This window comes from Oryzomicrobium sp. (genome assembly GCF_036820405.1).
Lineage (GTDB): Bacteria > Pseudomonadota > Gammaproteobacteria > Burkholderiales > Rhodocyclaceae > Oryzomicrobium.
This window is the reverse complement of the sequence record NZ_DAISLS010000009.1, coordinates 158,624-211,384: the sequence shown is the minus strand read 5'-3', so window position 1 is coordinate 211,384 and position 52,761 is coordinate 158,624. Positions and strand designations below refer to the sequence as shown.

50 protein-coding genes and 1 tRNA gene are annotated in these 52,761 nt (G+C 64.9%); 11 read left to right on the top strand and 40 right to left on the bottom strand.

Annotated features, from left to right (window positions below; translation table 11 throughout):
- Positions 1–58: 58 nt before the first annotated feature.
- From V7Z98_RS10630 to V7Z98_RS10610, 5 genes are all read right to left on the bottom strand, one after another.
- Positions 59–135, bottom strand: a tRNA-Met gene (locus V7Z98_RS10630).
- 165 nt (positions 136–300) lie between these two features.
- On the bottom strand, positions 301–924 hold the full coding sequence (locus tag V7Z98_RS10625; protein ID WP_334157951.1) for a ParA family protein: 624 nt from the start codon (positions 922–924) through the stop codon (positions 301–303).
- 43 nt (positions 925–967) lie between these two features.
- Positions 968–1,765 carry an ABC transporter permease gene (locus V7Z98_RS10620; RefSeq protein WP_334157950.1) on the bottom strand — a complete coding sequence of 266 codons (798 nt, stop codon included), beginning with the start codon at positions 1,763–1,765 and terminating at the stop codon, positions 968–970.
- A complete protein-coding gene (locus V7Z98_RS10615) occupies positions 1,758–2,588 on the bottom strand; it encodes an ABC transporter ATP-binding protein (RefSeq protein ID WP_334157948.1) in 831 nt (276 codons plus the stop codon). The genes V7Z98_RS10620 and V7Z98_RS10615 overlap by 8 nt, the downstream gene beginning before the upstream one ends.
- 60 nt (positions 2,589–2,648) lie before the next feature.
- Positions 2,649–3,725, bottom strand: coding sequence for an ABC transporter substrate-binding protein (locus V7Z98_RS10610; protein WP_334157947.1), 1,077 nt, complete (start codon positions 3,723–3,725; stop codon positions 2,649–2,651).
- Between the two features lie 136 nt (positions 3,726–3,861).
- Here V7Z98_RS10610 and V7Z98_RS10605 point away from each other — a divergent pair, with 136 nt between their 5' ends.
- Positions 3,862–4,665 (top strand): IclR family transcriptional regulator, encoded by an 804-nt coding sequence (locus V7Z98_RS10605; RefSeq protein WP_334157946.1) that lies wholly within the window; start codon positions 3,862–3,864, stop codon positions 4,663–4,665.
- A gap of 102 nt (positions 4,666–4,767) precedes the next feature.
- Here the strand turns inward: V7Z98_RS10605 and V7Z98_RS10600 are convergent, their stop codons facing one another.
- The 4 genes from V7Z98_RS10600 to nikR form a co-directional block, all read right to left on the bottom strand.
- The gene (locus V7Z98_RS10600) at positions 4,768–6,786 is read right to left on the bottom strand and encodes a TonB-dependent receptor (RefSeq protein WP_334157945.1); all 2,019 of its coding nucleotides are present in this window, start codon (positions 6,784–6,786) and stop codon (positions 4,768–4,770) included.
- Positions 6,787–7,008: 222 nt separating this feature from the next.
- Complete coding sequence (locus tag V7Z98_RS10595; RefSeq protein WP_334157944.1) at positions 7,009–7,869, bottom strand: HoxN/HupN/NixA family nickel/cobalt transporter; 861 nt, start codon at positions 7,867–7,869, stop codon at positions 7,009–7,011.
- 158 nt (positions 7,870–8,027) lie between these two features.
- Positions 8,028–9,419 (bottom strand): sensor histidine kinase, encoded by a 1,392-nt coding sequence (locus V7Z98_RS10590; protein WP_334157943.1) that lies wholly within the window; start codon positions 9,417–9,419, stop codon positions 8,028–8,030.
- Positions 9,420–9,430: 11 nt separating this feature from the next.
- Positions 9,431–9,919 (bottom strand): nickel-responsive transcriptional regulator NikR, encoded by a 489-nt coding sequence (nikR, locus tag V7Z98_RS10585; RefSeq protein ID WP_334157942.1) that lies wholly within the window; start codon positions 9,917–9,919, stop codon positions 9,431–9,433.
- Positions 9,920–10,274: 355 nt separating this feature from the next.
- On the opposite strand from nikR, the gene V7Z98_RS10580 reads away from it, so the two are divergent.
- Both V7Z98_RS10580 and V7Z98_RS10575 read left to right on the top strand, forming a co-directional pair.
- Positions 10,275–12,137: a diguanylate cyclase domain-containing protein gene (locus V7Z98_RS10580; RefSeq protein ID WP_334157941.1), complete on the top strand. Its 1,863-nt coding sequence runs from the start codon at positions 10,275–10,277 to the stop codon at positions 12,135–12,137.
- Positions 12,138–12,143: 6 nt separating this feature from the next.
- Entirely contained in the window at positions 12,144–12,515 is a 372-nt protein-coding gene (locus tag V7Z98_RS10575; protein ID WP_334157940.1) for a YidH family protein, read from the top strand.
- Between the two features lie 87 nt (positions 12,516–12,602).
- On the opposite strand, the gene V7Z98_RS10570 is transcribed toward V7Z98_RS10575, so the two are convergent.
- From V7Z98_RS10570 to V7Z98_RS10560, 3 genes are read right to left on the bottom strand one after another with little or no spacing between them, the layout of a single operon-like run.
- Positions 12,603–13,574, bottom strand: coding sequence for a GGDEF domain-containing protein (locus V7Z98_RS10570; protein ID WP_334157938.1), 972 nt, complete (start codon positions 13,572–13,574; stop codon positions 12,603–12,605).
- Positions 13,575–13,620: 46 nt separating this feature from the next.
- Entirely contained in the window at positions 13,621–14,931 is a 1,311-nt protein-coding gene (locus tag V7Z98_RS10565) for a S10 family serine carboxypeptidase-like protein (RefSeq protein ID WP_334157936.1), read from the bottom strand.
- A gap of 42 nt (positions 14,932–14,973) precedes the next feature.
- Positions 14,974–15,816, bottom strand: coding sequence for a hypothetical protein (locus tag V7Z98_RS10560; RefSeq protein WP_334157935.1), 843 nt, complete (start codon positions 15,814–15,816; stop codon positions 14,974–14,976).
- Positions 15,817–16,004: 188 nt separating this feature from the next.
- On the opposite strand from V7Z98_RS10560, the gene V7Z98_RS10555 reads away from it, so the two are divergent.
- On the top strand, positions 16,005–16,262 hold the full coding sequence (locus V7Z98_RS10555; RefSeq protein WP_334157934.1) for a hypothetical protein: 258 nt from the start codon (positions 16,005–16,007) through the stop codon (positions 16,260–16,262).
- 89 nt (positions 16,263–16,351) lie between these two features.
- Here the strand turns inward: V7Z98_RS10555 and V7Z98_RS10550 are convergent, their stop codons facing one another.
- The 21 genes from V7Z98_RS10550 to V7Z98_RS10450 form a co-directional block, all read right to left on the bottom strand.
- Positions 16,352–18,406, bottom strand: coding sequence for an autotransporter domain-containing protein (locus V7Z98_RS10550; RefSeq protein WP_334157932.1), 2,055 nt, complete (start codon positions 18,404–18,406; stop codon positions 16,352–16,354).
- A 527-nt stretch (positions 18,407–18,933) separates the two neighbouring features.
- Complete coding sequence (locus V7Z98_RS10545) at positions 18,934–19,488, bottom strand: lysozyme (protein ID WP_334157931.1); 555 nt, start codon at positions 19,486–19,488, stop codon at positions 18,934–18,936.
- Positions 19,485–19,949, bottom strand: coding sequence for a hypothetical protein (locus V7Z98_RS10540; protein ID WP_334157929.1), 465 nt, complete (start codon positions 19,947–19,949; stop codon positions 19,485–19,487). Before V7Z98_RS10540 ends, V7Z98_RS10545 begins: the two co-directional genes overlap by 4 nt.
- Entirely contained in the window at positions 19,946–20,269 is a 324-nt protein-coding gene (locus V7Z98_RS10535; RefSeq protein WP_334157928.1) for a phage holin family protein, read from the bottom strand. Before V7Z98_RS10535 ends, V7Z98_RS10540 begins: the two co-directional genes overlap by 4 nt.
- Entirely contained in the window at positions 20,269–20,685 is a 417-nt protein-coding gene (locus V7Z98_RS10530; RefSeq protein WP_334157927.1) for a hypothetical protein, read from the bottom strand. Before V7Z98_RS10530 ends, V7Z98_RS10535 begins: the two co-directional genes overlap by 1 nt.
- A 16-nt stretch (positions 20,686–20,701) precedes the next feature.
- Positions 20,702–22,810: a hypothetical protein gene (locus V7Z98_RS10525; RefSeq protein WP_334157926.1), complete on the bottom strand. Its 2,109-nt coding sequence runs from the start codon at positions 22,808–22,810 to the stop codon at positions 20,702–20,704.
- Between the two features lie 73 nt (positions 22,811–22,883).
- Entirely contained in the window at positions 22,884–29,192 is a 6,309-nt protein-coding gene (locus tag V7Z98_RS10520; RefSeq protein ID WP_334157925.1) for a hypothetical protein, read from the bottom strand.
- Positions 29,189–31,378 (bottom strand): transglycosylase SLT domain-containing protein, encoded by a 2,190-nt coding sequence (locus V7Z98_RS10515; protein WP_334157924.1) that lies wholly within the window; start codon positions 31,376–31,378, stop codon positions 29,189–29,191. Before V7Z98_RS10515 ends, V7Z98_RS10520 begins: the two co-directional genes overlap by 4 nt.
- Before the next feature lie 12 nt (positions 31,379–31,390).
- Positions 31,391–32,050 carry a hypothetical protein gene (locus V7Z98_RS10510; RefSeq protein WP_334157923.1) on the bottom strand — a complete coding sequence of 220 codons (660 nt, stop codon included), beginning with the start codon at positions 32,048–32,050 and terminating at the stop codon, positions 31,391–31,393.
- Positions 32,051–32,110: 60 nt separating this feature from the next.
- Positions 32,111–34,639, bottom strand: a complete 2,529-nt coding sequence (locus V7Z98_RS10505; protein ID WP_334157922.1) for a hypothetical protein — start codon at positions 34,637–34,639, stop codon at positions 32,111–32,113.
- A 1-nt stretch (position 34,640) separates the two neighbouring features.
- Entirely contained in the window at positions 34,641–35,264 is a 624-nt protein-coding gene (locus V7Z98_RS10500; RefSeq protein ID WP_334157921.1) for a hypothetical protein, read from the bottom strand.
- A 65-nt stretch (positions 35,265–35,329) separates the two neighbouring features.
- Complete coding sequence (locus V7Z98_RS10495) at positions 35,330–35,542, bottom strand: hypothetical protein (RefSeq protein WP_334157920.1); 213 nt, start codon at positions 35,540–35,542, stop codon at positions 35,330–35,332.
- Between the two features lie 12 nt (positions 35,543–35,554).
- Positions 35,555–35,989, bottom strand: a complete 435-nt coding sequence (locus V7Z98_RS10490) for a Bbp16 family capsid cement protein (RefSeq protein WP_334157919.1) — start codon at positions 35,987–35,989, stop codon at positions 35,555–35,557.
- Between the two features lie 21 nt (positions 35,990–36,010).
- Positions 36,011–37,075, bottom strand: a complete 1,065-nt coding sequence (locus V7Z98_RS10485; protein ID WP_334157918.1) for a major capsid protein — start codon at positions 37,073–37,075, stop codon at positions 36,011–36,013.
- Between the two features lie 11 nt (positions 37,076–37,086).
- Complete coding sequence (locus tag V7Z98_RS10480; protein WP_334157917.1) at positions 37,087–37,725, bottom strand: hypothetical protein; 639 nt, start codon at positions 37,723–37,725, stop codon at positions 37,087–37,089.
- Positions 37,722–38,030: a Bbp19 family protein gene (locus tag V7Z98_RS10475; protein WP_334157915.1), complete on the bottom strand. Its 309-nt coding sequence runs from the start codon at positions 38,028–38,030 to the stop codon at positions 37,722–37,724. Before V7Z98_RS10475 ends, V7Z98_RS10480 begins: the two co-directional genes overlap by 4 nt.
- Positions 38,031–38,123: 93 nt before the next feature.
- Positions 38,124–38,450 (bottom strand): capsid staple protein, encoded by a 327-nt coding sequence (gene gp10 / locus V7Z98_RS10470; protein WP_334157914.1) that lies wholly within the window; start codon positions 38,448–38,450, stop codon positions 38,124–38,126.
- A gap of 12 nt (positions 38,451–38,462) precedes the next feature.
- A complete protein-coding gene (locus V7Z98_RS10465; protein ID WP_334157913.1) occupies positions 38,463–40,133 on the bottom strand; it encodes a portal protein in 1,671 nt (556 codons plus the stop codon).
- A 3-nt stretch (positions 40,134–40,136) separates the two neighbouring features.
- Positions 40,137–40,466 carry a hypothetical protein gene (locus tag V7Z98_RS10460; RefSeq protein ID WP_334157912.1) on the bottom strand — a complete coding sequence of 110 codons (330 nt, stop codon included), beginning with the start codon at positions 40,464–40,466 and terminating at the stop codon, positions 40,137–40,139.
- A 2-nt stretch (positions 40,467–40,468) separates the two neighbouring features.
- On the bottom strand, positions 40,469–40,924 hold the full coding sequence (locus tag V7Z98_RS10455) for a hypothetical protein (protein ID WP_334157911.1): 456 nt from the start codon (positions 40,922–40,924) through the stop codon (positions 40,469–40,471).
- The gene (locus V7Z98_RS10450; protein ID WP_334157910.1) at positions 40,921–41,379 is read right to left on the bottom strand and encodes a GNAT family N-acetyltransferase; all 459 of its coding nucleotides are present in this window, start codon (positions 41,377–41,379) and stop codon (positions 40,921–40,923) included. Before V7Z98_RS10450 ends, V7Z98_RS10455 begins: the two co-directional genes overlap by 4 nt.
- 86 nt (positions 41,380–41,465) lie before the next feature.
- On the opposite strand from V7Z98_RS10450, the gene V7Z98_RS10445 reads away from it, so the two are divergent.
- Positions 41,466–41,681, top strand: coding sequence for a hypothetical protein (locus tag V7Z98_RS10445; protein ID WP_334157909.1), 216 nt, complete (start codon positions 41,466–41,468; stop codon positions 41,679–41,681).
- On the opposite strand, the gene V7Z98_RS10440 is transcribed toward V7Z98_RS10445, so the two are convergent.
- The 7 genes from V7Z98_RS10440 to V7Z98_RS17875 all read right to left on the bottom strand — a co-directional run bounded on the left by V7Z98_RS10440 (position 41,678) and on the right by V7Z98_RS17875 (position 49,884).
- A complete protein-coding gene (locus V7Z98_RS10440) occupies positions 41,678–43,171 on the bottom strand; it encodes a hypothetical protein (RefSeq protein WP_334157908.1) in 1,494 nt (497 codons plus the stop codon). The genes V7Z98_RS10445 and V7Z98_RS10440 overlap by 4 nt on opposite strands.
- Before the next feature lie 35 nt (positions 43,172–43,206).
- Positions 43,207–43,707 (bottom strand): hypothetical protein, encoded by a 501-nt coding sequence (locus tag V7Z98_RS10435; protein WP_334157907.1) that lies wholly within the window; start codon positions 43,705–43,707, stop codon positions 43,207–43,209.
- Positions 43,708–43,788: 81 nt separating this feature from the next.
- Complete coding sequence (locus tag V7Z98_RS10430) at positions 43,789–44,025, bottom strand: hypothetical protein (RefSeq protein ID WP_334157906.1); 237 nt, start codon at positions 44,023–44,025, stop codon at positions 43,789–43,791.
- A gap of 675 nt (positions 44,026–44,700) precedes the next feature.
- A complete protein-coding gene (locus V7Z98_RS10425) occupies positions 44,701–47,268 on the bottom strand; it encodes a phage/plasmid primase, P4 family (RefSeq protein ID WP_334157905.1) in 2,568 nt (855 codons plus the stop codon).
- Positions 47,265–48,257 carry a DNA methyltransferase gene (locus V7Z98_RS10420; RefSeq protein ID WP_334157904.1) on the bottom strand — a complete coding sequence of 331 codons (993 nt, stop codon included), beginning with the start codon at positions 48,255–48,257 and terminating at the stop codon, positions 47,265–47,267. The genes V7Z98_RS10425 and V7Z98_RS10420 overlap by 4 nt, the downstream gene beginning before the upstream one ends.
- A complete protein-coding gene (locus tag V7Z98_RS10415) occupies positions 48,251–49,657 on the bottom strand; it encodes a hypothetical protein (protein ID WP_334157903.1) in 1,407 nt (468 codons plus the stop codon). Before V7Z98_RS10415 ends, V7Z98_RS10420 begins: the two co-directional genes overlap by 7 nt.
- Positions 49,654–49,884, bottom strand: coding sequence for a Cro/CI family transcriptional regulator (locus V7Z98_RS17875; protein WP_442951832.1), 231 nt, complete (start codon positions 49,882–49,884; stop codon positions 49,654–49,656). The genes V7Z98_RS10415 and V7Z98_RS17875 overlap by 4 nt, the downstream gene beginning before the upstream one ends.
- A 147-nt stretch (positions 49,885–50,031) precedes the next feature.
- Here V7Z98_RS17875 and V7Z98_RS10410 point away from each other — a divergent pair, with 147 nt between their 5' ends.
- From V7Z98_RS10410 to V7Z98_RS10385, 6 genes are all read left to right on the top strand, one after another.
- Entirely contained in the window at positions 50,032–50,847 is an 816-nt protein-coding gene (locus V7Z98_RS10410; RefSeq protein ID WP_334157902.1) for a helix-turn-helix domain-containing protein, read from the top strand.
- A gap of 156 nt (positions 50,848–51,003) precedes the next feature.
- Positions 51,004–51,138 (top strand): hypothetical protein, encoded by a 135-nt coding sequence (locus V7Z98_RS10405; protein ID WP_334157901.1) that lies wholly within the window; start codon positions 51,004–51,006, stop codon positions 51,136–51,138.
- Positions 51,139–51,149: 11 nt separating this feature from the next.
- Entirely contained in the window at positions 51,150–51,527 is a 378-nt protein-coding gene (locus V7Z98_RS10400; protein ID WP_334157900.1) for a hypothetical protein, read from the top strand.
- A gap of 4 nt (positions 51,528–51,531) precedes the next feature.
- Positions 51,532–51,987: a hypothetical protein gene (locus V7Z98_RS10395; protein WP_334157899.1), complete on the top strand. Its 456-nt coding sequence runs from the start codon at positions 51,532–51,534 to the stop codon at positions 51,985–51,987.
- Positions 51,988–51,991: 4 nt separating this feature from the next.
- Positions 51,992–52,144 carry a hypothetical protein gene (locus tag V7Z98_RS10390; protein WP_334157898.1) on the top strand — a complete coding sequence of 51 codons (153 nt, stop codon included), beginning with the start codon at positions 51,992–51,994 and terminating at the stop codon, positions 52,142–52,144.
- On the top strand, positions 52,144–52,761 hold a 618-nt coding region (locus V7Z98_RS10385), incomplete at its 3' end, for a DUF7666 domain-containing protein (RefSeq protein WP_334157897.1). The genes V7Z98_RS10390 and V7Z98_RS10385, both read left to right, overlap by 1 nt.

The window sequence follows — 52,761 nt, the reverse complement described above, 5'->3', positions numbered from 1 at the left end:
AGCGACCACTTAGCCAAGCACCTACACCTATCGGCTGTTCAATTTTTAAAGAGCTAATTGGTTGCGGGGGTAGGATTTGAACCTACGACCTTCGGGTTATGAGCCCGACGAGCTGCCAGACTGCTCCACCCCGCGTCCGCTGCAACGTTGTTTTGAATCGTTCGTTGCGTCGATCAGAGAAGCGAGATATTAAACACTTCTCAGGACTTCGTCAACCCCCTGTCGTTTATTTTGTTTCGCTGCCGTTTGCTGCTTTGGCGCGGAAGCGACAGGGCGTCGCGAAGAGGGGCGGAATATACGCTAGCTTTTGAGCCAGTGCAACACCCCTTCCCACTGTTCGATGTCTTTTTTGTGCCGGGAGCGGGGCGGATCGAACAGGGAAGCGCCGGCGGCGGCCGCGTTTACATAGTTCTGCGTGTTCCGCAGGTAGGCGAGCAGCGGCAGATCGAAGTGCTTGAGGTACTCCTCGAGCATGGCAGCGGCCTTGGTGCGGGGATCGACCCGCATGGCGACGATACCGACCACACCCCTGCGGCCGCGCAGATCGCTACGCAGGGAGTTGAGGAAGTCCTCGGTGGCCGCCATGTCGAAGACCGACGGCACCACGGGGACGATCACCTTGTCCACGGCGCGCAGGTAATCCGACAGCTTGTAGCCTTGTAGGCCGGCGGGGGCGTCGAGGATGACCCAGTCCTGCCCCGCCGGGGGCGAGAACACCAGCTGGTTGCCGGCGAAGACGCCGTTGATCGCCGGGGATGCCCCATCGCGGAAGGCCAGCCAGCGCAGCGACGACTGCTGCCGGTCCAGGTCGCAGAGGGTCACCTTCTTGCCCTGGTTGGCAAAGTGTCCAGCCAGGTTCGTCGCCAGCGTCGTCTTGCCCGCCCCGCCCTTCGGGTTGGCCACCATTACAGCGCGCATCCTCATCCCCTTTTCAATTCAAACAGTAAAGGGCGCCAGAAGCGCCCGGTCAGATCTTTTCAGTGCTGCCCTGCCCCGGCTGCCAGGCCAGCAGACGCCGTTCAACCTGGCCGACCAGGCCGTCCAGCAACAGGGCGCATGCCGTCAGCACAAGAATACCGGCAAACACGGTATTGATGTCGAAGGTTCCTTCGGCTTGCAGGATCAGGTAGCCCACGCCCTTGGCCGACCCCAGGTACTCCCCCACCACCGCGCCGACGAAGGCCATGCCCACGGAGGTGTGCAGGCAGGAGAAGACCCAGCTCATGGCCGACGGCAGGTAGACGTGGCGCAGCAGCTGGCGCCGGCCCGCCCCCAGCATGCGGGCATTGGCCAGGACGACCGGGCTCACTTCGCGGATGCCTTGATAGACGTTGAAGAAGACGATGAAGAACACCAGGGTGATGCCCAGCGCCACCTTGGAGCCGATGCCCAGGCCGAACCACACGGCGAAGATCGGCGCCAGGATCACCCGGGGCATGGCGTTGGCTGCCTTGATATAGGGATCGGCAAGCACCGCCGCCGTCGGCGACAGTGCCAGCCACAGCCCGACCGCCAAGCCCAAGCCGGTGCCGAAGGCAAAGGCCAGGACGGTTTCGATCAAGGTCACGCCGAGATGGGGGTAGATGTCGCCGCTGGCGAACCATTCGCCGATGCGCACCAGCACCCGCAGCGGCTCGCCAAAGAAGAAAGGGGGCAGGATGGCGCTCGCGGTGAGCCCCCACCACAACCCGAACAGAGCCAGCAGCACCAAGAGTTGGTAGACGCGCAGGCGCAGCCCGCTCGGCACCGTATGGGAATCATTCATGGCGGCCTCCGCTGGCCCGGGCCATGCCCTGGCTCTGGGCATAGCCCTTGAGCACCTCCTCCTTCATGGCTCCCCAGATGCGGCCATGCAGTTCGACGAAGTGTGGAGTTAGGCGGATTTCCGCCACGTCCCGGGGGCGGGGCAGGTCGATGGCGAACTCGCCGATGGGATGGGAGGCCGGTCCGGCCGAGAGCACCACCACCCGGTCGGACAGGGCGATGGCCTCTTCCAGGTCGTGAGTGATGAACAACACCGACTTCCGGTCTGCCGACCATAGGTCGAGCAGTTCGTTTTCCATGAGTTGCCGGGTCTGGATGTCCAGGGCCGAGAACGGTTCGTCCATGAGGATGATCTTGGGATCGAGGATCAGTATCTGGGCCAGGGCCACCCGCTTCTTCATCCCGCCGGAGAGCTGGTGCGGATAGCGGTCGGCATGCTGCGCCAAGCCCACCCGCTGCAGCCAGTAGCGCGCCTGCTCCCGGGCTTCGACTGGCGAGGTGCCGCGGAAGATCAAGCCGGCCATCACGTTGTCGATGGCGCTTTTCCACGGCATCAGGCTGTCGGCCTGAAACATGTAGCCGGCGTGGCGGTTGAGTCCGTCCAAAGGCTGGCCGAAAACCCGCACCTGCCCCGCCGAGGGCTGCAACAGGCCGGCCGCCATGTTGAGCAGGGTGGATTTGCCGCAGCCGGTGGGGCCGACCACGCACACGAACTCCCCCTGGGCGACGTCGAGATCAACGCCGGCGACGGCGGTATACCGCCCGCCACCGGGCGCGGCAAAAGCGGCACTGACCGCCGCAAAAGAAAGAGCGCAATCGGACATATATATAGAGAGGAGGGCGGCGCAAATGAAACGGCCCCGCACTGGCGGGGCCGAAACCGGTTACTTATATTTCCGCTGTGCCTGGAGGGCGAAGCTGTTGTCGTAGGTTTTGGACAGGTCGATCCGGGCCCCGGCCACTGTGGGGTCGAAACTGCGCAGCACCTTGTAGACGTTCTGCACCCCATCCGGGCTGATCGTCCCGTCCGGCGAAAAAGCCGCTGTATTCTTCATCAGCGAAACCTTGTACAGCCCCCGGTCACTGCCGTAGAACTCGGGCGGCACGGTAGCCACCACCTGCTCCGGCGTCGCTTTCTGCAACCAGCGATCGGCCCGCACCAGGGCATTGACCACCGCCTGGGTAGTGCGCGGGTTGTGAATGATGAAGTCGTTGGTGGCGTAGATGCAGCCAGCGGCATATGCCCCGCCATAGACGTACTGCATGCCGGCCTCGGTGCGGGTGTCCACCACCGGCACCACGTCGCCGATCACCTCCAGGGTGCTGATCACCGGGTCCAGGTTGGCCACGGCGTCGACGTCCCCCCGCCGGATGGCGGCGATCGCCCCGGCGCCCGCCCCCACGCCGATGATCGATACCGCATCGGGCTTGAGGCCCTCCTTGGCCAGCAGGGTGTTGACGAACATGTTGGTGCTGGAGCCCGGCGCCGTCACGCCGATCTTGAGCCCCTTCAGGTCCTTCGGCGACTTGTAGCGGGCCGCCCTGTCCTTGCGCATGGCCAGCACGATGCCCGCCATGCGCCCTTCCAGAGCCACCGCTTTGATCCACTGCCCCTTGGCCTGGAGCGAAATGGTGTGCTCGAAGGAGCCGGACACCAGGTCGGCGCTGCCGCCCATCAGGGCCTGGAGCGCCTTGGCCCCGCCGGGAAAATCGACGATTTCCACGTTGAGCCCTTCATCCTTGAAATAGCCCAGCCGCTCGGCGATGGTGAGCGGCAAATAGTAGAACAGCCCCTTGCCGCCGACGGCGATGGTCAGCCTGGGCTTTTCAGGCCCCTCGGCCGCCAGGGCCGGGAGCGGACAGCCGACGGCGGTGGCCGCGGCCGCAAGCCCCACGCCGGCAAGCCGTTGGAGGATAATGCGGCGTTCCCGGTCGGCCGGGGGCAGGCAGGACGAAGTCATCGCGGCGTCTCCTCATGTCGTGTTTTTTGATGCGGCGGAAGGTTAATGACAGGCCGCTCGCATAGCATCGCCGATTATAGCTTCGCCCCGGCGCCCATCGGCGCTACAATTAAGCATTCCATAATCCCGTCTCATAATGTCTAACGACCTCGACAAACCCCGCCAGGGCATTCAATCCATCGAAGTCGGCGCCCGCCTGCTGCGCGCCCTGGCCAACTCGGGGCGCCCCACCATGCTGCGCGACCTGGCCAAGGATGCGGGCATGCCCGCCGCCAAGGCCCACCGCTATCTGGTGAGTTTCGTGCGCATGGGCCTGGTGGAACAGGACCCGGCCAGCAGCCGCTACGCCCTCGGCCCCTTCGCCCTGGAACTGGGCCTGGCCTGCCTGGGCCGCCTCGATCCGGTGCGCATCGCCGGCCCCATCCTGGACGAACTGTGCGAAGCCATCCAGGAAACCGTGGCCCTGGCCGTCTGGGGCAACCGGGGACCCACCATCGTGCGGCTGGCCGAACCTCCCGGCCCGATCAACGTCACCCTGCGTGCCGGCACCGTGCTCCCCCTCACCACCTCGGCCACCGGCCGCGCCTTCTCGGCTTTCCTGCGCAGCCCGGCGCTCAAGCGCATCGCCGACGACGAGATGAAGTCCCTGGCCGCCGCCACCCCGGGCTTGACCCTGGCGGAACTCAAGCGCGACTTCGAGGCCAGCCAGAGCGAAGCCAAGGAAAACGGCGTCGGCCGCGCCAGCGGCAGCCTCTCCCCCGGGGTCAACGGCTTCAGCGCCCCGGTGTTCGACTACACCGGCGAAATGGTGGCCGCCGTCACCACCCTGGGCGCCGTCGGCCACCTGGACAGCCGGGTGGACAGCGCCCCCATCACCGCCCTCAAGGGCGCGGCGGAGCAACTTTCTAGCCTCCTCGGCCACGCGGCCACGCCGCTCTAAGCCAACCGCCTCGCAACACAACGAACAAGGCCTGGGATTTCCCGGGCCTTGTTCGTTTCCGCCCTCCCACCAGGGCGGCAGGGGTAACTCACTCAGCCCCCCTCAGAAACGGGTCGTCAGGGTCAGCCGCACCGTGCGCCCTTCCACCGGGTGGAAATGCACATCCTCGACGCTGGCCGCTTCGTTACGCAGACGCGAGGCGTAGTAGTACTCGATGTCGTTGACCTTGCGGTCGAACAGGTTGAACACGTCCAGGGCCAGGCGAGTGCGGCGGTCCACCTTATAGCCCAGGCGCAGCGAGGTCAGGGCCGAGGCCGAGGAACGCACCGAGTTGTCCTCCACCAGCGGGCGCGGGCCGAAGTAACGGAAGCGCAGGGCGCCGAACCAGGGCCCCAGGTTGTCCACCGCCAGGCCGGCGGACACCGCCGTCTCGATCGCCCCGGGAATGCGGTTACCGATGGGCTGGTCGTCGCGGAAGCGGGCCCGGGACCAGGACAGGTCCAGGTCGGCGGTGAGCCAGCTGGCCGGGGTGAAGAAGTTGGCCCACTCCACCCCCTGGCGCCGGCTCGGCCGCGACGGCTCGGTGGTGCCCGCGTCGCCGACGAAAAGCAGCTCGGAAGCCAAGTCCAGCTGCCAGAGCGACACGGTGGTGTTCCAGCCGGCCAGCGGCTCGCTGCGCACGCCCACCTCGCCGCCCCGGGAACGGACCAGGGGCGTCACCCGGCTGGCCGGCTCGGCCGGGTTTTCCGGATTGACCCGCAGGGTGGTCCCCCGGGCGTCGTTGCTGTGGAAACCCAGGCCGTAATTGACGTACAGCTCGGTCCGCCTCCAGGGGCCGAACACCAGACCGAACTTGGGGCTGACCAGGGAATCGCTGGCCCGTCCGCCGTTCTCGGCCAGGGAACTGTCCACGTGAAAGCGGTAATAGTCGATCCGGGCGCCGACGATGGAACGCAGCCAAGGCGTCCAGCGGGCCTGGTTCTCGCCGCAGAGGGCCACGCTGCTCTGCTCGACCCGGTCCTGGCGCACCGTGGACAGGGTTTCCCGGTCTGCGGTGTAGTACAGGCCGACCCGGCCGATGCGGTCATGGCGGCCGGTAAGGCCCAGGGTGTTTTCCAATTCCACGCCGCCCAGGCGGGCATAGGTAGTGCGGGCCAGGTCGAAGCCACCGGCACGGCGCCGGTCGTCCTGGCGGAACTGGTCGCCATTGACCGGATCCCGGTCGTAGTAGGTGAAGTTGGACCACAGGTCCAGGCTGTAGTCGAGCAGCCAGGCATTGGCCCGGCTGCGCCCGGCGGCATCGCTCTGCGCCCACTGGGCCGACAGGCTGGTACGCCGGGTGCTGCCGCCGGTGGAATCGTCCAGGCTGCCGTAGCGGCCGATCAGCCCCTCGGCCACCGCCCGCTCGGGAATCTGGTCGGTGGATGTCCAGCGCCCCGAATAGCTCATGCCGGTGACCGACCAGCCGTTGGCCTCGCTGCCCTGGCTGTAGCGCAGCACCCCGTTCCATTTGCGGTAGTTTTCCGGCACCTGCCAGGGGCCGTTGTTGTGGTAGGCCTCCAGGGCATAGAGCAGGCGGCCGCCGGCCAGTTCGGGCGACCCCGCCACCAGGCTGCGGGCGTAGCCCCCCTGCCCCCAGCCGAGGGAGGCCAGGGTGCCGTCGATGCGCCGCACCAGGCCGATGCGGGCCGAACCGGCGGAGGAAAAATCCCCCTCCTCGGCAAAGTAGGGCCCCTTGCGGTAGCGGATGGTGTCCACCAGTTCGGGGATCAGGAAGTTGAGATCGGTATAGCCGTGGCCGTGGGCATGGGTCGGCAGGTTCACCGGCATGCCGTCCACGTAGGTGGCAAAGTCGGTGCCATGGTCCAGGTTGAACCCCCGCAGGAAATACTGGTTGGCTTTGCCGTCCCCGGCGTGCTGGGTGACGATCAGGCCCGGCACCTGCTCCAGGGCCTCCGCCGGCCGCAGCAGGGGCAGGGTGGAAAGGCGCTCGCCGCTCACCACCCCCTCGCTGGCCGCCCCGGCCACTCCGGACAGATCCTCCTTGCTGCTGCGCACCTGGATCGCCGACAGGGTGGTTTCGCCGCTATTTTCCACCCCGCCGGCGGCGCCGGCAGCCATCAGCCCCAAGGCGGTGAGGGAAGCGCGCAGGCGCCGGATGGCCCCATGGCGAGCCCCCTTGGTAACACGCTCACGCGACTGGTTTAGCTTGCATGCTGCGTATGAAAATTTTTTATTTCTTCTCATTGTCGTGCCAAAAAATCCGCTGCGCCGGCAGCGGACCTTTCCTCCTTTGTGGATAACGAAACGGCGGGGTCTTACGCCCCTGGACTAATGGCATACTTAGGCGCCCTGGGCATCCTCTCCGGCCAGCAGCGGCGGGCGGGCCAGACGCAGGCCGGCGATGAAGCTCAGACCGATCATCAACACCAAGGCCGCGCCGAAGAACAGTTCTTTGCCGTCGCTCCAGGCGGCAACCTCGTCGGAACAGAAGCGGGCCGCGCCGAAGGCCGCCACGGCCAGGCTGACGCAGGCCACTGCCAGGCCCATGACGCGGGACGCCAGCCGGGCGGCCCGGTCGGCGCGGCGGATCAGGCGGGAAATCCACAGGCCGTTGATGCCATCGGTGATCAGCATGCCAGCGGTGAACAGCAGGGCCAGGGCCAAGGCATGGCCCCAGCCCCCCAGCCGGCTGCCAGCCACCGAGAACAGGGCCGCCTGGGAAAGGGTATCGAAGGACAGGGCGAACAGGGCGCCGACTCCCATCACCAGCCAGGGGCCGAACCGTCCGTTACCCTCACCGGAGCCCGCCAGGCGGAGCAGCAGGCCAGAGACGAAGCGCCCCTTGAGCCCCACCGGACTGACCATCTCGTCCGGCGCGGCGCGCCATACGGCATGCAGGTTGAGAAGCCCCAGGCCGCTGAGAAAGACGATCGAGATCACCGCGCCGGTAGTCTCGAACCACTCGGGCACCTGCCAGCCACGGGCCAGCCGGCTGGCGGCCAGGGCGATCGCCACCACCACGGCCCCGTGTCCCAGGGAGAACAGGACGCCGCAAAAGCTCTGGAAGCCGCGCCGCTGGCGCGCCGAAAGGCGGGTCATGCCGTCGATGGTGGCCAAATGATCGGCGTCGAAGCCGTGCTTGAGACCAAGCAGAAGGGCCAGGGCCGCCAGGGCCAGGAAGTCCGTGGGCAGGGAATCCATGGTGTCGTATGAAGAAATTTAATTTCTTTCATACAAATACCGTGCCAGTGCGCTCGCGGGGGCGCCGCTCCCCGCCGCTCAAGGGCTGGCGGCGATTGCGGGCAGACATGGCGTGCAGACGGACGGCAAGGGGATTGCCGCCGCCCCGCCCAAACCGGTCAGCCCCTTTGCAGCGGGCCGGCGGCCGGCAGCGTCAGCATGAAGCAGGCGCCGCCGTCCGGCGTATCTGGAATGCTGGCGGTCAGGTTACCGCCGTGGCGCTCGACGATGCCATAGCTGATCGACAAGCCCAGCCCCGTGCCCTGCCCCACCGGCTTGGTAGTGAAGAACGGCTCGAACAGGTGGGGCAGGGATTCGGGAGCGATGCCCGCCCCGTTGTCGCAAAAATGCACGGCGATGGTAGCCGGCTGGCCGCCCGCCCCTGCCGTCATGCCGCCCAGGATCTCCAGCCGGGCGTCGGTGCGTCCGGCGCAGGCGTCCACCGCGTTCTGCACCAGGTTCATTGCCACCTGCTGCAACTGGCCCGAGGAACCGGCGCAGGGCAGCGCCACCGGCAGGTCGAGCACCACGCGGAAACCCGGGGGAGCGCTCTTTTCCACCCAATGCACCGCCCGCTGGATGACCTCGGTGAGGTTCACCGGCTCCGGCGTGGCCTTGTCCACGGCGGAAAAGCGCTTCAGGGCATCGACGATGTCCCGGGTGCGCTCGGCCCCTTCGATCAGGCCGTCGATCAGGGCCGGCATGTCCTCCAGCACCCGGTCGATGCGCAGCCGCTGGCGCAGGGCGGCCGGTTCGGCGCTGCCCTGCGCCAACGGCGCACCTTCCACCCCGTGGATTGCCCCCAGGTACTCGGTGAGCCGGGCGGCGTAGCGCTTGAGGGAAAGCACGTTGCCGAGCACGAAGCTGATCGGGTTGTTCAACTCATGGGCCACGCCGGCCACCAGTCGGCCCAGGGACGCCATTTTCTCGGCGTGAAGCAGCTGGCCCTGGGTGCGTTTCAGGTCGTCGTGGGCCTGGCGCAACTGCTGATAGGCTCGGCGTAGCTCGCCCACCGGCCGGCCGGTGAGCACCAGCCCCATCAATTTGCCCGCCGGGGTCAGGCGGGGAGTGCAGTTGAGGGAAACAGGCACCGCCGTGCCGTCGCCGGCACGCAGGTGCAGTTCGCAGTCGTGGATTCCGTCGCGGCCGTGGATCGACACCAGATGGCGTGCCCGGACCCGCTCGCCTTCGTCGGCGAACAGGTCGAACACAGGTGTGCCCACCAGGGCCTCGGCGGCCCGGCCGGTGAAGTGCTGCAGGGCCGGATTGGTCTCGATGATGGCCCCGTCCCGGTCACAGACGATGAGGATGTCGGAGATCGAGGCGAGCACGCTCTCGATGAACTGGTGCGACTCCTCCAGGGCGGCGTTCTTCTCTTCCAGCGCCACCTCGTACTGGAGCAGGTCGTTGTAGACCTCGTCCATCTTCTGGATCACCTCGATCCAGGCCTGTTCCCCCAGGGCGTCGTCGCCGGCGGGCGGTGCAGGCGGTACAGGCAGCGGCCGGGCCATGGCGGCGCTCCTCAGCGGGCCGGACGGTAATGGACGTGGGCGGCGCCGTCGGCGTGGCGGTGCGCCTTGCCGCCGTGGCGATGGTCGCGCCCTCCGTCCACTTCCGTGGCGATGACGTTGAGCGCTCCGTGGCGCACGCCCCGCTCGGCGATCAGGGCGTCGGCGAAGGCCCGCACCTCGGCGGTGGGGCCCTTGAGGATCACCGACTCCAGGCAATTGGCGTGGTCCAGGTGGCTGTGCATGGCGGCCACGATCAGGTCGTGGTGGTCGTGCTGCACCGCCGTCAGGCGTTCCGCCAGCTCCCGCTCGTGGTGGTCGAAGACGTAGGACAGGTTGGCGACGCAGTGGCCCGTGGGCGCCTGGCGCTGCCGGTCGCTCTCGATGGCGGCGCGGATCAGGTCGCGCACCGCCTCGGAGCGGTGGCTGTAACCGCGGGCGGCGATCAGGGCGTCGAACTGTTCGGCCAACTGGGCGTCAAGAGATATGGTGAAGCGTTCCATGGTCGGTCTGCGGCGGAATGGCAAGGGTGCCCAAAGGTTGGCGGGCGCGACCCGGAGCTTACCACCGGGCCCGCCTGCGCAACCGTGGTGCCTGGCCCCGTTGTTACAATGCCTCGCGCATCCCCGGGTCCGGCCGTACCCTCCACGTTCTCCACGTTTCTCACCACGGGACTGGTGGACGAGGCAGCCTACACCCGAATTTTCGGTTTCGTGCCGCACGCCTGCCGATGCCGCTGCCACCACGCCGAAATTGAGTCCCCGCGCGGCTTGGCGTAACGTGGGGGACATCCACCGGCATTCCCATCCGTCGCGACGGGCATAGCAGTATGCCCCTGCCCTTTTCCGGGATTCGACCATGCTCATTCCGCCGATCCGCGCCGATGAAACCGAGCGGCTCGCCGCCCTGTACCGCCTGCAGGTGCTCGACACCCCCCCCTGCGACGAACTGGACCGCATCACCCGCCAAGTCCGGCGCCTGTTCGGCGTGGACACGGTGCTCGTATCCCTGGTGGACAAGGGACGCGACTGGTTCAAGTCGAAGCAAGGGGAAGGGCTGACGCCCCTAGAGTCGCCCCGCGATTATTCGTTCTGCGCCCACGCCATCGCCCAGGACAGCATGCTGGTGGTGCCCGACGCCCGCCAGGACGAGCGCTTCTGCGACAACCCCATGGTCACCGGCCCCTCCCGGGTGGTCTTTTACGCCGGCCAGCCGATCCATACCCTGGACGGTCTGCCCATCGGCACCCTGTGCCTGGTCGATTCCCGCCCCCGGCAACTGTCGGAGGACGACCGCGTCTCCCTGGTCGATTTCGCCAACCTGGTGGAGCGCTACTTCCAGCGCATCGAGATCATCTTCCTCGAACGGCAGACGACCCGGGATCTGCTCCATTCCGAAGCCTTGTTCGAAAGCATCTTCTCCGCCGCCCGGGTCGGCATCGCCATGGTTTCCCTGGACGGTCGCTGGCAGCGGGTGAACCCGCGCCTGTGCGACATCGTCGGCTATCCGGAAGAAGAACTGCTGGCCACCACTTTCCAACAGGTCACCCATCCGGCGGACCTGCAGATCGATCTGGACCTGGTGAAAAAATTGCTGGACGGCGACATTTCCAGCTATGCCCTGGAAAAGCGCTACCTGACCCGGGACGGCAACATCGTCTGGATCCTGCTCAACGTGACCCTGATGCGCGACGAGCGGGGAGAGCCGCTTCATTTCATTTCCATCGTCGAGGACATCAACGAGCGCAAGACCATGGAAAAGGCCCTGCTCGAAGCCAAATCCACCCTCGAATACAAGGTCAAGGAGCGCACCGCCGAGCTGGAACTGGCCAACCTGATGCTGGAAAAGAGCCAGCACCGCCTGAAAATGGTGTCCGACAACATCCCGGCCCTGCTGTCCTACGTGGATGCCGACCTCTGCTACCAGTTCGCCAACCGTACCTACGAGGAGTGGTTCGGCCTGGCGCCGGACGAGGTCGTCGGCCTCTCCATGCTCGAACTGATCGGCGATGAAGCCTTCAGCCGCGCCCAGCCCTACGCCATGCGGGCCCTCACCGGGGAGCAGGTGGTGTTCGAAAACCACTTCCAGGTAAAGAAAAAGGAAATGCAGGTGCAGACCACCCTGGTGCCCGACCTGGACCCCAGCGGCCACGCCGTCGGCTTCTATCTGCTGTCCATGGACGTCACCAAGCAGAAGCAGCTCGAAGCCCGCCTGCTCGAGGAGGCCACCCGGGATTCCCTGACCAACCTCTACAACCGGCGGGCCTTCATGCTCAAGCTCAACGAGGCGATCGCCCGCAGCCGGCGCCAGCGCACCAACATCGCCCTGCTGTTCATCGACCTCGACCGCTTCAAGACCCTCAACGACACCCACGGCCACAAGTTCGGCGACGCGGTGCTGCGCGCCATCGCCGACATTCTCACCAGCCACACCCGGGCCACCGACACCGTGGCCCGCCTGGCCGGCGACGAATTCACCATCATCATGGAAGGACTGGATGGCGATCCGAATTCGCCCGAGCGCCTCGCCCGGAAGATCCAGGAGGCGGTGGCCGCCGTGGAAACCGTGGCCCACAAGCCTGTGAACCTGGCGCTCAGCATCGGCGTCGCCCTGCGTGGCCACGACTCGACACTGAATGCCGACGAACTGATCTCCTACGCCGACACGGCCATGTACGCCGACAAGCGCCGGCCATCGGCCAGCGATTCCCCCGTCCACTGACGCCCCATGTCCTACCTCGACGATCCCCGGGTCTATTTCGCCGCCGAACGCACCCTGCTTGCCTGGCAGCGCACCGCCATCGCCCTGATCGGCCTGGGCTTCGTCATCGAGCGCTTCGGCCTGTTCATCCGCATGATCGGCCCGAACCCGGCCCACGGCGGCGGCAGTGGCCACCCGACACTGGTGTTCGGCGTGGTATTCATGCTCATCGGCGCCCTGGTGGCCTTCGTCTCGGCCCTGCAATTCCGCCGCTTCACCCGGGACCTGTCCGCCCCGGAAATCCCCCGGGGCTACGCCACCTGGCTCGGCCCGGTGGTGAACTACCTGCTGGCAGCCATCGCCCTGGGGCTGGCCGTCTGGTTCGTGGCGGGCGGCTAAGCCCCCCTACGGTCGCCTCACCCCGCCGCCAAAAACAAAAGCCACCTCACGGCGGCTTTTGTTTTCTTGACGCCAGACCTACCGCCCTCAGGCGACACAGACCTGGTTACGGCCGTTTTTCTTGGCTTGATAGAGCATCCGGTCGGCCTGCTCGATCAGGGCGGTATAGCGCATGTCGTCCTGGGGCACCAACGCCGCCGCCCCCATGCTGATGGTGACCTGCCCGTGGGCAGAGCCTTCATGGGGCAGTGCGAGCCTGGCCACTGCGGCCCGGCATTTTTCCGCCAGATGCTGCGCGGCATCCAGCGCGGTTTCGGGCAGCACCAGAACGAACTCGTCTCCTCCGTAACGGGCCAGCAGGTCGGTGGAACGCCAGGGCAGAAGCCGGATCGCCCCAGCGACCCGGGCCAGACACTGGTCGCCCTGGACGTGGCCATAGCGGTCGTTGTACTGCTTGAAGTTGTCGATATCGAACACCACCAGGGACAAGGATTCTTGGCTGCGCTGGCCGCGCAGCCATTCGCTTTCCATGGTCTGGTCGAACAAGCGCCGACTGGCCGCACCGGTCAGGTCGTCCTGCAAAGACCAAGCAACGAGCTTGCGGTTGAGGGCCACCAGCTCCTCTTCCATGCGCTTGCGCTCGGAAATGTCGAACATGAAGCCGACCAGATCGGAGGTCGCCCCATTGGCGTCGCGGATGACATGCACCACGTCGCGAATCCACACGTAGCTGCCGTCGGCCTTGAGGGCCCGATAGTCGGCCTCGTGATCCACCCCCTCTTCCGACTGGCGGATGCAGAAGTTGGCGGTGTACTCCCGGTCGTCCGGGTGGATGCGCTCGATCCAATCCATGGCCCCCAACCAGCTGCCCTGGGGCCAGCCGAGCAGCTCCTCGATCTGGGGGCCGATGTAGTCGAACTGCTTGGTCGCCCAGTTGATCTTCCAGGGGATCGCCTTGGTCGATTCGAGCAGGGTCTTGTAGATGCCCAGGTCGTCGTTGCGCCGGAGTTGCTCGATGGCTTCGAGCGTGCCCTTGGCAGCACCGGAGGTTCCGGCCAAATTTTCTTCTTTTGACATACGATACAGCCCCCATCGAAAACGCCGGTCAGGGTATCGGCGTCGTCTTGCGCTTTCGTCTTTTGCCTTTGCCCGGCTGCACCGGCCAGGCACGACTCATTGCCATCAGCAGATCGATCAATCGCGGCTGGTCCCGCACCGCCAGGTGGCCGGCGTTGAGCACCTTGATCCAGCTCAGGCCGCCGCCGTCCTGGACGTAGCCCAGCACATCGCCAGCCGGATTCTTCCACAATTCCGTCTGGGCATGATGAAAGCGCTGCGCCACGTCCCCCTCCAGGCGGTCGAGCCAGGCTCCGGTGCCGAGAAAATTGCAATCCTTGGCATCGTTCAAGCCCGAAACGACGATGAACTGGAGACCGTCCTCCAACAGTTGCTGGACCGTGGCCGCATAGGAATCGTTCACCCCGAAGGCATACAAATTGGCGATGGCCTCGGACCAGGAAGCAGTGACCGGCACTGCACTGCCAACGTGGATGGCCGCCCGCACGTCTGGCCGGTTGATGTAGTCCAGCACCGGCTGGAAGGGCGGGTCGGCGCTCTGGGCGATGTTGGCCATGTACAGGCCGCACAACTGCTGGATCGCCTGGTTGATCTGGGGATAGTTGTGCCGGTACTTCTCGTCCAGCCACACTTTCTGCCCGGGAGTGATCAGGCCGTGGTTCAGGGCATAGGTCGTATCGGTGGCCATCTGCACCATGGGATCGACCCAGGCATCGGCCAGGACCACCGTGCGCAGATCCAGCACCGGGTTGCCGTCCCGCCCGTTGCCGTCGCGGATCGCCCTGGCGAGCAGGGGCAGGTAGGTCCCTGCGTAGGATTCGCCGGCCAGAACCAGCGGGTTACCAAGCAGTTCCGGATGGCGAGCGTAGAAGCCAAGCAGAGCCTGGTAAAGCTGGGCGATGCCCTCCTCCACGTTCTGCGGCAGAGTCGCCGCATCGTCGTGGAAGGACAGGGTCACCCCCAGGGGGTGTTCGAACACCAGGTAGTTGGCGCGGCGGTTCCAGCCGTCTGGATTGGTGGCTATGGCGAACTGCCCGTCCGCCTGCTCGGCGAACACGTAAGGACCGTTTTCGATAAAGAAACCCCACAGGCTGCTCGACCCCGGCCCGCCGTTGGACCAGAGGATGACGGGGTGCCGGGTGTAGTCCTCGGGCCCGGCAAACCAGTAGAAGAGCGCCGGGTCTGGGGATTGCGGCGCCTTCGGTGCCTTGTACCCGTTACCGCTTTTGGGGGGCTGCTCGATGGCGGCATAACCGGCGAACTGGGTATCGCTCAACCGGCCGATGCCGGGCAGGTGGGTGACCCGGTCGTCACCGGGGGATGGACACTTCTTGGCCATGGCGAATCCTAAATGCGGGGAAAAGCGGAATAAAGCAACGCGTCAGGGCCGCCAGTCGGGCACCACGCCCCGGGCCATTTCCAGGGTGTCCCAGTTGTACATGAGCACCGTATCGGCCGCCGCCAGCGCCGAGTCGGCCACGGTCAGTGCATACTCGCCGACCAGGGTGCCGTCGCCGTGGATGGTGTTCGACGGGGTGTACAGGGCATAGGTGTAGGGAATTTGGAAGGCGGTGAAGTGGAACTCGTCCTCCCCCACCTGCTTGCCGATAACGATGTAGCCGCCGCAGGCTTCCGAGGTGGGGATGTGGATGTGGGGAAAGTCGTGGGTCTCGACGAAGATGCCGCCGCCCCCGTGCTTCTTCATCAGGAATTCCTTCTTGTAGTCCTTGGTGTAGTCGTACTGCATCAAAGCCGTCTGGTAGCGGTCAGAGGTAACGCTGAAATCGCTGCCCGTGGGGATGAGCTGGAGCCCGTAATAGCGCACGTTCTCCGGCGTGGCGGTCACCGTGGGGATACGGAAACCGTCCGGCACCAGCAGGGTTCCCATGGCCCCGAACACGTTGGCGCTGCTGCCGCTCACCACCTTGATGCCCGCCTCCAACGCCTCCTGGGCGGAATACCAGCGAGCCCGTGCCGCCACCATCGGCGGCTTTTCGCCAGCCGGTACCAGGGCGTGGCGGTTCTTGATGTCGAAATGCCAGAGGGTCACGCCCATCTCGATGAACGCCAGGTTCTTGCCGGTGGTCAGCACCGGCCAGCTCTCGTCGGGCTTGCCGTCCTTCACCGCGTAGCGGGTGATGCGCACGCTCTTGACGATGGTCTCGCGCAGCAGGTTTTTGTGGCGTTTTCCGGTGACGTCGGCTCGGGCGGACTTTTTCGGCATTGCAGTTTCCTTGGATGGGCCGCAGGGCGTGCGGCGGAAGCGGAAGGGACAACCCCGGTGCCCGGACAATCGCCGCCGGAGCACCGAACGGGCGATTCTGCCGCCATGTTTCAATCCCAAAGAAATAATGTCACCGCCATCGTGACGGACGTCACGGGCAAGCATGATCACGCCGCAAAGCAAGGGGCATGCACCGCGTTCACCAGATCAGAAGACGTGGCCTGACAACGGAGAAATGGAACCGGCCGTGGGCCGGTATCGCCCTGATCGCGCTGGGCTCCGTCATCGAGCGCTTCGGCCTGTTCATCCGCATGATCGGCCCGCCCCAGGCCCACACCGGCTGTAGCGGCTCCCCCACCGAGGCATTCGCCGCGGTGTTCATGCGCATCGCTCCCCTGGCGGCCATCGCCCTGGGCTTGGCCACCAGGCTGGTGGCGAGCGGCTGAAATACCCGCCACGGCTTGGCCAGCCGCAGCGCAGGCCTCTGCCCGACGTTACGTGGAAACGGCCAAATTGCAGGAAACTCGGCGCTTGCTTAGAACGCCTTCTGCCAGGCGGCGGCCAGCCAAGCGCTGGGGGTCTCGCCTCGGGTGGTGAGGTTGAGGAAGAGGGAACCCTTGCCGCTGGCCAGATTGCCTTCGAGGCCGGCACCGACGCGCAGCCAATCCTGTTGGTTGTCCTTTCCAGGCAGGTTGAAGGCAAACAGGCCAAGCATCTGGCCCGAAGTGGCCGCACCATTCTTCTCGAACCGGTGGGCTGCCTCAAACACCCCCGTCAGGGTCAGGCCGTTATCCAGGGGCTTGGCGGCATTGATGCCGAGGCGCAGTTCGGTGGCCGTATCCGTACGGGCGTCGAAGCGGGCCGGGAAGCCGCCGCCGGTCTCGGTGTAGGCGGCGAGTTTCGACTCGCTGTAGCTCAAGTCGGCGTACGGCGAGAACTCGGCGCGACCGAGCCGCCAGGCCCTATCCCATTCCAGCCTGCCGCGCAGCCCCCAGGTATCCGTGTCCGGCCTGCCGCTGGAATAGTCCTGGAAGCCAGCATTGAGATAGCCGCGCCGCACCTCAGCCGAGCCCCAATGGCCGTAGCCGCCCAGCACGGCCCAAAGATCACCGTGCACCGGCAGCAGCGCCTCCACCAAAAGGTAGGTGCCGTCGGCCTGGGTGCGCCCGTTTTGTACCTGCTTCTGCTTCGCCCAGGTCTGGCCAAGGGAAACGTTCAGCTGCACCGGGCCGAAGTTGCGGCCCAGGCCAAGCTCGGCCAAGCCAAAATCGCCGTCCCGGGCGCCATGGTCGTCCCGCCCCCAGTCACCGGCCAGCCAGAAGGTGTTCTTGTCCTCTGCAACCCGGCGCATCAACGGGCGGCTATGGGCGCCATTGAGCAGCACTCCCGTAGCCGACAGCGCCATGCCGGCACCTTGGGTGGTGCCGGCCAGGCTGCGCGCCACGTCGGGCAGGGTGATGAGTCCGCTTGAGGCGCGCGCGATGAAGGCAGTATTGTTTTGCGTGTTCCCCACCACCACACTACCGTCCTGATTGACGCCGGTCGCGCGGCTGGTGATGTCTTGAGCCACCGTGACGCCGGTGGAGCGCAGCCAATTCTCGACGCTCTGCATTCCCGTGGCTTGGGTCCAGCGGAACGCGCGACTTGCATTTGCCGCAGCCCCATCCGTGGCCCAGCCCACCACCACCTTGCCATCGGCATTTACAGCGTTGGCATTGGAAAGTGCTCCGCCATTCAGCGCCCCCAGGCTGACCATGCCGCCGGCCTGGGTCCAGCGGAAAGCACGATCCGCATTGCCTGCATCCCCATCGCTGGCGGTGCCCACGATCACCTTGCCGTCGGCGCTCACACCAAGCGCGAAGGAAGATACACCGCCGTAGAGCGCACCAAGGCTGGTCATACCGTCGGACTGGGTCCAGCGGAAGGCCCGGGGCAAGTTGCCCGCCGCCCCGTCGTTGGCGGTGCCCACGACCACACTGCCGTCAGCGCTCACACCGTAGGCATAGGAAGTTGTGCCTCCGTTGAGCACGCCAAGGCTGACCATGCCGCCGGATTGGGTCCAGCGGAAGGCCCGGGTTGCGTTGCCTACCGCGCCATCGGCGGAATACCCCACCACGACAGAACCATCGGCACTGACGCCGGACGCTTGAGAATAAAAACCGCCGTTTAGGCTGCCCAAGCTGACCAAACCACCGCCCGAAGTCCACCGAAAAGCCCGATACAAGTTGCCCACCGATCCGTCGGTGACGCCCCCCACCACCACACTGCCGTCAGCGCTGACAGCTGCAGCTTGGGAAGCCGTGCCACCGTTCAAGGTACCGAGGCTGACCATGCCACCGGACGCAGTCCAGAGAAAGGCACGTCGCGCGTTGCCCAATGCGCCATCGTCGGCAGTGCCCACCACTACCGATCCGTTCGCACTGACACCGGACGCTTGGGAAAAGGTACCGCCGTTTAGCTTGCCCAGGTCGACAAGGCTGCCCTGGGCGAAGGCCGCCCCCGTCAGTGGCGTTGCAAAAGCGAGCAGCAGCGCGCAGGACAGGGGCGAAGGGCGAAGGGAAATGGGATAAAAAGCACGGGAGTGGCGCATGACTATCGGTATCTTAAAATCTCATGCCACATGAACTGCCAATCGATGCGTGCATGAAGCGGCTAGCAAACCTGAAATTATGACAAATTGCATTTGCCGCTGTTTAGGTTTTTATTGCCAAAGCAACAACCGACCGCCCCATTCACGATATAAGAAGCCAAACGATCAAGATGGCGCAGAACTAAAAACATGCCCCGCCGACACGCGTTGCCGGTGAAACAATCGCCACACCAATCTTTCACGACGTTTATGACGTGAACGCAACGCCGGAAGATCCTGCAGATAACAAGCGCGAGGATGACAACAGGCTGACTTCCGCCGACAAACCGGGGCACATTCGTGCATACCGGTCAGCGATGCCTAATGCACCGTGCAGGCCATGCCAAGCCTAGAGTATTCAGCTTTCCCATTTAATATCATAGAGTTAATAGAATTTACGGCCTAGTCAAACACGCCCTAAAAATGACGTTTTCGCATCAATATAAACAAACGCTTACAGCGCATATTCAGGGCGATCTGATCGTTCCTTAAAGCGCCACCAGGGCCACCTCAGCCTCCCGCCGCAACACAAGCCCCCGCAGTACCCGGCCACCGGCCTTATTCCACTTGCGCAGTTCGGCGGGCACCTCGCCCCAGGCCTGGGCGTTGACCTTCTTGCGCAGGGTGGAGGCCTGGAGCCGGCCGGCCCCCAGGTTGAAGGCGAAGTCGATCAGGGCCGCCAGGCGGTTCGGGTTGCGAATCCCCGGGCACAGCCGGACAACCGCCGGCAAGTACACGGCGCGGACGTGCCAGAGCAGCAGCGCCTCGGCCCGCTTGGTCGTGATCGGCGCATCCTTCAGGGTGACCCGGGCGCCGTCCTCGTAGTAGGTGGCCCCGTAGCCGATGCTGGGCACGCCGGCCGGGCACAGGTAGGGGCGCAGGAACAGCCCCTCGAAACGCCGGGCCAGGGCGGCCGCCACGGCCACCGGGTCGGGGGTTGTGGGCAGCAAGGCCGCTTGCGGGCCGGGTTCGGCCGCCGGCTGGGGGCCACCGGTCACCCAGGCCGCGGCCCGGGCAAGCAGGGAGGTGTCGAAGCGGCTCATTTGCCGCGCTTGAAGAGGGCCCGGTCGGCCAGGTAAAGGCCCAGGGCGGCGCCGCACAGTTCCCAGCCACGGTCGTCGATGGACCACCAGCCGGTGTAGTTGCCGGTCACCAGCAATACGGCCCAGGTTGCCACGGCCGGGCGGATCAGGCCGTTCCACAGGTCAACGAACCAGATCCCGGTTGCCTGGGTGGTGCCCTTCACTGCGTCGAGCCAGGCTTCGGTCTCGATCTCGCTCACCCGCATCTGCCCCTGGACCTCGATCACCTTTACCCCCAGGTCGGCTTGCAGCCGGATGGCGGCCAGGTTGCGCTCGTGCTGGGCGGCGTCGATCTTCTCCTGCTCCCGCATCAGCTCGATTTCCCGCTTGTGCTCCCGGGCGGCGGTCAGCCAGGCGGCCACCTCACCCCAGATCATGCGGAAGACCGCGCCCCCGAGGAACGAAAACAGTGCGCTGATCATGAGCAGCTTCCTTTCTTGGCAAAGCGGGCCTCGGCCCAGGATTCCATGTGGTAGATCGCCCGGCTGCCCATGTGGCCGCTGATGCCGACGAGGGCGGCGGTGACCAGGGGCTGCATGCCGGCCGCCTCGCACAGCCAGAAGGTGAGCACGCCGGCGAAGGCGCTGGTCATGAGTTCGCCGACCAGCTCCATGAAGTTGAAGGGCCGGGTGTCGCCGGCCTTGCGCTTGCGAATCCAGTTCACGACACCACCCCAGGCGGAGAGAACGGCGATCCAGGCATAGGTCAGCAGGCCGTAGGTGGTCGGGTCCTTTTCCGGCATCACGCCTCCAACTGCCCGCGCAGGGCAGAAATCTGGTTGTCCAGGGCCAGGAGGCGTTCCCGGGCGCCGTCGATGCCGAGCGCTAGTTCGCGCAGCGGCCGGGCCTGCCGGGCTTCCAGCTCGGCGATCTGCTCAAGCAGGGGGGCGTTGTGTTCAGCGCGCTGCTCCCCATCGGTCACGATCAGGGGAAGAGCACAGGCCGGGGCCTCGGCGCGGAGCCGGGCGGCCAGGTCGTCGGTCAGCTCCACCGGCTGGAAGCTGGCACCCTCGGCGGTCGGCAGCGGTACGCCGTCGTCGACGTGGAAGTAGCGCCAGCCGTCGAGGTCGCCCAGGTGGGTGATGGTGCCGGTGTCGGAAAGGTTCGGGTAGGTGAAAGCCCCGATGCGGTCGAGGGGGGCGCAGTAGAAGCGGGTCATGGTTGTGGGCCTCTGGTCAGATCGGCACGCGCTGCATGCTCTTCACGATTGCGGGGAGCGCCGAGAAGCCGGCGTTGCAGGCGCCGTTGGTGTTGTCGCCCATGGCGTAGAGCTTGTTGTCGCTGCTCAGGAAGAAGTGCCGGTAGGTCGTGTCGACGCCGTGGCAGAACAGATCGACGATCTTCTCGTTCGGACCTTCGAGGGTGAAGGGACGGAACGGCGTGAAGCGGCTGCACGTTGCCGCCGTGTCGGCACAGTAGAAGCCGTAGTCCTGGCCAGAGAACCAGAGGTTGCCGTCGGTATCGAGGACGATGAGGTGCTGATGGCTAGCCGCACTGTAGTGCGCCACAACTTTGCTGATTTTCCCGATGAAGGGAGGGTCCTGCACGGTGTTGCCAGACCAGCCGACGACGTTGAATGGGCTGGTCCGGTTGACGGTTGATCCATCGCCAACTGCACCCTGTCCGTTATAGCCCCAGGTGTAGAGGCGGCCGGCGCTGGATACCGCCCAGGAATAGCCGTAATAGCCGCCCGAGCAGCCGACTGAGGTGATGTTTGAGAGCGAGGCGATCTTCGTGAAGCCTGTCCGGCTGGTCGTGTCGCCGACGCCGAGGGCGCCGAAGCCGTTGTAGCCGCAGGCGTACACGTCGCCGTTGGTTAGGCGAGCGATGGTGTGAGTGACGACCGATGGGCTATCGCAGCTTGTGCACCAGACCTCAGCGACGTTGCTGATCCCGGTCACGAGGGAGAAAGCGCTGCGGGCCGTGGTGTCTCCAAGGCCGAGCTGGCCCTGTCTGTTGTCGCCAGCTGCATAAAGCGTACCGTTCGTTGTGCGCAGGAAGACGCTGGCTGCGTTTGAGGCCCCGATGGTGATGCTGGTCACGCCGCTGATCGCGCCGCTGATCGCTGTCGGCGTCGTGCGGTTCGTTGTGTCACCGACGCCGAGCTGGCCGACCGCGTTGTAGCCGCAGGCCCAGACATTCCCCGCGGAATTCAGGAAGAATGCACAAGCGTAGTTCACTGCATTGCGAGAGCCCGCGCAGAAAATCTTGTCGACCGTGATGCCGTTGGTGATGAAGTACTCGATCCGGGTGAAGACCGAACGTGCCGTCGTGTCGCCGTGCCCGAGCTGGCCGGACTGGTTCTGGCCAGAGGAATACACCCAGCCGTTGCTCATGAGCACCCAGGCCGAGCCGTTGGCGATGACGAAATCCTTCACGGTCACGCCGGCGGGGATGGGGACGTTGAACACCGGCTTGCGCGGGATGGCATTCGTGTCGGCCGTCTCGTTGATGCCGAGGGCCATCGCGTAGGTGCGACCCCATCCGAGCAGGGTGTCATCCATCATTCGCACCAGCATGTGCGGATAAACGAGGTCGGCCTGCTGCCGGGTCGGGAAGCCCTTCACCTTGGTGACGGCGGTAGGCGCCAGCTTCGAGCGATCCAGTGAGGCGTCCTGGATCATCGAGGTAGAGAAGGGAGCATCGCCGAACGTGAGGTCGGCCCCTGGCCCCATGCCGAGCAGCACCTTGCCCAGCGGGCCGCGGGCAAGTTTAGAAAGCGACACGCTATTCGAATTGAGCCTGCTACCGTCAGTGCCGCCCTGCGCTGAGCCTGCGGCTTGCGATGCGCTCGCGGCGGCGGACGCAGCGGCATTCGATGCTCCAGTGACCGCCGCGCGCATATCGGAAAGCAGTTTCTCCGGCGTGCTGTCGTCACTGCTGCTGATATTGACCTGAAAGGTTCGGCTCAGGCGCTCATCGAGCTGCTGCACCAGGATCGTCAATCGGTCGAGCGCATCGTTGATGATCTGTGGGAAGAATCCCCCCTGGTTCGTCAAGGTGGCAGGTTGCAGATTCTCCACCCGGCTGGTCAGCGTGATGGTATTGCCGGAAGCGTATGCGGCCACCGTCGTGATCGTGCCGCCGGGGCTGGCATCCTGGTTGGCGTTCAGGCTTACCGTATAGTCAGGCCCCATCGCAAGCAGCGATTCAGCCCCCGCTTCGTTGGCGATGACAACCAGCACATTGCTGGCATGGAAAACCTTGAATGCGAAGGGGAACTGGCGCGTCGAGCCGTTGCAGACGTACGGGCCGGCCTTGCGGTTGGTGGATGAAATCGACATGCGGAGTGCTCCTGGGGGCTAGCGCGAAGGCTATCCCCCGGGAGCAAAGGCACGGGCACGGGCACGGGCACCGCTAGCGCTTCTCCTGGAATCCGAACACCACAGCGGCTAGGTTGCTGGTCTTTCCTTCCTTGATAGCCTGGATGCCTGTCACGGTGCGGTTGACCTGCGCACTGGGCAGGCCGGACAGGTCGCCCACCATATTGACGGCCGCCTTGCGGAAGGCATCGTCGAACTCACCCTGGTGCGCCTGATGCAAGAACTTGCCAGCGTCAGGAATTACGCGCAGGCCTGCCGGCCCTTGGTATCCCATGTAATTACCAGTCAGCGCTGCCTTGCCGGCATCTGCGAATTCGCGTACCAAAACCATGAGGCCCATCAAGTAATCAAGTTGAGCAGCCACAAGTTTACCGGCGAGCTTTTCCAGGTCGTCGTCGTCACCTGAATCACCTGGGGTAAGTACGGCATTGAGCGCGTAGCCCAGCACGACTGGTACGACGTAGAGCATGGCGTAATCCACCGCCAACTTCGCGCGCTTGGCTGGTGTGTTTGCGCTCATGGTCTGCGCCACGCCGATGTTCAGGGCGGTATTCATGAAGGAGTAGAACACCGTGAACAGCTTCATGTAGCTGCTACGTTCCATCGCCGACTGGTCTTTTACCTGCCCACCACCCTGGGCGTCGATTACTGCCTGATCGGCCAGTGCGATGGCACGGTGTTCTTCGTTGCCATCGGAAATGGCCTTTTCATAGGCGCCCCACCAGGTCGGGACATCGACCATCTGCTGACAGCGCATCATCAAAAAGTAGGCGTTGCGCCCGATGAAGTCATCTACCTTCCCAATTCCGCCGCCGATGTTCTGAACCTGGTTGCGCAGTTCATTGAGTTCGCGGAAACGGGTGCGTGCCCGGTTGGCCATGAAGTCAGACATTTCATTGACCTGCCGGGTGAGGTCAATCGGGTGTGCAATGTACTTTGCGATGCCACGCCCGACCCACTGTGCGCCCACTCGCGTGATGGACTGCGTGATACCTAGCGGTTGCATGAGCGCGCTCATGACGTTGAATCCTAGGCCCGAGGCGCTGACCCCTTGGCGCAAGCGTGCCAGTGCGTTGAAGCCAGCGTCGGCGATGCCTTTGTCCCCCTCGGCGATGTCGGCCACCCAGGTCTTCAACTGCTGCTTGACCTCGGGGCCATAGTGCTCGCGGATGGCCCGGTCGATGGTGTGCGAGCGCAGCAGCCGGTTAGCATCGATCAACCACTCGTGCCAGGCCAGGTCGTGGATCACGTCATTGACGCCCGAGTACAGGCCGGACAGGGTATAGAGTAGTGGGCGCCCGGCTACCTCATCGACCCGTGCCTTGGTGAAGCTGCGCCGCGTGGTGGCCGTGGTGTAGGCCCCCTGCAACTGCCGCTTGGCGCCTTCTGCGTCGGTGTGTTCCTCGGCGCGCTGGCTGGCGGCCGGGTCGTACTTGATGGGGTAGTAGCCGCCGCGCAGTTGTACCGTCTGGCCGTTCGCCGTGGTCACGGCGAAGGGGTGGGGCTCGACCCACTCGGGCTCCTTGCCATAGACGCGCCGCTCTTTCTCGGCGATCTGTGACCGGTAACTCTCGAAGTGGTCCCACACGGCCTGTACCGCATGCCACTCCTGGGCGGTCAGTGCTTGCAGCACCGGGGCGACCTGCTGAAGCGTCCAGCCTTCGCCGCCCAGCAGGCGTTGCCTGTTGCCCTCGTTGCCCATGTTCAGGGCGATGGCAATCCGCGCCTCGCGATTCAGGCTGCGCCCGATGCTAGGGAAAAACTGTCCCGCGCCCCCCATCCGCCCCAGCTTGAACACCGGCGCAAGGATTGCCGACAGCTTGGCCGTGGCCTCGGCCCGCATCGTCGTTTCCTGGTCGCCGCGCGCGTTGGCGCTACGCACGAAGTATTCCCACATGGGGCCGCCGTCCTTGCCGCCGTCGAGGACGCGCGCCCAGGTGGCGGCCTTGATATGCGCAGCCCCGATGCTCTTGAGCCACCGCGCGGCACGGCCCATGTTCGTGGTCGGCGTGCGGGTGTCGGCCTCGCGCCCCTGGGCGTGCGTGTGAATGCTGCCAGCGATTTCGTCACGAACCGCCTCATAGGCGCGCTGGTCAGCGGCCGTCAGCAGCTTGTGTTTCAAGCGGCCCAGGTGCTCGATTTGGCGCACGGTATCGACGAGCCCCTGGAATTCCTCGACGGTCAGGTTCTTGTAGGAGGTGCGGAATGCCTCGTTGAGGAGGTCGGCGGGAATTTCCGGCTCCATGCCTTGCTCGCGCTGAGATTCCGCCCAAGCGGCCAGGGAGGTGCGCTTGTCGATGGCCTTGAGGCTTTGCCCCTTGCGCAGGTCGAAGCGGTCCAGTACGGCAGCGACCTGGTCGGCATAGTCGGCGTCCAGGCCCTTGATGTCGCCCTCGAACTTCTTGAGGTAGCGCAGCCCCTTATCCACGGCGTCCTGGGCATCGTAGGCAGCCCGGGTGGCATAGCCCTGGATCAACTGGTTGCGCTTCTCGGCCGCTGCCGTGGCGAGGTCGCCCGCCTTACTGGCCTTCTCGGCGGCCTTGGCGGCACGGGCTTCCGCGCTGGCGTACTGGCCGGGCCGGATGTCGCGTACCTTGAGGCGGGCAATTAGCGCCCGGGCGTACTCCTTGGCGGCGCTGGTCAGCACTTTGCGCTGGCCGGTGGCCTTCGCCAGGGCGTTGGCTTCGGTCGCCACGAAGCGCGCCCGGGCGTCGTTGTGAATGGCCCGGTCGGCAGCCTTCTCGATGGCTTCGGCGCTCGTCAGGTCGCCGTACTGCTCGAGCATGCGCACGTCGGTAAGCGCCTCGATTTCTTCACCGCGTTTCGGCGCGGCGAGAAGTTCGCGCACCAATTCGTCGCCCGACGTGAAGCCGAACAGGTCGGCAACGAGGTCAGGGTGCATCCCTTCACTGGCAGCGAGGCCATTTTTTCCGGTCGGCAAGTAGCGCCAGATGGCGTTTTCATCCTCGCCGTACATCTCCTTGAGGGCTGGCAGCGCCAGCTTGGCGCCGTCGAGGTTGGCCTGTTCCGCCCCGCGGCGAACGTTCTGCGGAGCGTCCGCCGGCAGTTCCAGTTCCCCGTACCGCAGGAAGCGGTCCGCCCGATAGATCGGTCGTCCATTCACTTCTTCGGCCACCTGGCGGCGCACATCGGCGCGCCGGGTCTTGGCCTCTGCTTGTAGCTGCTTGATGATGCGGCCCCGGGCGTTGTGCAGCCACTGCATGTCGCGCAACCCGCGCGCCTGCAAATCCTGGATGGCCTCGTTGGTGGCATCCACGCCCAGCGCCTGGTAGGCGGCGAATTCCTCAGACGTCATGCCGGCCTGCTCAGCGGTGGCGAACAGCGGCATCATGCTGCGGCCGCTTTCGGCCAGAGCGATCTCTTCATTGCAGGCCAGCATGCGGTCGAATACCCCCCGTACCTCGTCGGTCAGCTCGACGTTGAGGTTTTTCAGGTCGCGGTAGACGTTCAGCAGCCAGGCGCGGAAGCGCTGGAAAAGCCCTTGCATCTCGATGCTCGGGGCCTTGCCCTCGAACAGGTACGCCTCGAAGCCGCGCGCGAACTGCTCGTGGTAGGCGCGCTTTTCCTCGAAGTCGAGGTTGTGCCACGCGTCCAAGGAAGGGACGCCGAACCAGGCGAGCACCGCCTGCATGTCCTGCTTGATGCTGTCCGGTGCGTCGGCGCTGGCGGCGAGGTCGGCCTGTACTTCCAGGAAGAAGTGGCCGGACTCATGCAGAAAGGTCGAGAGGTCGGCGTTTTTGAGCAGGGAAATCGAGAGCGTCGCCGGGTCGAAGGCACCGCGCGCGGTTTGCTCCAGGATGCGCAGATTGAGACCGTCCGCCGAACCTGCTACATTGATGCCAGATGGCTCGGGGCCTATAGCTTCGGTCTGGTGCTCCCCGGTTGCGCCCTGGTGTTCCGCAGCCGGAGTCTCCCCCGGTATTGAGGGGCCTCGAGCCTGAACACCCCCCTCCTGAAAATACTCGTTCCCCGGCAAGGCGTGGTTGTAGTACAGCTTGCCGTCCGCGTGTTCCTCTACGTTCACCTCGACCGTCACTGGCTTGCCGTCAACGAGCACGCTCCCCCGCAGCCAGTGGTACCGCTTGATGTTGGGGTGGGTTTCCGCGTGGCGGTTTTCCTGGGTGCGTACCAGTTCTCCGCTTGCCAGTAGATCGGGCAGCGCCGCAAAAAGGCGCAGCTTGAGCGGGTTGGCGCTTGAGGAAAGCGCTTTTTTCAAGCCCCGCTTGGTGAATGCAATCTCCCCAAGGCCTGGGTGGCGGACGACCTTTCCGGCTAGGTGCTGGGCGTAGTAGTCCTTCGCCGCGGCGCGAATATCCTGAATAGCAGCATCAGGGGCCGCCACTTCGGCGCCATCCAGTTGCACGATGGGCGGTGCCTGCTCGAACCGAGGGCCGTCGAGGCGCTCGGCGGCGATTTTGAGCGGGTAGCGCTGGAACAGATCCTCGGGCGTAATGCCCAGCTTGGCCGCCTGCACCGCGAAGAAGTTGCCGACCATGGACGCGTAGGCGTCATTCACCTGCGGGACGAAGCGCGCGGCCGCGTCGAGTTGCGCCTTGATGTTGGCGCGCACAGCCTGGGCGGATTGCTTGAAGGCATCGTCGCCTTGCTGTTCGGCCAGGGTGCGCTCGACCTCGGTGCGCAGTTCCTCGGCGTGGCTCTGCAGGTACTGCTGCGCCTCGGCCCGGCTGAACCCTTCCGGATCGGTCTTGAGATGATCGAGCAGGCCCTGGGCGTACTCGGTCGGTGCGATGCGGGCGGTGTATTCGGCCACCGGGATGGCGATCTGCCCGCCCGTTTGCACGGCCTCGGCCAGTTGGGCCGCGACGGCCGGCGACACGGCGGCCACCTGCTCGGCCACGCCGGACTGCATGAGCGTGTTGGCGTCGATGAACACCTGCTGCACCGGCCCGTTTTCCGCCGCCTGGGTGACGAACTGCTCGAAGGTTTCAGGATCGCGTTGCAGCACCTTGCTGGCCGCGGCCATTTCGTTGAGGTGCCCCAGCAGCTCGGCGCCCTGACCGGCCTGCTCTGCTTGCCGCGCCCGCCCGGCGGCGCCGGCAAACGCCCCGCCCGTCAGCCCGCCCACGAAGAGGCCCTGCAACATGCTCTCCAGCACGCCATCGGCCAGGCTCTGCTCGGGGTTGGCGTTGGCCTGGGTGGCGATGTTCTGGGCAAGCTGTTCGCCGCCGCTCTGCAAGAACTCGACGCCGGCCTCGTTACCCGCACCTTTGGCAATGCGCGGCAGCAGGCTGCCCCCTTCGCCAATGATCTTGCCCAGGAATCGGCCGCCGATAGCGTTGGTGAGCGCATCCACGGCGCCCGCGCCAAGGCCTGCCTGCTCGCCGGCGCGAGCGGCCAGGAAGATGCGGGCGGCGTTGGGGTCGTACCCTTGGGCCACCAGCTTCTGGTATTCGGGGGAGGCTGCCAGCTTGTCGATCGGCATCGCCTCGATGTCGTTCTGCGTCTGGAGCGCCTGCTGCGCGTAGCCGATGGCCCCCTCGGAGGCGGCCCCGAACTTGGTCGCCATGTTGGTGGCCGCGGCTACTGCCGCCTCGCGGGCGGCCTCGGGCGCCAGGCCGGCGGCCAGGGCCTGCTTTTCCGCCTGAACCGCCGCGCCGCGGGTCAGGTAGGTGGTCAATGCCAGGGCTGCCGTGGTCGGCAGGGAGCGGATGGCGTCGCCCACGACCTTGACCGGGGACAGGTAGGCGGCCTCGCCGGTGTCGGCGGTGGCGTATTTCAGGTTCCCGTAGGTGGCCTTGGCCCCGGGCGAAATGTCCTGCATGTTCTGCGCAGCAGCCTGGGTACGCCCTCGGGCGAAGCGGGACAGCGCCATGGCCGGGCTTTGCTCGCGCATCCGCGCCAGTTTGTCCGGGTCGTTGCGGTACAGGACGGCGGCATCCGAATCGCTCAGGGTGAAAGGGTTGAGCGAATCGAGCAGCTTGGCGCCGGCGCCGGCTAGGTCGTTGAGGCCGGCCATGGCTGATCCGCCAAGGAACGAAAGGGCATTTTCGATGCTGCTCATGTTGTCCACGTCGTCGTGGGCGATTTTGGCCCGTTCCACGTCAGCCAGCAGGGCGGCGGTGGCCGGCGAGGTTTGTGCCAGGGAATCGAAGTCGATGGTCATCACCGCAGCCTGCCGCTTCATCTCTTTTGGCATGGCGAACACGGTCGTTACTGGGACTCCGGTACGCCGGGCGACGCGCTGCGCTTCGGCATAGGCATCGGGATTAGTATCGGCGGCAACCGAGAAGCCAACGCGAGCGGCTTGACCCTGGTCAGGCTGCATGGCGGCGATTACGGCAGCGTCGAATTCGTTGCTCATTTGCGGGTGACCTTCATATTCCAGTAGGCGGCGAGGAGCTGGGCGTCGGTCGGTGCGTCGATACCCTGGCGTTTGTATGCGGCCTTGATGCTGTCACGCGCGGTGGGCGGTATGTCGCCGGCCTTCATCGTCAGCATCGTGCCGGACGAATTGGAGAACAAGCCACGGAATGTGACGTTGTGCGCGAACAGCGCATCGATGTGCTGCGCTACTTCGGCGTCTTCGGTGAACTTCTTCCCAGCCTCGCGCTGGGCGGCAATGAAGTACTGATCGACAAAGTGCCGGATAGCGCCGATGCGGGACGCGTCGCTGCCGCCGTCGTCCTTGGGCGTCGGATCGATATTCAGCATGCGCAGGCGCGCATCAAGGGACTGCTTGATGGCCTGGCTGTTGATGTCGCCAGGTCCGTTACCACCTGGCGCCGCGCCGGTCAGCTTGGCGCGCTCGTTGCTGAAATGCTTAAAGTCCGCCTCGGACAGCTCCCGGCGTAGGGCGAAGAACTCGTTGTCGCTCATGCGGGCCAGCGCATCGGGGTTGCTGGTCAGCTTGTTGTAGAGCCATGTATTGGTGGAATCATCACCCTTGCTGATCTTCTGCGCGAATCCGAGAAGGTTGTCCACCTCCTTTGGTGGCACGGCGGCGCGAACACTGGCCGGCAGATCGGAAAATCGCCCGCCGTTCTGGATGACGCCGCGCATGGCCGTAGCCACCGCATCGTCGTCGCGTTGCTTGATGGCGGCCGTCTGCTCGGTGAAGAGACGACTGGCTTCCTCCCGGGCGATCTTGTAGCGGGCCGGGTTGTCCGCCAGGCGAGGGTCGGCGCGCAGCTGGTCGTCGATCTCCTGGAAGGTCGGGCGCTGCGGCTGCCCCTGGCCGGCCTCATAAGCCGCCATGTTCTTGGCGACGTAATCGCGGGTTTCCTTGGGCAGGTGGCTGCGCCAATCTTTCGGGTCGCCCTGGCCGTCGTAGAGCGCGCCGCGGAAGTTCGGGTCGTTCTTGGCGAGTTCGGCGGCTTTCACCGCCTTCGCCAGCCTCCCGGGCCCGGCGTTGTATGCGGCATAGGATTTAGCTAGATCGCCACCGGTGTCCTGCAGCTGTTTCTGGAAGTAGGCTAGGCCGAGCGCCCGGTTGTAGGCCGGATCGGTCTTGTAGCGGTTCTCGTCCCACGGTAGGCCGGCGAGCTTGGCCGCCTCGGGCGCGGTGTCGGGCATGACCTGGGCGATACCGACAGCCCCCTTGGGCGAAGTCAGCGGCTTGCCGTCTGTGCCGAATTGGCGGTTGTTCGATTCGGTACCCACGAGAATTTTGAAGGCACGCTCAACTTCACCGATCTGGATGCGCGGTTGCATCTGGCGCATGACCTCACTGGCGGCTCCTACGCCGATGCGGACGTCCATCTCCTTTGTGATGTGGCCTCGCACCGCTAGGATGTCGTTGCCGTCCATCTGCCCGGAATACTTCTTGAGATAGGCGTCGGCGTAGGCTGGATCGTTTTGTTCGAGGGCCGTCAGCAGCGCGACCTTGTGCGCGCCACTGGTCATGCTGCGGGCTTGCGCCTCCTGCCATTCGGCCGACTTGCCGAGCAACTGCGCCTGCCGGTAGGTTTCCGTGCGAATTCGCTCCACGGCGGAATCCACCGCGGCGGGGTTGTTCCAATTCAGTTCGATGTCGCGCAGGGCCGTGCGCTGGATGCCTTCGGCGACGGACAGGCCGTAGGTCTTGAACTCGCCGGCCTCGTGCTGGAGCGCCTGCCCGCGAAACGATGTGAGGATGTCGTTCGAGTGCATGGCGAACGCCTGGCGCTGGGTGTCGTTGCCCAGGGTTCCGGCGATCCGAGAAAGCTGATCCTTGAGGTTGTCGCCGTACTCGTCGGCCAGGGGCTTACCGTCCGGACGCTCAAGGGCGTTGATACCTTTCAGGTTGGTGAAGCCGCTGTCTTTATCGTAGGTCAGGCGTAGCGCAGCTTCCTTAGCCTGGTTCAACGCGTCGTCTACCCGCAGCTGGTTGGCCTGCTGGGCGACGTCATTGGCTACCTGGCCGATCGTGCTGCCAAGGCGTTGCGCAGCCTCTCCCATCTGCTGCATCTGCCGCCCGGCAATGTCAGGCATGGCCGGCGCATCGAGGCGCGCCTGGGGAAGGTTCGTCGGGGCGACCTGGAAGGAGTCGTAGGTTGGGACGCGGGGCATGGCGATACTCGCTTAATTGAAGGCGCCGGCTTTGCTCAGGGCGTACCAGTTTTGCGCCACGCTGCCGGCGCTGCCCAGGAGCGATGCCGTTGCCGCGGAGCCGGCGCTGGTCCCGTCTGCCGTTGCCCGCTTGATCAGCGCATCGTTCTGGTAGCTGGCGCCCTGGGTCCGGTATCCCCAGGCGCTGCGCACGGCATTGGAGTTGACGGTGTTGGCATCGATCTCCTTCATGATGTCGGTCGAGGCCTGCACTTCGGCCGCGTTGCCGACGCCAAGGTCAATGCCATTGGCTGCCATGGCGGCCCGCTGCCCGCTCTTGACCTGGCCGGCCTTGAGGGTGAGCGCCCCAATCTGCCTTTCGCCCTGGGCGAGGGCCGACTGCGCACCGAGCTCGGCGATGCGGGCGTTGATCCCCGCAATGTCGGCCTGGAACTGCAATGCCGATTTCTGGCTTTTGGCGGCGGAGTACGCCCCCATGGCACCGGTCAGCGCGCCGCCGATTGCCATCGCCAGGCCGGCGTAGCCGAAGCCAGAGGACATGCCCCCGCCTGTTGCGGCTGTGGGTACGGAGGATGCACCGGACCCGGCGAAACCCATTGCGTTGTAGGTGGTGTCGCCGGCTAGCAGGCTAGGCTCCGGCCCCCAGATGTTCGGATTGTAGAAACCAGCCATACCGGATGCTCCAGTGTAATGGCCGAATCATCCTGCACGGGATCGCGGACACGGGCACCGCTATCCGCCCAGGGCGACTTCCAAGGTCAGAGATACGATAGTCAGCGGCAGGGGGTCTGACTGGCGGATGAATACTTCCCCGGAGTCGGACCATGTGGGGGTCAGCATGAGCTGAATTTCCTCTGACTTGAGTGCGGGCGGAGACCCGTAGGGTTCGGTGGTGCGTTGCTTGGCTTCGACCAAAGCGGCAGCATTCGGGCCGACAAAGATTCCCGATGAGCGATACACCCGCAGCCAAGCCTTGCTGACATTCTTGTAGCGCCCCTGGCCGAAGCTGCTGTCGATCTGCATTGCCAAGGGGAGTGTTTGCAGGTCGGCCGTGATAGGCAGGCCGATCTGCACCTTGCTCGTCGCTTGTTCCAGCGTGACGGCCCCGCCGACAACAACGCGTTGCGGATGCACGGCCCCATCGGCGAGGATGCTGACCGTCTTGCCTTCAAGATGGTTCAACCCGGAGATGACCGTGGCCGGCGCGTCTGCATAGGTGAGGCCGGAATCCACGAAAAAGGCGTCTTCCGGATTTGTAAACAACCGGGAGGCGAGGCGTTCGACGTAGCGCACCGAGTTGCCGTTGATGGTGCGGCGAACCACGGTGTAAAGCACGTCCTCCCCACCCTCGGCGACGACAGCACAGGACTCGAAGACCCCGTCGGTATCGTGCTGGTGCCATGCGCCGATCTGCTGCTCCGGGACGTAGGTCAGGCCAAGCAGCTTTCCGGAGGTGGAGACGAACCAGACGATGGGCTGGGGGGCCTTGGCGTAGGCCATGTCCACCACGTCGAAGGTGTCGAACAAATGGACGGCGCGTAAGGACAGATCGCCGGTCACGAAGCCGTTGGCCTGCCAAGAGTAAGCCAGTTCGCGAACGTGGCCGCCCCGGGCGGCACCGTAGATGAGGGTGTTGTTGATGACGACCGGCTGGACGTTCGATGCACCCACGTAAGATTGTGGGCGCACGCTGATGGTGGTTGGCGTGATGGCGTCGGAGTTGACCGACGACACCCGCCACTCGGCCGACGAGGTGAGCAATAGCAACTGGGTGAGCGGAACGATGTGTCGGATGGTGTTCGCCTCCCGAGCAGCTACTCGAAACTTGATGCGGTCGTCGTCCCGAGTCGGCAGCGAGAAACTCATGTTGTTCTCGGTGCCGCTCTTTGTCATCCAGATGCTTTGGGGCTGGTTGATCGTTCCGGCGAAGGCCCGTCGTTGCTCGAAATAGGACACAGCGCCCGGGAAGTTGAGCCCCGACAGGGTAGCCGGGCCGAAGGCTGCGCCCGAGCCGCCGGCTGCGTTCGAGATGGCAATGGTCGGGTTGGTGTAGTTGGAACCAGTGGAGACAACTTGCACGCCAGTAATGACCCCATTCGACACGATGGGGGACAGCACTGCGCCGCTCCCCGTGCTGTCGCTGACGGAAAGCGTGGGAACCTGCCGCGTGGCCGGGGCAATGGTTGCGGCTAGGACTGCACCGTACCCTGTGCTATCGCTGATGGAGAACACTGGGTTGGTGTAGCCGCTGCCGCCGTTCGTCACAGCGACATCACTGATAGATCCGCCGGCCTGCGTGACGCTGAATGTAGCCCCTTTCCCGTAGGGGTCACTGACCTGAACCGTCGGTGAGGTGTAGCCGCTTCCGCCATTAGTGACCGTGATTGACGTGATGTCGCCGCCGACAGCCGCACTTCCGTAACCCGTACCGCCAAATGCCACAGAAACGGCTGAAATCCCGTTCTGCATAAAAACCGATTCGTAGGTGGGAGGGGTCTTGCTAAGATCGGGCCCGATGTTGTCGTCGATGATGGATAGGCCTGAGGTCTGACCAAGATAACCATAGATACCGCCTTGCATCTTGTAGACGTTGTAGAGCGAGGCGCCCGGCACCGCCACCCATGCGATGGTGTTGTAGTTCCCGCTGGTATAGACGTTGTTGGTGCAGAGGGCTGGGGTTGAGGCGGCTGACTCAGTGATGCCATCCGCTGCCACCGCGGTTACCACGTAGGAATACTTGAGGGAGCCCGAGCCGGTTGGGGTAGCCTTCGGGCTTGTCGGCGGTGTAATGGCCGGGGTGAAGAGGATGGTGGAAAGCTGCCAATTGGTCGCCCCCTGGCGGCGCAACTCGGCGGGAGCGTAGTTGGGGTGAACAAGGGTCAGCACATCGGCCGACTGAACGTAGTGGATGTCAAACAGGTCGGCTTCGGCGTAGGGATTGGCGACCTCGTATGGGGTTCCGCCATCCAGCAGCGTGGCTCCCTGAGTGTGAAAGCGGAAATAGCCGGGCCCGACTTCGATGACCATGGTCTGACTGGTCGAATATGTGAAGGGGATCAGACGAACTCGCTTGCTCGAATCCTTAACCGCACGCACGAACTGGAAGCCGGGGCGGTTCTCGGCAGGCCCCTGGGGCTTGGCGATGAAGTTGCGCAGCTTGGCGGCGCCGGCTTGGTATTTGGCATCGTCGATCCGCCCGAACATCTCAGGGGAAACCTCGCCACCAGCGAAGGAACGCTGTAGGGTGCGGATGTTCGCCATCTCAGCGCCCCGATACCCACGGAACGAACTGGCCTGGCTTGGCCTTGCGCTGGTTGGCGTCGGACTCGATAGCCTTGCTCAGGTAGGCCTGCACCATGCCGGCGCAGCGCTTAGCTTCGGCGGCCCCGGCGTCTCCCTTGATGATCGGCCCGGCGATCATCGCCGCCAGGTGCCAGGACAGCGCCACGGTGAATAGCGGTGAAAACATGGTGGTGTCCGTGACAACCACGGTGTAGCGCAACACAGCGTTCGCCTGGTCGGTGTAGATCACCTGGCGTCCGAGTTCGTCGGTCTCGCAAGAGAACGGCTGGGGGGAATAGCACCCGGCACCGGGTACGTAATAGTCATCTGCCGCATCGGGTGGCAGTACAGCCAGGATGTTCAATGTGTTCGCCGGCTGGGCATAGCAGTAATCCCACTCCGGCCATGTGCTGCCGAGCTGGGCCAGTTGGATACGCCGGGTGGCAAACCCCCAGGTGTGCATCTCAAGCAGCGCGTCCCGGGCGACCGGGTAGAAGCGCGCGCAATGAACAGCCTGGGCGGACTGTTCGTCGAAGCTGGAAATGCTGGCGGTGTCGCCGAGGTGGCTCAGCGCCAGGTTGGCGATGTCGATTTCGGATGCCATGGGGTTACCCCTGGAAAAACGGGGGCACGTGGCCCCCGTTGTCGCTACTTCCCCGCGAGGGGGTGTTAAACCAGGTCGGTGCCTTCGCCGGCGTCCGCACCGTCCGGGCCGGCGGGGTTAGCGGGGGCTAGGGCGCCCTTCTTGCCCTTCGTGCCGGCCTCGGTGACCGGCACGAACCAGGACGCCTTTTCGCCGTCGGGCACGTCGAACTCTTCCGAGTCGGTCCCGGGGACATGCAGGCCGTGGTAGAAGCCGGTGTTGATCGCGCGTACTCGCATGGCGGCTCCCTATCAGGCGACGGTGAAGCCGGACGGCCGCGCAATGTTGCGCTGGATGGTGTTGCTGACGTAGGCGGTGAATTTGCCCGCCGTCAGCGCCGCGGTGCCGACGCGCCAGGTGACACGGAAGTAACGGCGCAGGCCGGCGGGCGGCTGCGTCTGCAGCAGGACGGCGCCGATGGTCAGGTTCGCCACGGGGACCACCGGGCCGGCCAATACGTCGGCGAAGGTCGTTCCGTCGGCGGAGTCCTGCAGCACGGCTTGCACGGTGGCACTGCCGCCGGAGGTGGCGGCGGTATCGACGGCGGCGTTGATCCACAGGTTCTCGCCGGTCATCGAGATGTCGGACGAGTTGGCCGAGCCGCTGTCGTAGGTGTTGGTGCTGGCAGTGTCACCGGTGGCGGTGACGGTTTGCGCCGCGGCCAGCTTGGTGGATTGATCGAGCATGCCCATTTCGTTCTCCCTGGGTTAGACCACGCGGGCCTCGGTGGAAAGGATCTGATCAACGGTCAGCACCGGGACACCCATGAACTTGAGCTGACCGCCCTGGATGCCCGTACCTTGGCCGGCAACCGAGGCCGCCGACACGTTGCCGTACTGATTGACGGCCTCGGTGAAGGACAGGGCGTTCTGCGACTTGTCCAGGGCGCCGATGGACAGCATCTCCTTGACGGTGCGGGAGGCCAGGAACATGGGGGTACCCATGCCCATGGAGGGAATGCGGGCCAGGGCCTTGATCATCAGCTTGTTGATCCAGGTGGCGGCGGTGATGGCCTGGGTGCCGCTCTGGCCCACCAGGTCGGACACCTTGATGTTGGCGATGCGCACCGCGTAGCGCCAATCCTTGACGTGCAGGCCGAACTTCCACTTCCACAGTTCGGCATAGGCGCGGAAGCGATCGTTGTTTTCGTCGAAGGCGTCGATTTCGCCCAGGTCCTGCTGGGTCAGGCCGGCCTGGGAGCCCCTCGGGTAGATGCCGGCGACGGTGTTTTCCGACGCGACGATCAGCCACACCGAGGTGTTGTCGTTGCCGGTGCCGCCGGCGTCGATGATGTTGGCGCCGGATTGGGCCGCCAGCGCGTTGTAGCGCGGGGTCAGGCCGAGCACCCCATCGGGGTTGGTGGAAGTGTCGCCGTAGATAAGCTGCTGCGCGAAGGTCTGGTTCATCGCTTCGATGAACGCCAGGCCTTCGGACAGGCGGAACGCAGCGGTGTTGCCGTTCAGGTCGGCCAGGTCCTTGTCGATCTCGTTGCGGCCTTCGGCCATGGCGCACACGTCCTCGATGGTCGCCCGGCCGGACTTGCTGGCCTTGACGCCCTTGTAGAAGCTGCGCAGTTGCACGGCGGGCAGGCCGGAACGGACGACGCCCTTGTGACCGGTGGGCAGGTTGCCCTCGAAAAACGGCAGGTAGCTGATGATCTCGTTCGACTGGTTGAGCAATTCGGCGACGACGGCAACCTTGCCATCGGGGCCGAACGATTTGGCAACGTCGATGAGGGTGTTACGCCCCGAAACGGTGGGAAGAGTGGCCATGCTGGATTACCTCACTTGGTGGATTTGTCGTAGAGGACGGACGCCGCGTCCCGTTGCCTCGCGGGCGCACGGCCGTCGACGAAGGTGTCCTCACTGATTGCCTTTCCGGCACGGACCATGAAGCGGATGACTTCGGGGTGGTTGCCCAGGCCGGATTCGTTGAGCAGCGTGCGCAGTTCGGGGGTGCCGAATTTGTCCAAGGCGGTGCGGGCAACGCCCAGGCTCTCCGTCAGCTTGTCGCCGCCGAATTCCTTGTCGGTCTTGGCGTCGTCGCCCCACTTCGTGCGGATGGCCTGGAACTGCTCTTGCTGACGGGCCTCAAGGGTGGGCGCCACCTTGTCGAGCAGCTTTTGCGCGGCGTCCTGGGTCAGGTTGAGCTCCTTGGCAACTTCGGAGTAGGCCTCGATCACCTTGGGGTCGAACTCCCGACCTTCGGGGGCGGCGAACTCGTACTTCTCCGGCGCGCCCTGGGGTGCGTCCTGCTCACCGTCGGCCTTGGTGCCTTCGGTAGCGGGGGACTCGGCCGCCGGCTGCGGCGCCGTCTGCTCACCGGTGGCGGTCTGCTGGCCTTCGGTCTGCGGAGCGGCGGCCTGCGACGGGTCGGCTACTTGGTTTCCTCCGCATTCCGTCATCAGCGTTTCAGTGGTCATGCCTTGCTCTCCTTGAGCATTTCGGTGTAACGGTCAGGGCAGTGCGCGGTGACTTGAGCCAACAGCCTCAACCCCTCGTTGCGCGTACCTTCGTTGAAGGCCATGGTCAGCGCGTTGGTGTTGAAGGAGAGACGCCACACGCCTGCCCGTTCCAACAGCCGGGCCACGAAACGGCGGCCGCGCTTGTTGTTCATGAGCCACTTCAAGTCATCGATCTCGATCTGCAAGGCCAGGCGGGCGTGGTCCTCGGCAATCGCCTGGGCGCACTCCTGGCTTCGGGTATCGAGAGGGTCGAACGTGCTCATGGACGCACGATAGGCGTCGGATGCTGAGGTACGGGCACCATGAAAATGGCCACCCGAAGGTGGCCGTGCGCCGAGGGGATGATTCCGTTGCCGTTAATCCGATCCGCTGCCGTAGAGCACCTCGGCAGCGTTGCGCAGCACCCCCTGTACCGTCACGCCGAGGTCGGTGATCTGTAGGGACAGGCTCACATCGGCGTCTTTGTCGTCGCCGTCGCGCTCCAGGGACTCGGTGGCGGACGTGACAACGGCCTTGGCCTGCAGGGATACCTGGGTACCGGCCTTGAGCGCCTTGGAGATGCCCAGGGCCTCGCACTGCTCCTCGTTCAGGTACAGACACAGGCCACCCGGGTAGTTCGGCGGTGTGTAGTCGGAGAGGCCCGCATCGCCGGCCTCGCGCTTCATGTCGATCAACTTTCCCATCTCGGTGATCCTTTAGCTTGTGTAGCCGCTGAAAGCGCGGGTAACGTCGGTGAGGGCATTGGGTTCGCCGGTCTTGGCGGCGGCGAGCTTCTGCGCAGTGTCAGCGCCCTGGTTCATCAGGGCTGCCTGCTGGGCCTGTTGCGCCTGCTGGGCGCGCTGCTGGCGGAGGGCCTGCACCTGGTCGGCCGGTACGATGATCTGCGGGTCGAGTCCCAGCGAGTCGGCATAGATGTCGGCCCACTTATCGGCGTCGAACTTGTCGAGCACGTCCGGCTTGAAGCCCGCCACGGCGCCAAGGTTGCCGACGAAACGGTCGATACTGTTGGTGCCCACGGCGCGCTGGGCCTGGGCCAGCATGCTGACCAGGTCGACGTTGATGTCGTGGCCCTGCAGCTCGTCAGGCGGGGGCGGGACGATGCCGGCCGCCATGATCTGATCGAAGGTCATCTCGATCAGGGGGTCGAGCAGCTCGTTTTGCAGCCGCTCGAGCACCGGCCCCAGCATGAGCAGCTTTTCCTCGTGGCGCTCGGCTACCTCGGTGGCGGTCATGCGGGCGTCGGACTGGTTGGCCAGCATGAGGAACAGATCCGCGTAGAAGGCGCCATCGATGCGCCCACGCACGTCCTTGATGTCGGCCAGTAGGTGCGACAGGTCGATGTTCACTTCGAACGCGGTACGGATGCCAGCGCCGGGCCCGGTCGCATCCACGTAGCTGATGCCGCCGGGCAGCGTTTCCACGTCATGGTTCTTCATGCTGGTGGGCACCTGCAGCGGCGGGTTGGTCTTGTAGTCGATGCCCTGGGCCTTGCGCAGTTGTTCATGCTGCAACTGCTTGATGTCCCCAAGGGCTTCCATGCCCGGGGAGTTGCCGTAGATGTCGCCGCCGGCCGTGGCCCAACGCGGGCACAAGGCGGGGAAACGTTTGAACCCTGATTCGCGCAGGAACGTGCGGGCATCGCCGCCCAGCTCGAAATAAACGGAGCGCCAGGCCATGTTCTGGCTGTCGTGCTTGCCCGGATCGCGGTCGCCGCGCGGCTCGATGGCATGGACGATCGTCACCCAGGCGTCGAGGGTGCCGCGGTCGTACAAACTCTTGACGGTGGAGCTCACCTTGTCGATGCCGAACTCGGCGACAACCTCATGGACGGTTTTCTGGAACTCGCGGTAAAGGGTGGTGACTTCGCCTTTCCAGTTGGTGGCGATGGCGTATTCGCCCGCAGTCAGCGGGTGGTGGTGGATGACGTTCTGGAAGTCCGGCACCACGATACTGGCCGCCGTGCCGAAGGCGCCCAGTTCCTCGTACATCGAGTGCAGCGCCCGGTAGGTGTTGGAGCGCTGGAAGATGGCATGCATCAGGTTGCTGACATCGTTCAGCCACAGCTTGACCGGGGCGTACTTCATCAGATCCTTGTCGGCCGTGGCGAGGCGGAACCAGGGGCGGGCCGGGCTGGTCATGCCCGACATCATGCCGGCGGCGAGCACGCGCAGCGCCCGGGTGCCGGTGTTGTCGTAGATGTTGTTGTGCCGACGCTGGCCCCGGTTGCGGTCCTGGATGAAGAAGCGCCCCGACCGAGGGAGCAGGTAGTCGCTGATCTCTTTCCAGTGGCTGAACCAGCTGGAGCGCTCGGTCTTGAGCTGCCCCCAGCGGGTCAGCAGCTTTTCGCGCGGGGTCTTGTCGGCCATGACTTACGACCCGAGGAGGGTGTTTTTCCCCAGGTTGAGCGCGCTCGGATCGACGCCCTGGGGGCCAGTCAGCATGGTGCCGGAGGCTCCACCCTTGCCGGCCTGCTGGGCGGCTGCAAGAGCGCCTTGCGTGTCGGCCTTCTTCTGGTTGGCCTGGTTGAAGGCTTCGTCGGCCTGTTGCGCCTGCTTGTCGGCGGCGGCCTTGGCCTGCTTTTGTGCAGCATCTTGCTGCTTGCGCGCCGCGTCAGCACTCGCGCTCTGCGAATAGGTGCTGTACGCCGAGACTGCTACAGCGGCAGCGGCCAGGTAGCCTGCGGTTGCTCCACCGGACATGGTCATTCTCCTGTGATGGTGATGGTGTTTTCCCCGTGGTGGGAGAACAGCTGATCTGCCTCGTCGGTGAACTCACCTTCGGCAGTGGCAACGTCCTCAGCCCGGGAAGGGAAAATCATGGTCAGGTCGGTATCGGCGTTGGCGATGAAGGCCTGCTTCCGTCCAGCACTTGCCGGCAGGACGTGGTAACCGACCAGGTGCATAGGCTCGCCTTCGGTGGCGACCAGCACATCGCCGTTGACGATGACGACCGTGGGGATCTTGATCAGCACGCCGGTGAGCACCACCCCCGCCGGAATACGGATCGTCCGGGCGTACAAGCCGCCGTGGATGACGTGGCCGGTGGCAATCTCAGCCTGCGGCAATTCGCGCACGGCGCTCTCCAAGGCCCGGACCCGTTCAATGGCCTGAGTGCTCATCGCCGGGATGCTCGGCGTAGTGGCGGCCGGCAGGCTCACGGCAGTGCCCGGAAGAAAACGCGGTTGGTTTCGCGGTAGCCGACACCCGGGAGGACATCGGCTAGGCGGCCACCAGAGGGGGCGCTGACCAGCAGACCAGGGGCGCCCAGGGTCTTTGCATGGGCCTCCGCCGCGCGCAGCAGCTTCAAGCCGGCGCCGGACTTCCGGGCCTGGCCGGCAACGAAGAAAGACTCAGCAGCAGCCATGCGGACCCCGTAATGCGGCAGCACCGGGGCAAGAATGAGCAGGAATCCGATCAGGTCGGCGCCACGGTAGGCGCCCAGGCAGGACAGCACCCCCGCTGCTTCCGATTGCCGATAGAACGGCATCTGCGCCGAGGGGTGCGGCAGTCCCTCGATTGCGGATTCCTGAGCGTACTCGTCCAAGAGCGCACCCAGGCAGGGCGAGGCTTCGAGGTCGGCGACGGTGCAGAGGCGGATGGCAACGGGTTCCATGCCCGCACGATAGGCGGCCCATGGATGGGTACGGGCACCGTGTAAAATGCAGCATGCCATCCGCAACTTAGTCCAAGGAACGAACCATGCAGAAAACCGCTTTCATTGCAGCCCTGGCGCTGCTTGGCGCTGGCTGCGCCGCGTCCGCCCGAATCGTTGTTTTGCAGCACCCGGACACGAAGCAGACCGTGGATTGCCGGGTTGATGGATCGGTTACCCGGCCGTACCTGAAGCAGGAGAACTGCATCAACGCCTACGAGAAAGTAGGCTATCGCGTCGTCAGCGATTCCGACAAAAACTAGGCGTAAGGGTCGTAATCCAGGCGCCGCTTGCTCCCACCAGCGGCGCGTAGGGCCGCGCGCTTGGGCGTATCCATCAGGGCCAGCACGTAGGCGCTGCCGTAGTCCGGTGAGCGCCCGATCTTGGCGATGATTTCGTCGCGGCTCGCTACCTTGAGCGTGGCGCCCGACAACGACCACGTCGGCGCCGTAAGGTCGGCCAGTAGGCGCGGGTCAGGGGGCAGCGCGATGCCCGTGTTGTTTGTCGGATCGAGGGCCTCGCGCATCCGCCACCACAATTCGCTGCGCAGGTTGAAGAAGCGTAGCCGCCCCGATTTGTCGGTGCCGCGCGCAGCCTCGGCAACGTGGACCCCAACGATCTGCTGCTCGGCCTTCACCAGGAAGTCATAGGGGCTCGCCCCGACGCCGATCACGTCCAGGTGGATGACGGCCTTGTCACGTAGCGCGGCGATGGCCAGGCCGGCCACGGTCGGACCGTCCGGCGTGTCCTTGCCCGGGTAGGTCAGCGGCACATCGAACCACATGGCGTGGCGTCGGGCCAGGATGGTGTTGTCGCGGCCCCCGCGGGCCACGTCCACGCCCAGGCTATCCATCGATGCCAGCTTGTCCGGCCGCTTCCAGCGCGCCTGGGCGGCCTCAACCCATGCGGTCGGGATTACCTGCCAAGGGTCGTCCTCGATGCCCGCGTTGAAGTCGCCGTACAGCATCTGCGAGCGCAACGGCTCGGGCAGAGACTGCAATACCGATTCGTAGCCCGTCCCCATGAGGAAGGGGTTGTCTGCGATCCGAGAGGGAATGAACGTGCGGCTGCGCGGCACGATCGTGTCGCCGTCGTGCTCGAACGGGGTTCCGGCGGGAACCTCGACCTCCTTCCCGTCGAGCACCGCAAACCACCGCAACTCCCCCGGTTGGGCCGGGTTCGGGTGCTTCGGGTCCAGCCACGGGGCGAAGTAGGCCACCACCCACCGGCCCTCTACCGTGGTCGGCGGGTTGAAGGTCATTAGCACGCGGCAGCGCTGGCCGGCCTTGGCGGTGCGGTTCCAGCCCAGGACGAAGCGCGCCTGGTGCTCGCGCAATTCCGTTGCCTCGTCCAGCACGATCAGATCGTGGGGGCGGCCCTGCCAGCGGTTTTCGTCGCCCGGGTTGTCCAGGCCGCCCACCTCGCACAGCCTGCCGCCGGGCAGGCGCCAGGCGCCTTTCTGCGAGCTGTAGCCGTCCGTCCCGCCCAGTACCTCGGCCAGGCGCTGCACAAAGCCCTCGGTCTGCGCCTTCTCGCGGCGCACAAATAGCGTGCGGTCATGGGCGGTCAGCGTCAGGCCGACGGCCAGGTCGGTCTTGCCGCCGCCCGCCGAGCCGCCGTATCCCGTGACATCGGCAGGGGACTGGAATGCCGCAAGCTGAGGGCCGGGCAAAGGGCGCCATGGGGTATCGCGGATGTCCGCCGCCAGGAGCGCATCGACCTCGGCGCGCTCGGCCGGGGTCATGTAGGCCATGGCGCGCTGGATCTCCGCAACGCTGGGCGCCTGGCTCATACCAGGTCGGCAGCCGGGTCATCCTCGGCGCGCGCGGTGGCCGCGGCGACGATGGCCGCGAGGCGGGCGCCCCGGTCCGTCTCGCTGATCTGCACCGGGCCGCCGCTGGCACCGGTCAGCTCCATGCTGGTCTTGTCACCGTACTTGGTCGGATGCCACTTGGCCAGTAGCTTGAGGCGGGTTTCGACTTGCAGCTTGCGGTGGCCCAGCATGTCACCGCGCTTGACCTTCAACTTCTCGCCGTCGTCCTCGGTTTCCTCGCCGACTTCTGGCGTGTTGGCGATTTCGAGGGCCTCCTCGGCGATGGCATCGAAGCCGGCGCGACGCGCGCGCTCCATGCGCTCGGCAAATTCGGGCCGGGCTTCGATCCAGTGGTACACCGTGCGCCAGGCGGGCATGCGCTCATCGCGGCAGATCTGGCGCAACGGCTCGCCGTCTGCGATGCGGTCGCAGATTTCAGCGGCAAGGGCTTCGGTGTAGGTCGAGACTTTCTTCATGCGCGCAGTAAAGCGCGCGTCGTTGCAGGCACGGGCACCCGCCGGCCAGGGTGGTTTGTGCGCCGCGTGCGATGGGTGCCATCAACGGGTATCCACGGCTTTGACCCGCACAGCAAACTGCGCACGCCGCTTGTACTGGCAAATTTTCGCCACCGCGCCCTTACTGATCTCGAACTTCTCAGCCAGTTGGCTGTAGCTCATGCCGTCGGCCTCATGCAGCGAGCGAATACGCTCCACCTCCGCGTCTGTCAGTTCGGCATTCGGATGATCCTCGCCAATGCGAAGGCCGGCTTCGTTTACCGCCACGGTTTTCAACACGGTGCTGCCCTCCTTGAATCTGCAAAATATTGCGTGGAACGTTTGGAACGTTTTTCATGGTTTTTTAGGTAACTTTTTCACATATACGTATGAGGAATTTCCTTAAAAAAGGGCGATAAACGTTCCAAACGTTCCATGTAGAAAAATGCAAACAGACTAAACAGGTAATAAAATGCGAATAACCGCGCCGGTTACCTGCCGGCGCACCAACATCAGCGCGGAAGGGCGCAACAAAATGCGAACAAGTAAAAAACTGCTAATTTCTGCGTGCGCAGTATGTTGCGTACTCGCCAACACCACCGCGGTTGCTGCTGACCAAGCCGACTACGATGCTGCGGTTGCCGCGACCCTAGGTGCAGAAAGTCGTAACACGCTCGCAAAGATTGAAGAATTCAGGCTTTGCTTGCGCACAGCAGCGGCAAACTTGGATGACTTCATATCGCCGGCATCCGACATTGCCTCGGCTGCAGCCTCGGAGTGCGCCCCGAAGTGGCAGTCGGTATTGGTGGCGTCCAACGAATCCCTGACAAAGATGGAGCAATACCCCTCTCAGGCGGTGCGAGAGACCGCCCTGCGTGGAGTACTTGAAGCCCGTAGGACCAAGTTGAGCCAACCCCAGCCCTCCAACGCAAAACGGCCCCCTCCCAAGCCGCGCACAACGATGTAATTGCGTCGTCACTCGAAGTCCCCCACCCGCCGCACGCGAATACCGAGCAGCCCCCGCCCTCGCAATCCGTAGGTATTCATCGCCGGCTCCATTCCCTTCGATTGCAGCCGTCGCCCTAGACTCTTGGCCGAAGCGATGAACCGCAACTCGCCACGGGCCTTAGCGAAGGCCTCCCAACTGGCCCACAGCCGGGCATTGCTCTCCACGTGGCCGGGGCCCACCTCGCAGCACTCGTCCAACCATTCGCCGAGCAGGTCCATGTCGCTCTTGTAGTCGTCGCGTGCCTTGCGCACGGTGGCCGGCGGCTGCAGGCCTGCCTTGCGGTAGGCCAAGGCCCCGCGCACGCACCAGGCCAGGATGCCCGGGGCTTCGGCCGCCAGCTTCTCGGCCCGGTCAGGGTCTTTCACCAGCGTCAGGTCCTGGTCGAAGTTACGCGTGAACGGCACGGGCAGCAGCCGGCGCCAGATGGCGTGGTCGTCGCCCTTGACGATGGGCCGGTGGTTGGTCGGCATGAAGGCCACCCAGGTGGGTGCCACCTCGACCGTGGTCTTGGAGTACAGGCCCCGCGCCGGCAGCGGTTCGCCCCCGGTCATGGACTTGATCAGGCCCTCGCGCAGCTCAGAGCCCTCGTCGGGCTCGCTCACATACACGAACCGGGCGCCGCGCAAGCGCAGCACGTCCTCGCGCGCCGCCCCGGCGTTGCCACCGGCCGCGCCACTGCTCAGGAAGGTGTCGGCGCTTGCCATCTTGGCGTGCTCGCCCAGGGCGTCGCGGATAGCCCCCAGCACCGTACTCTTGCCGTTGGAGCCCGACCCGTAGGGAATGGCGAGCACGTCCTCGTCCGGCTTGCCCAGCAGCGAGTAGCCCACGAGCCGCTGGAAGAAGCCGATCATGTCGGCGTCGCCGAAGAAAACGTCGGCCACGGTCTGCTCAAACAGCGGCGCCCGGGCGGCGGGGTCGTAATCCACCGCGGTGATGGTCGTCACGCAGTACGCCTGATCAGGCGGCAGCAGTCGGCCCGTGTGCAAATCCACCACGCCGTTGCCCACGCCCAGGAGGTGGGTCTGCTTGTCCAGGTCGGCCATGCCCACCACGATGCGCGGGTCGGACTGTGCCAGGCTCACCATGTTGCGCACCATCACGGCCCGCTGGCTGATGGCGCAGAACTTGAAGAACTCGGCCCGCTCGGCGTCGCTCTCGATGGCCTTGGCCTCGTCGGGCAGCGCACGGATGGTTTCCTTCGCCAGGTGCTCCAATTCGACACCAGCCGCGCGGCGCCAGTAGATGCCGGTCCACATGAACCAGCCGTCGATCTCGGGCACGTACATGAGGCCGTCACCGTAGTGGTCGAGCATGCGCTCGGCGTTGCCGAACTCGGTCATCTGCCGACGCTGCTTGTTGAACGGCACGACCTTGCGCCCACCCGCCATGGCCGCGCGCACGTCGGCCACCGGCAGGCTGGTGTCGGTCAGTTCCTTGAAGCGCGCCCGGATGAGCCCGGCCAGTTCGGCCCGCAGGGCCAGGTCCGTGCCGGCCGCTTCGCCCGCCGCCCGGGCGACCTCATTCACCAGGTCGATAGAATCCTCGCACGCGAGGATCAGGCCCTTGGCATCATCCAGCGCGGTACGCTTCTCGGCCTTCACCGCGTCGCGCTTACCCTGGTTGCCGACCTTGAGCAGCCAGCGCGCCGTCGTCGGGTTGCGTCCCGACCGGCCGAAGCTCTCCCATCGCTTCTCCACGTCCTCACGGTTGGCGTAGTTGCTGGCCGTGCTCGACCACTCGTCCCACAAGGCCAGGGCCTCACCGCTGCCGGCGAACTCATGGTGCAGCGACATGCCGACTTTCAGCCAGGTGTCGTAGTCCTCGTTATCGACGTAGGCCACCAGGCGCCGTGCCTCGCCCAGGTCGATACCCACCGGAGGCTCGAAGGCCATCAGCGGGTCATCGATCGGCGCCGAGGTCATGCCCCCAGCCTTGTTCCGGCTGCCTGACATGCGGGCAAGGCCGGCTTCCTCGGCCATGGCCTCGAACACCTGCAGCGCTTCCTCAACCTGGGCATCGGTGATGATGGGCAGGTCGCCCGCGCGCATCGCTTCCAGGCCGCCGAAGAAATCCACCCACTCGTAGGGCGCGCCCGTGCCCGGGTGGATGTGGTACGCGACGAACTGCTGCCCCTTGCCCAGGATCTCCAGCCGGTGCCGGCCGCCGGCCAGGTCCTCGAACCAGGCACCGGTGGCCTTGCCCCAGCCCTCGGCCTGGGCCCGGTAGGCGAGCAGGATCTTGGGCGCGTTGCCCACGCGCTCGCAGGTCAGGCCCAGGTGTTCCTGGCACCAGGCCACGAACCGCGCAGCCAGCGCGCCGTCCGTGGTGTCCACGTCGATGGCGGCGATGGGCTGGGCCCCTTGCCCGCACAGCACACCGACGCCGTGGGCCGGGTAGCGGGTCAGGTCAGCGGCGCCGAGGCGGGCGGTTTGCCAGTTGTCCAGCGCGGGCCGCTTGTGGCCCGGCTTGATCGGGATGATGAGGTAGCCGTTGCCCAGCAGGGCCCGGCCGTGGTGTTGGAAGTCGGAAGTCACGCAGCCACCCCCAGCAGCGCCGCCATCAGCCGATCGTCCAGTTGCTGGGTATTCCGTACGGCCTGGTGCCAGTAGCTCGACTTCAACTCAAAGCCCACCGCGCGGCGCTGTTGCTCCAGGGCTACCCACACCTCGCTGCCAATGCCCATGAAGGGTGTCAGCACGGCCTCGCCGGGCAGGCTCCACAGCTGTATGCAGCGCTCGATCACGTCGAGCTGCAGCGGGCTGATGTGCTGCTCGTCCTTCTCGTCGCGCGCCGAACGGTATTGCAGCGTGCGCGACTGGCTGATGTCGGTCCAGACCGGCGAGGCGTAGCGCTGCCAGACCATGATCGATACCCAGGTCCGGTAGGGCCAAGGCTCCCGGCCGGCCGCGCGCATCGCGTCGGCCTGCTTCTCCCAGGCGGCAGGCGACACGTCCAGGGCGTCGCCCGCGTAGTGCTCCAGGCCGCCAGCGATGGCGGTCTCGTTGTCGCCCGGCTTGCGAAAGGTCACGACGTAATCGGCCAGCCCCTGGCCGCTCATGCTGCTGTCTTTGCAGAGCTGCTTGTGCAGCAGGCGTAGCGATTTGGTGCGCTGCTGCTGCACCACGGGGTCTTTCCAGATGCACACCTCCGAATGGAAGATCCAGCCGGCCGCCTGGTAGGCGCGAACCACGTCGCCGCGGAAGTCCCGGATACCGATGAATCCCTCGCGCTGCTTGAGTGCCGGCAGTTGCATCACGTGCACGCTATGCAGCCGGCCAGGTGCCGTTACGCGCAGCAGCTCGCCGATCAGAAACTGGTAGTGCTCCCAGAACGCCGCCCCATCGTTGTTGCTGATGTCGCGCGGGCTGTTCGTGAAGCGGTACAACCCCTCGAACGGAGGCGAGTGGATACCGTAGGGGATCGAGTTGTCGGGGACCGCCCGGATGAGCTCGCAGGCATCGCCGTGGTAGATGGCGTAATCGCCGGTGACGACCTGATCGATGGCCTTGATAGCGTTCAGCATGCTGCCTCCTCGGTAAGCCACGCCGGCACACACACCGGCAACGTAGGGTTGTAGGTGTCCTGCTCCAGCGCGGCGCCATGCACGGCCTCGCCGGACAGATCGGCCATGTTGGCGACCATCGCCGCGGCCATGCGCTCGGCGTCGAGCTCCTTCCGGCGCAGGTTTTCCAGCACCGCGCCCTCGGTTGACGCAGCGACGAAATGCACGGTGACCGGCTGTGCTTGCCCAAAGCGCCAGAACCGGCGCACGGCTTGATAGACCTGCTCGAACGAATCGTTGAGGCCGACAAAGACGGTGTCGGCGCAGTGCTGCCAGTTCAGGCCGAAACCGGTCAGGCTGGGCTTGGTCACCAGCACGCGGATTGCACCGGCGGCGAAGTCGCGCAGGATCTGCTCCTTGCGCGCCTCGCTATCGGCACCCCGGATTTCCACCGCGCCCGGCACCGCGGCCGCCAGGGCCGTCGATTCGTCGTTGAGGTTGCACCACAGCACGCAGGGCCTATCCGCCGGGACCAGCTCCGCGGCGAACGCCACGCGCTGCGCCATGCTCTCGCGCCGGGCGCGCAGCCGATCGGATAGGGTTCGCGCCACGGTGCCATCGGCAGGCACCAGGTGCTCAACCTGATGCAACGGCGGCAAGTCATAGGCGCCGTCGTCGTAGCCCAGATCGGACGGCCGGCGCAGCAGCACCGACCACGAGCACATCCAGCGCCAGAACTCATCCTCGGCGTAGCCCTTCAACCGCCACTTGCTGGTGTCGCCGCCGTCGTGGGTGAAGAAGGTCGCCAGCATGCCGGTCAGCGGCATCACGCCCAGGAACTCGGCATGGTTGCCCAGCTCGGTGAAGTCGTTCGGTGCCGGGGTCGCAGTGGCCGCCAGGCGGTAGGGCACCGCCGCGCACTTCTCAATCAGCATCGTCCTGGTCTTGCCGTCGAAAGCTTTCAGGATCGACGACTCATCCAGGATCACACCGGAGAACTGCGACAGGTCGAAGTGGTGCAGCTTGGCGTAGTTGGTCACCGAGATACCCGGGCCGACATCGTTCTGCGTCGCGCAATGCCGTGCTCCGATGCCGAACTTGCCGCCCTCCCGCACCATCTGGTCCGCCACGGCCAGCGGGGTGAGTAGCAGCACCTTGCCGCCAGTCGCCCGCACCACCGCATCTCCCCAGGCAAGCTCCATCAGGCTTTTGCCCAGGCCGGTATTGGCAAAGATGGCAGCGCGCCCGCGGCGCAGCGCCCAGCGCACGATGTCGCGCTGGTGGGGGAATAGCTGCAGCGGCAGGTCAGGCGGTTCGACAAGGCCCGTAGGGGGATCGAGCCGAACTTTCGCCGCGAGGAAGTCCTCGTAGGACTTAGGTGCGGGCAGGGCCCGGCCTTGAGTCAGTTCCTGGGGGCTCACAGCTCGCCGCCCTCTGACTCACCCGGCAAATCCACCAACGCTAAGAAACGGGGGTTTATCAACCGGGCCCGCGGCACCCCGTACAATGTTTCGATCTCAACGACACGCCCTGTGGGGACGTAGCCACGCAGTAACCAACCACTTATCGCCTGCTGGCTTACTCCCAGCGCTTCAGCCAGTGCGACCTGCCCCCCTGCACTCTCGATTGCCTGCTTAATCCCTGACACAGCGGTATCCTCCGTACAAAAACCGCACCAAGGATACAACCGTACAACTGTAAAAACAACAAACAGACAACCACAACAAAAATTATCTTGATTTTCAAAGCATTCGCCCTAGATTACAATCCATCGGTTGTAAATATGGAGAGATGCATGCAGCAACAACAAGACCTTGGCACGAGACTACGCTCTGCCCGTGAGGACAAGAAGATGCGCCAGGAGGATGTTGCTGCTTTTGTTGGCGTTACGCAGCAGGCAGTCCAAGCTTGGGAGGCGAATCGATCTACGCCGAGGGGGTTGCAGAAGATTGCGAAGCTTGCGGAAGTGCTCGGCCTTGAGCCTGCGGATATTCGGAACGAGCTACCCCAATCCCCGCCCTCCTTTCCGCCGGCCTTAGAGAAGCGGGTCAAAGAATTCGCTGCATCTGTATTCGCCCCAATGGAGGGAAGAGCGATTGGGGTATCTGCTTTGCACGATGAGCGGCGTGCAAAGCGCCGGTCGGAAATAGCCCTAAACCTGCCGGATGAGCTGCAAAAATCGGTATTCGCAGCTATCGACGTACGCGGAACCCCCTACTATTTCGATTACCTAAGCCGGCGCGTTGTAGCTGTCTTCATGCACCTTCCAGAGGACTCTAGTAGGCTATCAATGACGGCAGCGCGCTTTACCTTGTATCGGTTCGCTATCGCCAACCGTCACTACAATGACTTCCCGGTTCCTGACCGGCATTATCTTCTAGCCGTGGTGGGCGAGCACAGCCAGGAGGTCCAGCTCCCCCGCCCTATAAGAAACGAGGCAGCGCTCTTCGATGTCGCCCTGGAAATGCACAAGGACATGGAGAGTGCATGCAAGCGCGTAGTCGAACTTGAAGGTATAAAAACGGAGATGGAGGAGCTCATGGATGCGCAGGAGTACCTAAAAGACCTCGACTGGCCAGACATAGACCTAGATTCAGGGGTAGCGCTCTAACTAGTCAAAGCCATGAATGGCGCCTTACGGCGCCATTTTTTATGCCTCGATGCACAACTAAAACAAAAATAAATACAACAAACCAATTTACAAGGTTGTTGTTGTTGTCCTAGACTCGCCATCAAGTTGTTTTACTTGTATGCGAAAGGACACAACGTGCTTGCTTCCCCCCTGATTCCCGGTCGCCTGTACCGCGCACGCGGCGCCGGGCTCGACCTGAACATCATCGCTCCCCATGGCTGCGATGCCATCTGCCGCGTCCTCGGCATGTTGGAGCAAGCCAAATGCTGACCGCCCAGCTCATGAAGTCCATGGACGCCGACCACCTGGTCGCCGCGGCCCGGGCTGAACTCGACCCGAAGACCAGCACCCTGCTGGAACTTGAACTGCTCGATCGCCTGGAAGCGCTGCTCGATCGGGCCCACCACAACACCCCCATTGCTGACCTGATCGCCGAATACGGCATCACTGATGACGACGTGAGGGCCGTCATCGAGTCGCACCCGGCCAGCAGCAAAGACCAGGCTGCGCTCCTGTCCTTGCTCAACGACGAGGACATCCACGAGCCGGACCAACTCAAGGAAGCCCTCCGGCTGCTCAAGGAATTCGAGGCAATTGCCAACGACGCTGGCGATGCCGTCTACCGCCTTTCCCAACTCATCACCACCGCGCAGGAGTAACCCCATGTCCCTCGAAACTGTCATCCAGGAAAACACCAACGCCATCCGCGAGCTGGTTGCCGCACTCGCCAAGGGCGTGCCGACCACATCCGCCCAGGTGGCTGCCGTAGTCGCTGAGGCGCCGCCCGCTGCCAAGGCCGAAGCCCAGGCCACCAACACCAAGAAGGAAGCCGTCAAGGCCGCGCCTACCGAAGATGCCCCGGCCGCTGGCCAGAAGCCCGAAGCCCTCACGCAGATGACCGGTGCCGAAGCCGAGAAGGCCCTGCACGGCCACGCCAATAACCCGGCCGACGCGCCGACCTACCAGGCCACCGCCGACGCCGTGACCAAACTGGCGCGCACCAAGGGCCGCGACGCCGCCATCGCCGTGCTGACCAACTTCGGCGCCGCCAAGCTGCCCGATGTGAAGCCCGAGCAGTTCGCCGCCGTCATCGCTGCCTGCGAAGAAGCCGGAGCCTAGGACCATGAAACCGCTCAACCAGGCGCAGCGCATCCTGATTGCGCTCGGGGTCGAACCCCAAGTCGTCTTGCTCGGTCATTGCCGCGAGAAGGCGCGCAGCAATACCAAGAAGGGTCCGGGCCGCATGCACATGAACGGCAAGACGGAGGGCAAATAATGACCGCCGCCACCCCCAAGAAGCGCACCAAAGCGCAGCCCGCACCCGAGGTCGTCACGGCCTACAAGGGCTTCAACCAATCCCTGCAATGCCGGGGCTTCCAGTTCGAGGTCGGCAAGACCCACGAGCACGAAGGCGAAGTGAAAGCCTGCGCCTCGGGGTTCCACTCCTGCGAATACCCGCTCGACGTTTTCAGCTACTACCGCCCCGCCGAGAGCCGCTTCGCCGTGGTCAAGGCTTCCGGACAAATCAGCCGGCACGACGACGACAGCAAGGTCGCCAGCGCCACCCTCACCGTAGAGGCTGAAATCGGCCTGCCGATATTGGTCGCCCGCGCCGTGGATTGGGTTATGAGCAAGCTGGACAAGACCATCGAGCAGACCCTCGTCACCGGCGACTACTCGGCGGCCACGAACACCGGCAACCGCTCGGCGGCCACGAACACCGGCTACCAGTCGGCGGCCACGAACACCGGCGACTACTCGGCGGCCACGAACACCGGCTACCAGTCGGCGGCCACGAACACCGGCAACTACTCGGCGGCCACGAACACCGGCAACCGCTCGGCGGCCACGAACACCGGCAACCGCTCGGCGGCCACGAACACCGGCTACCAG

Bases quoted from the DNA above. Each gene is read 5' to 3' on its own strand.
- V7Z98_RS10400 (WP_334157900.1), top strand. From the start codon at position 51,150: ATGAAGTCCATGGACGCCGACCACCTGGTCGCCGCGGCCCGGGCTGAA.
- V7Z98_RS10540 (WP_334157929.1), bottom strand. From the start codon at position 19,949: ATGATCAGCGCACTGTTTTCGTTCCTCGGGGGCGCGGTCTTCCGCATG.
- V7Z98_RS10495 (WP_334157920.1), bottom strand. From the start codon at position 35,542: ATGCGAGTACGCGCGATCAACACCGGCTTCTACCACGGCCTGCATGTC.
- V7Z98_RS10420 (WP_334157904.1), bottom strand. From the start codon at position 48,257: ATGCTGAACGCTATCAAGGCCATCGATCAGGTCGTCACCGGCGATTAC.
- V7Z98_RS10450 (WP_334157910.1), bottom strand. From the start codon at position 41,379: ATGGAACCCGTTGCCATCCGCCTCTGCACCGTCGCCGACCTCGAAGCC.
- V7Z98_RS10560 (WP_334157935.1), bottom strand. From the start codon at position 15,816: ATGCCGAAAAAGTCCGCCCGAGCCGACGTCACCGGAAAACGCCACAAA.
- V7Z98_RS10545 (WP_334157931.1), bottom strand. From the start codon at position 19,488: ATGAGCCGCTTCGACACCTCCCTGCTTGCCCGGGCCGCGGCCTGGGTG.
- nikR (WP_334157942.1), bottom strand. From the start codon at position 9,919: ATGGAACGCTTCACCATATCTCTTGACGCCCAGTTGGCCGAACAGTTC.
- V7Z98_RS10480 (WP_334157917.1), bottom strand. From the start codon at position 37,725: ATGACCACTGAAACGCTGATGACGGAATGCGGAGGAAACCAAGTAGCC.
- V7Z98_RS10510 (WP_334157923.1), bottom strand. From the start codon at position 32,050: ATGGCTGGTTTCTACAATCCGAACATCTGGGGGCCGGAGCCTAGCCTG.
- V7Z98_RS10435 (WP_334157907.1), bottom strand. From the start codon at position 43,707: ATGAAGAAAGTCTCGACCTACACCGAAGCCCTTGCCGCTGAAATCTGC.
- V7Z98_RS10410 (WP_334157902.1), top strand. From the start codon at position 50,032: ATGCAGCAACAACAAGACCTTGGCACGAGACTACGCTCTGCCCGTGAG.
- V7Z98_RS10605 (WP_334157946.1), top strand. From the start codon at position 3,862: ATGTCTAACGACCTCGACAAACCCCGCCAGGGCATTCAATCCATCGAA.
- V7Z98_RS10520 (WP_334157925.1), bottom strand. From the start codon at position 29,192: ATGAGCAACGAATTCGACGCTGCCGTAATCGCCGCCATGCAGCCTGAC.
- V7Z98_RS10615 (WP_334157948.1), bottom strand. From the start codon at position 2,588: ATGTCCGATTGCGCTCTTTCTTTTGCGGCGGTCAGTGCCGCTTTTGCC.
- V7Z98_RS10505 (WP_334157922.1), bottom strand. From the start codon at position 34,639: ATGGCGAACATCCGCACCCTACAGCGTTCCTTCGCTGGTGGCGAGGTT.
- V7Z98_RS10485 (WP_334157918.1), bottom strand. From the start codon at position 37,075: ATGGCCACTCTTCCCACCGTTTCGGGGCGTAACACCCTCATCGACGTT.
- V7Z98_RS10565 (WP_334157936.1), bottom strand. From the start codon at position 14,931: ATGGCCAAGAAGTGTCCATCCCCCGGTGACGACCGGGTCACCCACCTG.
- V7Z98_RS10610 (WP_334157947.1), bottom strand. From the start codon at position 3,725: ATGACTTCGTCCTGCCTGCCCCCGGCCGACCGGGAACGCCGCATTATC.
- V7Z98_RS10575 (WP_334157940.1), top strand. From the start codon at position 12,144: ATGTCCTACCTCGACGATCCCCGGGTCTATTTCGCCGCCGAACGCACC.
- V7Z98_RS10460 (WP_334157912.1), bottom strand. From the start codon at position 40,466: ATGTCCGGTGGAGCAACCGCAGGCTACCTGGCCGCTGCCGCTGTAGCA.
- V7Z98_RS10445 (WP_334157909.1), top strand. From the start codon at position 41,466: ATGCAGAAAACCGCTTTCATTGCAGCCCTGGCGCTGCTTGGCGCTGGC.
- V7Z98_RS10440 (WP_334157908.1), bottom strand. From the start codon at position 43,171: ATGGCCTACATGACCCCGGCCGAGCGCGCCGAGGTCGATGCGCTCCTG.
- V7Z98_RS10580 (WP_334157941.1), top strand. From the start codon at position 10,275: ATGCTCATTCCGCCGATCCGCGCCGATGAAACCGAGCGGCTCGCCGCC.
- V7Z98_RS10600 (WP_334157945.1), bottom strand. From the start codon at position 6,786: ATGGCTGCCGGCGCCGCCGGCGGGGTGGAAAATAGCGGCGAAACCACC.
- V7Z98_RS10465 (WP_334157913.1), bottom strand. From the start codon at position 40,133: ATGGCCGACAAGACCCCGCGCGAAAAGCTGCTGACCCGCTGGGGGCAG.
- V7Z98_RS10500 (WP_334157921.1), bottom strand. From the start codon at position 35,264: ATGGCATCCGAAATCGACATCGCCAACCTGGCGCTGAGCCACCTCGGC.
- V7Z98_RS10525 (WP_334157926.1), bottom strand. From the start codon at position 22,810: ATGTCGATTTCATCCACCAACCGCAAGGCCGGCCCGTACGTCTGCAAC.
- V7Z98_RS10515 (WP_334157924.1), bottom strand. From the start codon at position 31,378: ATGCCCCGCGTCCCAACCTACGACTCCTTCCAGGTCGCCCCGACGAAC.
- V7Z98_RS10395 (WP_334157899.1), top strand. From the start codon at position 51,532: ATGTCCCTCGAAACTGTCATCCAGGAAAACACCAACGCCATCCGCGAG.
- V7Z98_RS10550 (WP_334157932.1), bottom strand. From the start codon at position 18,406: ATGCGCCACTCCCGTGCTTTTTATCCCATTTCCCTTCGCCCTTCGCCC.
- V7Z98_RS10530 (WP_334157927.1), bottom strand. From the start codon at position 20,685: ATGACCCGCTTCTACTGCGCCCCCCTCGACCGCATCGGGGCTTTCACC.
- V7Z98_RS10535 (WP_334157928.1), bottom strand. From the start codon at position 20,269: ATGCCGGAAAAGGACCCGACCACCTACGGCCTGCTGACCTATGCCTGG.
- V7Z98_RS10595 (WP_334157944.1), bottom strand. From the start codon at position 7,869: ATGGATTCCCTGCCCACGGACTTCCTGGCCCTGGCGGCCCTGGCCCTT.
- V7Z98_RS10490 (WP_334157919.1), bottom strand. From the start codon at position 35,989: ATGCTCGATCAATCCACCAAGCTGGCCGCGGCGCAAACCGTCACCGCC.
- V7Z98_RS10620 (WP_334157950.1), bottom strand. From the start codon at position 1,765: ATGAATGATTCCCATACGGTGCCGAGCGGGCTGCGCCTGCGCGTCTAC.
- gp10 (WP_334157914.1), bottom strand. From the start codon at position 38,450: ATGGGAAAGTTGATCGACATGAAGCGCGAGGCCGGCGATGCGGGCCTC.
- V7Z98_RS10390 (WP_334157898.1), top strand. From the start codon at position 51,992: ATGAAACCGCTCAACCAGGCGCAGCGCATCCTGATTGCGCTCGGGGTC.
- V7Z98_RS10475 (WP_334157915.1), bottom strand. From the start codon at position 38,030: ATGAGCACGTTCGACCCTCTCGATACCCGAAGCCAGGAGTGCGCCCAG.
- V7Z98_RS10625 (WP_334157951.1), bottom strand. From the start codon at position 924: ATGAGGATGCGCGCTGTAATGGTGGCCAACCCGAAGGGCGGGGCGGGC.
- V7Z98_RS10555 (WP_334157934.1), top strand. From the start codon at position 16,005: ATGCACCGCGTTCACCAGATCAGAAGACGTGGCCTGACAACGGAGAAA.
- V7Z98_RS10590 (WP_334157943.1), bottom strand. From the start codon at position 9,419: ATGGCCCGGCCGCTGCCTGTACCGCCTGCACCGCCCGCCGGCGACGAC.